A 54807-nucleotide genomic window follows, 5' to 3' on the forward strand; every position below is an offset into this window, starting at 1 on the left:
GTGGTAGCGAAGCGGAATCCCGCCAATACTCTTGAGGCAGCGGAAAACGCTGCCGGCGTAAAATAAACGAGAATTGCGAAGCAATTGTCGGCGGGTTCCGTTTTGCGGAACCAGCGCTTGCACTAGCGATGTGCAGGGCGCGCAGCGTGGGGCTGTCTTAAAAATAAAAGACTGTCTTAAAACCGTTCTTGGTTTTTGAGGAGTTTTTTACAGCCCCATGGAGCGGAAGTGGAACCCGGAACGTAGCGACCGGCTCTGCCGGTAGTGCCCGAATAAAAAATTATGGTAAAAAAAATGATTGATGTTCAAAACTCGCCTGACACCAGGGAAGTGCCGTTACAGAAAGTTGGTGTAAAAAATGTAAAATATCCTGTCCAGGTGTTGGATAAAAACAACAAAGTGCAGAATACAACTGCCTGTGTGAATCTTTTTGTTAATTTGCCGCACGATTTTAAGGGCACTCACATGAGCCGGTTCATAGAAGTTTTCCATAAATATCATTCTGATATTTCGATGAAGAGTTTTTTGGAAATGCTCGAAGAAATTCGTGAAAAACTTGATGCACAGAGGGCTTTTGGAAGGATAAGTTTTCCGTACTTTATTGAAAAAAAAGCTCCTGTAAGTGGTGCAAGCGGTTTTATCCAGTACAATTGCACTTACGAAGGCGAAAGCGAGATGCTGGAAAAAGAAGTGGATTCTAAATTTTTTGTTGGAATTGAAGTTCCTGTGGCAACTTTGTGTCCTTGTAGCAAGGCGATAAGCGAATTTGGTGCTCATAACCAGCGCGGTTGCGTAAAAGTAAAAGTTTTGTATTCGGATTTTTTTTGGATTGAAGACATTATCGAAATGATTGAAAATTGCGCTTCGACACCGCTTTATTCTGTTTTGAAACGTCAGGATGAAAAATTTGTGACCGAACATGCTTACGAAAATCCGCGTTTTGTAGAAGATATGGTTCGGGAAGTTTATCTTGGACTTAAAAAAATGGGATTTGCATGGTTTAAGGTGGAATGCACGAATTACGAAAGTATTCATTTTCATGACGCTTATGCTTGTGCAGAATTTGGAAACTGCTGATTAAAAATAAAAATTACTTTTTGGAAGAAAATACGTGGTTTTGAGTGTTTTTTATGCGCCCTGCCACGTTTTTTTTTAGTATTCTCAAGTTGATGAAAATTTACTAAAATAATTAAGATTATGACTTATTTTTTTGAAACTTATGGATGTGAAATGAATATTGCGGAATCTGCCGCGATTGAACAACTTTTTATTAGCCGAGGCTGGTCGAAGGCGGAGGAGCCGGAACTTGCGGACATGGTTGTTATAAATACTTGTTCTGTGCGTGGTTCTGCCGAAAATCGTATTTTTGGCCGGCTCGGCTATTATTCTGGCGTAAAAAAAATTCGTCACAAAGAGCCTGGCGCTAAAACCCGCCTTGAAGAAATGCAGAAAGCCGTTGATTTTGTTGAAAAAAATGGTGTTGTCCCGTTTTATGTTGTCTTGATGGGGTGTATGGCCGAGCGTCTTTTGGACAGCGTTAAAAAAGATTTTCCTGTTATTGATTTTGTTGTAGGAACTTTTGGAAAAAGCAAATTTGGCGACATAATTTCTGCTGCGGAAGAACATAAAAAAGGTTTTAAAATTGAAGAAGATTCTGAATATACTTTCCCAAAAATCAGTTATGAAGAACAGGCGTTTAGCACCTTTGTTCCTATTATGCACGGATGCAACAATTTTTGTACTTACTGCATTGTTCCGTATGTGCGCGGACGTGAAGTGAGCCGACCGGTTGAACAGATTCTTTCGGAAATTGATTTTCTTTCCAAACGCAACGTAAAAGAGATTACGCTTTTGGGACAGAATGTAAACGCTTATCGTTGCAAAGACGAGTCCGTAGAAGGCGGAGAGTTGAATTTTCCTAAATTGCTCAAAAAAATCAGCACTCATCTTGACGAAACATCTTCTTCTATTCGATGGATTCGCTTTGAATCTTCAAATCCGAACGATTTTAGCAATGAATTGATTGAGATGATTGCGAACGACAGACATGTCTGCCATGGTTTTCATATTGCCGCCCAGCACGGAAACAACGAAATTTTGCGGAGAATGAACCGAAAAAACACCCGCGAAGAATTCTTAGCTCTTGTAAAAAAACTGCGCAGTGCCATGCCGGACGTTGAACTTATTACGGACTTAATGGTTGGATTCCCAGGCGAAACGGAAGAGCAGTTTGAAGACATTCTTTCATTTATGAACGAAATAAAATTTGAAAGCGCGTTTATGTACTATTATAATCCAAGAGAAGGAACTCCAGCTGCAAGTTTTGAAAATCAGATTGATGTTGCCGTAAAAAAAGAACGCTTAAAAAAAGTGATTGACCTTCAGTTAAAGCATACGACGGAAGTTATGAGTGGCCGCGTTGGAAAGACCGTAACTGTTCTTGCTGATATTGTGAGTCGCGACGACGAAAATGAACTTTTGGGCAAAACAGAGCAAAATGAGAGAGTCGCCTTCAAAGCCGATAAAAAACTGATAGGCTCATTTGTAACGGTAAAATTGACAGCTTTGAACGGGAATACGTTTAAGGGAATTATGATAAATTAGGGAATTAAAAGTTTGCGTTGCAAACTTTTTTACATGGAGGAAAAATATGCCTTTAAAATTGATTGGAACGATAATTCTTCTTGTAATCGTAACGATTTTTTGCGGTTTTAATCTTGAAGATGCGAATAAATGCGACGTAAACCTTATTTTTTATAATTTTCATAACGTGCCTGTTTTTTTGACGGTACTTGCATCATTTTTGGCAGGAATTGTCGTAATGTTGCCTTTTGCCCTGTTCAAAAAGAAAATGTCAAAAACAGAAATTTCGCAGGCGGCGCAAAAAATAAACGAAAAGGAAACAAAAAAAGCTGAAAAACAAAAATCGCTTGCCGAAAAAGCTGAAAAAAAAGCGCAACACGAAGAAGAAAAGACTATTTTTGATTTTAAAATCCGTCGTCCAATCGAAAAAAAATCTGCAAAACCAAAAGAAGTTGCAAAAGACGACAGTAGCGTGAATTCTGTTCCAAAACCTGCTGGAGAAACCGATAACGGCAAGACAGAAAAATAATTTTCCAGTGACCTGAAAAACTGTTTGTGAGGAAAGTTATGAAGCGTTTTTTTACAGTATTTTTTATTTTTAACCTCGTTTTTTTTGTTTTTGCCCAGAATTCAAATACTGCAAGAAAAATTGCTGAAGAGGCGGCTCGCAAAGAAACTCTCGAGCAGTCTGTCATCTATCTTAAAAAAAATGTTCCGGAATTGCACAATCTTGCAGAAAAACGTTCGGGCTATGCTTTTTTGGCCGGCGTTTTGGAGCAGAGCGGAAATTTTCAAGAAGCGATGAATTTTTATGTTCAAGCGGCGGCAATTGCTGCAGGCGATGCCGAAGGAATGCAGAAAAAATCGAGCGAACAGCTGGTTCTTGACGCGGTGCGTTGTGCCTTGAGCGCAGGAGATTGGGCGACTGCTCAAAATTATCTTAATTCTGCTGTCCGGAATTCTTCTGATTCTGAAATCATCGCTTTTATAAAACTTTATGAACAGTGGAGCATTTTATGCCAGGCAAAAACTTCTTTTGAGCTTACTGAACCTGTTGCAATTCTAAAAACTTATTCGACCCTACCTTCGATGAAATTCGTTCAGCCTCAGGTTTTGCTTACTTTATGGCACATAACTGGGGAAGAAACTTATTCTGCTCAATTAAAAAAATCTTTTCCTAGAAGTCTTGAATCGGCAATTGTAAAAGGTGAAATTCAGACTTTGCCGGCTCCGTTTTGGTATTTTGTTCCGAGAAAAACAGATTCTGTTCCAGAAATTGCAAGTGTTCAGAGTTCTGAAACGGAAATTCAGTCAAAAAATGAGAATTCAGAAAAAAACGAAGACGATTCAAAAAATGAAAAAATTCTTCGTCAGCAACTTGGACTTTTTAAGGACAAGGCGAATGCAGAAGGTTTGGTTTTAAAATTGAAAGAAAAAGGTTTTTCTTCTCATATTACCGAAGAAATACGTCCGAGCGGAACAAAATATTATCTTGTTGTGGTTGATGAAAATAAGTCAGGCTCAATTGGAAACGAATTGCGCAATGCTGGTTTTGAATGTTATCCGATTTTTGAATAAAGTTTCGGCGAAAGATGAATAGTTTGAAAAAAAATATTTTAAAAAAAAGTCGCTGCGTGATTTTCGGGGCTGCAAAAATTCAAGATTATGAGCAGATAAAAAAAAATTTGCTTCCTGATGATTTTTTTGTTTTTTGTGACGGTGGTCTTGTTCATTCAAAAGAACTGAAAATTGAGCCTGATTTAATTGTCGGAGATTTTGATTCTTTTGAAAAACCTGATACAAGTTCTGAAACAATTGTCCTTCCGTGTGAAAAAGATGATACGGATTCTTTTTTTGCCGTAAAAGAAGCGTTTGGACGAGGTTTTAGAAATTTTATGCTCGTTGGGATGATCGGTGGACGGTTTGATCATTCTATGGTCAACGTTTCTGCGCTTATCTGGCTTTTTGAGCGGAAGTGTAGTGCTTTTGTCCTCGATGATTTTTCAAAAATGCAGATTGTTGGAAAAAATCCCGTTTTTGTAAATAAAAAGTGCAGTTATTTTTCGATTATTCCTGTTTGCGGAAAAGTAAAAGGGGTGAATATTTTTGGCGCAAAATATCCGTTAAAAAATGGAAAAGTAAGTCCAAAATACATTTACACGACGAGCAATGAAGCTTTGCCAAAGCAAACCGCACAGGTAAGTGTAAAAAAAGGAATTGTCCTGCTCGTTGAAGTATTTTCAGAATAATTTATTGAGTATATTTTATAATTTTTGAATTATTTTTTATACCTTTTTTATTGAGTTTGAATCATTCTCTGAAAAGTGATATACTGAATAGAATTATAAATCATATTTTTACATGGAGACATTAGGATAGAAAAATGGAAAAAAAAGTAAATTTTAGAAAATTTTTGCCAAACTATTTTTCGTTTTTTGTAAATGGTTCAGTCGTTTTGATTGTCGGCGCAATCTTGCCCTATGTAATTGATGAAGCAAAAATCAATTTTGCGCTTGCAGGTTCTTTGCTTTCGTTTTTTGCAATCGGAAATTTTCTTGCAAGTTTTCTAAATCCTTTTTTGACTAAACTTGTGGGAAGAAAAATTTCGATATTCATAACTTCGCTTTTTATGCCGTTGTCGCTTTTGGGACTTTCTTTTTTGCCACATGTTTCTGTAATGCTTTTGCTTTTTATTCTTCTTGGAATAAGTCGTGGCTGTTACAGCGTTATAAACAATGCTTACATCAATGAAAATTCCGACGGGACTCCAGTTGCGCTTAATATTTTGCATATGGTTTTTGCAATCGGTGCATTTTTGGCTCCAATGGTAATGTCTTTGTTCTTTAAGTTTGATTTTACTTGGCGCGCAATTGTTTACACCCTTGCCATTGCTTCGTTCTGTTCTGCGCTTTATATGCTGACCTTGGATTTGTCTCCAAAAACTGTTGCTACTGAAAAAACAGAAAGAGAAAGCCTTGCAAAAAAATCTCCGTTCTGGAAGCAACCTCTTTTTTATCTTTCGGGGTTTTTGCTATTTTTCTATCTGGGACTTGAAAACTGCGTAAACGGTTGGTTTGTAACATATTTTAAAAATACAGGAATTATGTCGCCGGCATTTGCAAATTCTTTGGTTTCTTTTACCTGGCTTGCAGTTTTGTTTGGACGGCTTTTGACGGCCTATGTTTCGAGAAAAGTAAAAAAACAGAATATAATTCTATTTGACTGCATTATAACTGCCATTTTCTTTATTCTTTTGATTTCGACAAAGAATTTGGGAATTATTACTTTTGCGATTATCGGACTTGGTCTGTTCTTTGCAGGAATTTATCCGACCACAGTTTCCAATGCTTCTGATGCAATTGTAGGTTCTGACCTTGGAACTTCTATGCTTTTGGCAATCGCTGCTCTTGGAGGAATTATAACTCCTCAGATTGTTGGAATCGTAGCCGATAAAATCGGACTTGTAGGAGCAATTTGCATTCTTTTGGTAAATGCTTCGGTAATGATTGTTATTTCTGTCATAAACTTTTTGTTAAAAAGAAAGTCTGAACGGCTTGAAAAATAATTTTGTAAGTTGAACTGAAAAAGCGGTTTATTGTATAAACCGCTTTTTTTATGTAAAATTAAGGTGAATTTTGGTAAATTCCTGCTTTTGTGGCAGGGGCTGTAAGGGACGCAAAGCGTGTGTTTTTGCGCAGCAAAAATACTGGAGGCGCCGAGACGCCGTAACCCTGAAAGACCCGGTTTTTGCAAAGCAAAAAGCCACCCGAATAAACGGTGGAAGATATATATATTTTTTTCTAGGAACGAAAAATGTCAGAAAGAAACATTTCAGAACTCTGCCATTGGGCTGACCAGCAGGCAGAAAGAATTATCAAGCAGAAAGGCGAACTTGACCTTTATACCTGCGCTTCGGGAATTACTCCGTCGGGAACTGTTCATATTGGAAACTTCCGCGAAATTATTACTGTTGATTTGATTGTCCGCGCTCTCCGCGACCGTGGCAAGAATGTGCGTTTTATCTATTCTTGGGACGACTACGATGTGTTTAGAAAAGTTCCAGGAAATATGCCTAAACCAGAAGTTCTGGAAAAATATTTGCGCTATCCAATTACTATGGTTCCTGATACTTTTGAACGTGACGAAAATTATGCGCGCCATCACGAAAAGGACATTGAAACCCAGCTTCCTCGCGTTGGAATTCATCCTGAATTTTTGTATCAGGCGAGCCGTTATCGTGCAAACCGCTACGCTGAAGGCATGAAAACTGCAATGCAGCATCGCGATGTAATTAAAGACTGTCTTAACACTTACCGTGATGACGAACACAAAATGAAACCAGAAGATGTTTACTGGCCTGTTGCTGCTTTCTGCTGTAACTGTAACAAAGACACGACCGAAATTCTGGATTATGACGGTGAATACGGAATTACTTACAAATGTACAAGTTGCGGTCATGTAGAAAAAGGCGACCTGCGCACTTCAAAAGAGTTTAAGCTCGGCTGGCGCGTTGATTGGCCGATGAGATGGAATGAAGAAAAAGTTGTGTTTGAACCGGGCGGAAAAGACCACATTTCTCCAGGCGGTTCTTATGATACTGCAAAACTTGTTTCTAAGCGCCTTTACAACTGGGATGCTCCTGTTACAATGAAATACGACTTTGTAAAGCTTAAGGGCGTTCCTGGAAAAATGTCTTCTTCAAAAGGAAAGGTAATTTCTTTGGTTGACGCTCTCGAAGTTTACCAACCAGAAGTTTTGCGCTACATTTTTGCTCAGAACAAGGTTGACCACGAATTTTCTATCAGTTTTGATCTTGACGTTGTTACTGTTTACGAGGCGTACGACCGTACAGAACGCATTGCCTGGGGAAAAGAGCTTCCTAAGGAAAAAGATGAGAAAAAGCGCGAATCAATAATAAATCACGAAAAGCGCATTTATGAACTGAGTCAGGTTGAACCAGGATTCCCGAAAGTTGAGCCTTATCAGATTGGTTTCCGCCTTTTGACGACCCTTTTGCAGACTTATTCGGGCGATATCGATGCTGTAATCAAGAGCCTTGGAGATGTAAAACCAGAACAGGAAGAAGTTTTACGCCGTCGCTGTGTTTGTGCCTGGTACTGGATTAACGAAAGTGCACCTGATTGTGCGCCAGACTTCTGCTTTAAAATCCGCGATGACGGAACGACAGCAAAACTTCCGCATGTATTGGCAGATGCTGTTAAAAAAGTTCACGATGAAGTTCTTCCGAAAATTTCTTCGTTCCAGACAGACAGAGATTGTCAGGAAGCAATTTACGCAGTTGCAACTTCTCTTGGTATTGACGCAAAACAGCTTTTTACCGCTCTTTACGAAGTTATTATTGGAAAAGACCAGGGACCTCGCCTTGGAAGTTTTATGCGCATAATCGAAGCTGGCAAACTCGAGCGTCTTTTAGCAAGCATTGAAGGTGTTGACGAATCAAAATTGCAGAAAAAGACAACCGAAAAAAAACTTACTCCAGAGCAGATTGATAAACTTCCTCCTGCAGAAAGATTCAGCAGACGTGTAATTTTAAAGGTAAGTAAGATTGAAAAAGTTGAGCAGCATCCTGGTGGCGCTTTCCTCTATATTTTAACTCTTAACACAGGCGATCCAGAGCCACGGCAGATTGTAAGCTCGATTGTTCCGTTCTATAAGGCAGAAGAGCTTTTGGGAAAGAACATCGTTTTGGTTTACAACTTAAAGCCTGCAAATTTCCGCGGAGTTCGCAGTAATGGAATGCTTCTCGCCGCTTCTGACCCAGCTGTTACTGACAAAGAGACTTGCGAAGTTATTTTTGCACCGCAGTTTGAAGTTGGAACAATTCTTGAACCAGAAGGATTTAGCGCGCCGGAAGAAGAGCTTTGCTTTGTAAAAGCCGACAAGTTTGCAGAAATGGGGTTGCACACAAACTCTGGTTTTGTAGAAATCGACGGAAAGAAAATCGGAGCAAACGGAAAATTCCTGACCGTAGAAGTATACAAAGACGGAAAGGTGAAGTAAGTTTTTTAGACAACCAAAACACGGCGGTTAAACTTGTTGTCATAGGCGCAAGATAATTAACCGCCGTTTTTTTTTGAGCGCTGAATTTTTTATATATTATTATTTTTCCAGATTTGCTGACAATTTGTTTAAGAGAGAAACCAGCTGTGTTTTTTCTTGGTCGGAAAAATTTTTCCAGCAGTTTTGTATAAGTTCATTTGATAAATCGTTTGTTTTTTTGTTATATTGGCTTCCTTTTGAAGTCAGCTGGATCTGCTTTTTGCGGCTGTCGTCCAGGTCTTTTTTTTGTTCAACTAAGCCAGCTTGTTCGAGTTTTTTTACGAGTGCTGTTGTTGTGGATTTGTCGCGGTTTATTTTTTGAGAAAGTTCGCTGAGCGAAAGGCTTTTTGTGCGGCTAAGGCAAAAAAGAATGTTTCCGTGGCTAGTTGCGAGTTTTGTAAGGCCAAGAGCTGAAAGTTTTTTTTGCAGAAAATTTTGGCTTTGAGAGTGAACGTGCGAAATCAGGCTTAAAATTGAATTTTGATCGTAAATCATTGAATGAATTATAACCTTTTACGGAAAAAACAAGTAGTAAATTTGAAAAACAACAGATTGTTATTGTTTTTTTTGTTTGTTGTAAATACGGTTGAATTTTATTAAAATGTGAGAATATTATTTTGCGAGGTTTTGAAATGTTTTCAGATATTGAAATTGCTCAGAAAAATGAAATGGCTCCGATTGCAGATGTTGCAAAAAAAATTGGGATTGAAGAAGATTGTCTTGATTTTTACGGAAAATACAAAGCAAAAATTACTATGCCTGAACTTCGCAAATTTCAGAAAAAAGTTCTTGATCCTAAAAATCGCGGAAAGTTGATTTTGACTACGGCCGTAACGCCGACTCCTGCTGGCGAAGGAAAATCTACTGTTTCGATTGGTTTGGGCGACGGTTTGAATAAAATTGGCAAAAAAGCTGTCATTGCTTTGCGCGAGCCTTCTTTGGGACCGTGTTTTGGCATAAAAGGCGGTGCGTGCGGTGGCGGTTATGCACAGATTGTTCCAATGGAAGAAATTAATCTGCATTTTACAGGCGACATTCATGCGATTTCGATTGCGAACAACCTGATTTCGGCTTTAATCGACAATCATATTCAGCAGGGAAATGCTCTCCGTCTTGATCCGCGCACAATTACCTGGAAGCGCTGTGTTGACCTTAATGACCGGGCGTTGCGGAATATTACAATTGGTTTTGGCGGAAGAACAGACGGTGTTCCGAGAGAAGATCATTTTGTAATTTCGGTTGCATCGGAACTTATGGCGATTGTTTGTCTTTCGGTTTCGATTTCTGACTTAAAAAAGAGAATTGACAATATTACAATCTGTCAGACTTACGATAAAAGGGCAGTAAGATTTGGTGAATTAAAGTGTACTGGAGCGATTGCCGCTCTCTTAAAAGATGCTATTCGTCCTAATCTTGTGCAGACCTTGGAAAAAAATCCTGTATTTGTTCATGGAGGCCCGTTTGCAAATATTGCGCAGGGAACAAATTCTATCAATGCAACATACAGTGCCCTTGCTTGTGGTGAATATGTTGTTACAGAAGCTGGTTTTGCCGCTGACCTTGGTGCAGAAAAATTTATGGACATTAAGTGTCGCACTGCTGGCTTAAGCCCCGACGTAGTTGTAATTGTTGCTACTGTCCGCGCCCTTAAGATGCATGGCGGAGTTGCAAAAGCCGATCTTTCTGCGCCAGATACCGACTCTTTAAGAAAGGGATTTGAAAATCTTGCCGTTCACATTGAAAATATTTCTAAATTTGGAGTTCCTTCCGTTGTTGCAATAAATAAATTTGTTACGGACACTGAAGAAGAAATTGAGCTTTTGAAAAAACTTTGCGTGGAAAAAGGCTCAAAGGCTGTCTTGTGCGAAGGCTGGGGCAAAGGTGGAGAAGGCATGACCGAGCTTGCCCATACAGTTGTCGAAATTGCCGAAGCTGGAGAGTCTAAGTTTCATTATCTTTACGAATCTCATCTTTCGCTTGCAGACAAGGTTCGCGTTATTGCTACAGAAATTTACCGTGCAAAGTCTGTTGAATTTCCTCCTAGCGTTCTTAAAAAATTTCGTGAATACGAAGAGCGTGGTTTTAAGGAATTGCCTGTTTGTATTGCAAAAACTCAAAATTCTATCAGTCATGATCCAAAATTGATTGGCGCTCCAAAAGATTATGTTTTTCCTGTGCGCGATTGCCAGCTTTACAGCGGTGCAGGCTTTGTCGTTGTGCTCGCCGGAGATATTATGACAATGCCTGGTCTTCCAAAGTTGCCCGCTGCCTTGAATATCGATGTAGACGATGACGGAAAAATCTCTGGATTATTCTAGAATAAAAACTATACTGATTAAAAATAAAATCTGCTGGAGAAAAAATGTTCGGATTTTTTTTGAAAAAAAATTTTTGTGATGTTTGGGATAATCTTTTTTATCTTATTTTGACAAATGTTTTGCCTGTTGCAATTGGAATTGGCTCTTATTTTGCCATTTCTGCTTCTGCTGCAATAAATCCTTATCTTCCCAACGTAGTTTTTGTTCTGTGTGCTGGAGTTTTGATGAGCGTTGTGTTTTCATGGGGAGTAAATGCGCGTAAAATTGCCGATTTTAATTCGCCAAAATGGAGCTTGTTTCTTGCTTCCATAAAAAAATGCTTTTTAACTGGCTTTATTTTTGGTGTATTGCTTGCGGTTTTGATTTTGGTTGTAAGAATTGCCTTTAGTTTTTATCTTGGAATGTATCTTAAAAACGGAAGTTTGATGAGCATTTTGCTTGCTGCGGTTCTTGCCTGGTTCTTTTTTATTGTTGTTATGGCTTTGCAGTGGTTTGTTCCGTTGTATTTTTTGCAGGAAGACAATACTTTTGGAAAAAACTTGAAAAAATCGTTTATTGTATATTTTGACAATGCGGGGTTTTCGTTTTTAATGCTTTTGCATAATCTTGTACTTTGTATTCTGACGATCCTTACATTTGGTCTTATTCCTGGATTGAATGGAATTACGCTCAGTTGTACGAATGCATGTCGTCTGCGCCTTTACAAATACGATTGGTTTGAAGAACACCCGGATTATCTGGAAGATAAAGAAAAGCGGACTTCTGTTCCGTGGGATGAATTGATCGCGGATGATAAAGAATCGCTCGGTCAAAGAAAATTGAGTTCGTTTTTGTGTCCGTGGAAATAAGATTTTACTGGTTCGCGAGCCGTAAATACAATAAAAAAACCGTGGCGGATGCCACGGGCTTTTTGTTGATTCAAAAAAATTATGTTTATTTAGAAATAAGCAATGTTTTTGAATCAAGCTTAAGACCAGATTCTACGTCTTTTTTGTCGTCGAGTTTAAGAACGTCTACAGCAACGTTTGAACCTGTCTGAGCGAGGTTTACAACAACATCGAAGTATTTTTCCAAATTTGCAGGAACTACGTCTGCAAGTTTAGCGCCTTCTGATGTTGCAGATGTCCATACAGTTACTTTTTCTGACTGTGCATAGTCTGCAACTGCCTTAACATCGTCTTCTGAAACTTTTGTAAAGTCGATTCCGTCCATTACAACGCCTTTTACAGCAATTCCTGCTGAAGAAAGGGCTTTGAGTGTGTTTACAACTTTTGTAACAGAGAAATTATCGAGAGAGAAGTTGAGGATTGTGCGTTTAGAAACTACATCTGTTTTGAGTTCTGCACTGTTTCCTGCTGATTTTTTTGCAATTTCTGCAAAGATTCCATCGTACCATGAAATTACGTTTGAAGAATGAAGGTCAAAAGTTACGTGAACAAGCTGTTCGTCTTTTAACAAAGTGTCCATTCCAAACTGAACAAGCACTGATGTTTTTCCCAAACCTTTTTTAGAAGTAACGAGACCGAGGCCACCTTCTTTTAGACCACCTTCTGTTGCAGCATCAAAAAGGCGAACTGGGCTTTTATTGTAAAGATCCTGTTTTACCATGTGTTTCTCCTATAGGAAATGTAAGTCCGGTAAAATACCGGACTTTTTTGAGTTACTTAAATCGAATTAAGCGTTCTTTTTTGCTTCCTGATGCTTTTTGATAAGTTCATCAGCTACAGCGTTTGGAACTTTTCCATATTTAAGGAATTCCATTGTAAATTCAGCTTTTCCCTGTGTAGAAGAACGAAGGATTGTTGAGAATCCGAACATTTCTGAAAGTGGAACTTCTGCGTTTACAGTTGAGGTATTGTTTTCATCTGTTGATTCGAGAATTACACCACGGCGCTGGTTGATAAGACCGAACATATTTCCCTGGAATTCAGTAGGTCCTTCGATAGAAACCTTCATGATTGGTTCAAGAATAACTGGTTTTGCCTTTTCATAAGCTTCGCGGAATGCACCGATAGCAGCTGTCTGGAATGCAATATCGGAAGAGTCAACCGGGTGATACTGACCGTCGTTGATTGTCATTTTTACGCCAACAACTGGAGCTCCGATAAGAGAGCCTTTTTCCATTGCACGGCGGAAACCTTTATCACAAGAAGGAATGTATTCGTTAGGAATTGCGCCACCCTTGATTGCGTCTACAAATTCGTAGTCTTTGTCAGCGAGAGGTTCCATGAATCCTGCAACGCGTCCGTACTGACCTGAACCACCAGTCTGCTTTTTGTGTGTGTAGTTGAAGTCTGCACGAGCCTGGATTGATTCGCGGTAAGCAACCTTTGGAGGAGTTACTTCTACTTCGCATTTGTATTCACGCTTCATGCGTTCAACGTATACTGCAAGGTGAAGTTCACCCATACCTTTGATGATTGTTTCGTTACTTTCAGGATCAAGTTCTGTCTGGAAAGTAGGGTCTTCTTTTGTAAAGCGGTTGAGAGCTTTAGCAAAGTTTGCTGCCATTGACTTGTCTTTTGGACGAACAGCCTGAGAAATTACAGGAGTTGGAACGAACATAGAAGTCATTGCAACGTTGATTCCTTCTGCACAGAAAGTATCGCCTGAAGCACAGTCAACACCGAACAATGCACAGATATCGCCTGGTTCACCTACAGAAATATCTTCCATTGCTGCCGAGTTCATACGAACAAGACGACCAACCTTAAATCTTTTACCTGTACGAGTATTTGTGAGTTCGCATCCTTTTGGAACACGTCCCTGGTAAATACGGATGTATGTGAGCTGACCAAACTGACCGTCGTCGAGTTTGAATGCGAGTGCAACAGCTGGCTTGTCTGGAACGTTGAAAAGTTCAACCTGTTCTTCGTTTTTGTCGAGGTCGAGAGCGTAGTTGTGAACTTCTGTTGGATCAGGAAGGTAGCGGAGAACACCGTCGAGAAGTGGCTGGATACCTTTGTTTACGTGAGCTGAACCGCAGAATACACCAACGAACTGCTCTGCAAGAGTTCCTTTGCGGATTGCAGCGATGAGTTCTTCTTCTGTTGGTTCTTCACCTTCGAGAACTTTTTCCATAAGAGCGTCATCGAAGTTTGCTGCTTCTTCAACCAATTCCTGATGGTAGCGTGCAGCATCGTCTTTCATGTGAGCTGGAATATCTGCATAGCGGAGGTTTTCTCCGTTTTCGCCGTCGAAGTAAATTGCTTTCATTCCAACTAGGTCTACAACACCTTCAAGTTTGTCTTCAAGACCGATTGGAAGTTCAACCATGTGTGCGTTGAGAGCGAGCTTGTCGCGGAGCTGACCGCATACACGAATAGGATTTGCACCCTGGCGGTCACATTTGTTTACGAATGCAATACGAGGTACATGATAGCGTTTGAGCTGGCGATCTACTGTAATAGACTGTGACTGAACACCTGCTACAGCACAGAGAATCATGATTGCACCGTCAAGAACGCGAAGAGAGCGTTCTACTTCTACTGTAAAGTCAACGTGTCCCGGTGTGTCGATCAAGTTGATTGTTGTGTCTTTCCACTGAACCTGTGTTGCAGCTGACTGGATTGTAATACCGCGTTCGCGTTCCAGTTCCATGTTATCCATCACAGCACCAACACCGTCTTTACCACGAACTTCGTGAATAGCGTGAATTTTGTTACAATAGAACAAAATACGTTCAGAAGTTGTTGTTTTGCCTGAGTCAATGTGGGCACTGATACCGATATTACGTACTTTAGTAATATCAAAAGCCATATTGTTACCTCTCAAAAAAAAGTTTACAATTTTAAAACCGTTTAAAAATTCATCATATATAATGATTTCAAGATAACGGTAGATTAAAACAATATAACTGAAATTTGTACGTTATTCAATTGGTAAAAGTAAAAATTACTTTAATTCCTTAAAAATAAAAGCCTGCCATTGAAAATAATCAATTTTTGTTAGTTTTTTTGTTTGAATGTGATTTTAATTGATGATGAAAAGTGTTTTTTTTTGATTTTCCAGACAGCGGACAGAGAATATGTGCTGCTGTCTTTTATTCCGTTGGATAAAACTGAAGTATGCGAACCTGAAAGTTTTATGTTGCGCTTTTTTCCGACAGATATTGAAGAATCCAGAGAAATTTCCTGTTTTACGCTGTCATTTTCGTTTTGAGGCGGATATTGTCTTCCTTTTATAATAAAATTTTCTGAAAAAGCTGGAGAAGTTTTTGATATGCCGAACAGAATTTCGTAAAACTTGTTTGGAATTGAACTTTTTGAAGGCGGATTTCCAGAAATAAGGAGGTTTCCGCCAGTAAAATTTGATTTGAACGAGAAATTTGGTTTTTCAAAGGTAAAACCTGCCACAATTTTTGCAGTATTTATCGAAGAAACTTCGCTTGTTCCGGCAATTTTCCAGGTTTCTGTGGCAGTTACGCCGAACCTGAGCAAATTTCCGCTGTTCGTAAGAAAAACAAGCTGCGGATTTAAGGAAGCCTGCTCAACTGTTTTGATAATTGAAGAATCTGAGGAAATGAGTGGAACTGCTTTTGGAGAAATTTTTGTCGTAGGAATTGCAAAAAACGAAGCCTCCAGAATAAAATTTTGCGCAGAAAGCCTTATTTTTGAATTAAAATAAAAAACGGTGATTCCGTAAGGATTTTGCTGAAAGCATGAATAAAAATTGAATTTAAAAAAGGGCGAAATAAAAAAGTTTTCCCAGAAAAATGAATTGCATCTTTGGCTTGTAAAATCACAGTTGTTTTTTTTTAGATACGAAGAATTTTTTTCCAGAATTGTTGAAGAAAAAGTTATGTGGCTTTGAAAAAATACTTTTTTTGAAAAATGAATTTTTGTTTTTGAGCTAAAAAAAGCCGCCCGGTCTTCGTTTCGGAATGCCGCCTGGGCTAAAAACGGAATGTTTTTCTTAAAAAAATCCAGACTGCAAAAAAAGGCGGGCGGCTTTTCGGTAGAAGAAATTGTCGGAAGTGAAAAACCGATTCCTGCCGAAACCGGAAAACTTTTTTGAACAGGATTTGACGAAATTGCGGGCACAGGATTTTTTAATCGTCCAATCGATTTTGAAAAACCGATTGAACCTGCGGCAAGCGTTAAAGGAATTGTGTTTTTAAAAAGAGTTGAATTTGCGCTCCAGCGTCTGTCTGAAAAAATTGAATTAAAATTTTTCGATTTAAAGGCAGAAGAAATTTCTGAAAATTCGCTTTTTGGAACAGAAACAAAACCTCTCAAAAAAAGTGAGCCGAAGTTTATCAAAATTCCGCCTGATCCTAAAAAAGAAGTTTGTTCGTTTGCAGAAAAATAAAAATTTCCGCTGGATTTTAATTCAAAGTTGAATTGCGGCGCTTTTCCGAAAACTGGAAAAAATATTTGCAGAATAAAAGCTAATAGAAATAATTTTTTCATCACAATATAAATTGAGATGAATGTTGATTTTTGACAATTTTTGGAAATATTTTTGAATAAAAGCGGGATTTTTAATCTGCGGCAATGATTGGAGGGGTGCCGGAGGCAAACAAACGCCTGCGTTTGGTCGTAGCCCCGGAAAGCATGGTGGGGCAAGAATTGCCCCAGCCGCCCTTAATTTTGAACTATATAACTTTTTACTTTTGCAAATTCGTTTGTTGAAGCAATGCGTTTTTGCCAATATTCGGCTTCGCTCTTTGTTGTGTAAGGACCAACGCGTACCCGGTAAAATAATTTTCCTTTTGCGTCGTTGTAAGTGAACACTTCGTTCGGAATTTTGTTGTTTTCGAGACTTGTGCGTGCTTCGTCTGCGGATTTTTTTGCTTCGTATGAGCCAACCTGAATCCAGTAAGAAACAGGTTTTTGAGCCGTAGTTTTTGCTGATTTTGCTGATTTTGCGGTTTTTGAAGATGTTTTTGCAGTTGCTGTAACTGTTTTTGCTGGAATTTCTTTTTTTGGAAGTGTTTTTGAAACGGCGGTTGTTTTTGCAACTGTTTTTGGCTTTGATTCTGTTTGAGCTTGCGGAACAGATGGCTTTTCTGATTTTTCGCTTCTGTTATTTTCGTTTATCTGGTCTGCCGTGTAAGTGTTTTGAGGGGTAACTTGCGAAACGGCATTTGGATTTGTTTTGAGCGCATTTAAGTCGATTGTTGTGGTTGTTCCTGTTCCGTAAACGAGGGCACTGTCTGTAATTACGGTTACATTTTTTGCATTGATTGGATTTTCGTTTGGAGAAGCGCTTTCGTTCTGTTGATTTGTGTTTTGAGCAAACTGGTTCTGAGGTTCAAATCCAGTCTGTGCAATTGTATTTGCGTCTGACTGTGGCAAAGGTTGAACGGCATTCTGCTCTGCGGTCTGCGTGTTGCTGTTTAATGCCTGATTGTTTTCTGCAAAAATTGATGAATCCGAAACTTTTGCAGAAGAAACCCAGCCGTCAGCAGGATTTGAATAAATTTGAGATGTGCCTGTTTTTTGAAAGGAAAGCAAAAGTGCGGCGCCTGCGACTACCAATAAAAATACACCTGATGCAGCGACAATCCATAAAGTTTTTTTCTGTTCCATAATATTTTAGCTCCCGATACAGTGCAATTTTTTCACTATAGTTTTTATCGGAATTTCAAAAAAAAATGTTTAGTTTTTTATGAAGATGACAGGAAGTTTTGTTTTTTTATATTCGGAAAGAAGCTTATTCTGGGTTTTAAAACGTTTTATTATCTGTCTGAGGGGCATTTTGTCGCGGCGTTTTGCGCGTACAAGGCGTTTTATGAATGGTGAAGTGACAAAATAGATTTTTGAGCAAAGCTTCAAAAGTTGCGGAGTCTTGTAAAGAACTGTCGCATTTAGAAAAACGGTTTTGCCTTTATTTTGATCGATAAATTCTTTTACAAGGCGGACAGTCTCCGGATAAACGAGATCTTCTTGTTTTTTTAGCAAGTCGGGGCGAGCAAAAATCAGGGCGCCGAGTGCACGCCTGTTGAGGCTGCCGTCTTTGTTTTGCAGTTCGATTTTTGCTTTTTTTGCGTCTTTCTCAAAGGTTTGGAGAATTTTAGGCGTGAGTTTTTCGATTGCAAGATGCACTGTCTTGTCGAGGTCGAGGGAAACGCATTTTTTGTCCGAAGTTTGCGAGCAGAGTTTTTGAGCGACATAGTTTTTTCCTGCCGCCATCTGTCCGCAAAGGCAGATTATTTCCGGCGTGTCAGGAATCAATTTTGAAAAAAAATTTTTGTCAGAAAGTTTTACAATTTTTTTCATAAATTTCATAAATTAGTGGAATTCGCCCCAGGTTTTTCCGCTTTCTACGCTCACTCTCAAAGGAACGTTCAGCTGAACTGCGTGTTCCATTTTTTCGGTTATAAGGGCGATTGTGTCGCTTACCGGCTTTTGACCTTCTGGACATTCAAAAATCAATTCGTCGTGAACCTGAAGCAAAAGTCTTGCGCCTGTCGGATTTTCTTCGAGCGCCTTAGAAACGTCAATCATCGCTTTTTTTACAATATCAGCCGCACTTCCTTGAATTGGACTGTTTTTTGCAATGCGGATTGCGCCTTCTTTTTCCATTTTGTTGGCGGAATTTATTCCGCGGATCCACCGTCTGCGTCCCATAATCGTTTCGATAAAACCGTTTTTTTCTGCCTGTTCAACGTTTTTGTCAAAGAAATTCCGCACGCCCGAATAGACCATAAAATAGTTTGCAATAAATTCTGCGGCCTGGGTTCTTGAAATTTTCAAGTCCTTTGCCAGCGAAAAAGCGCCCATTCCGTACATTAAACCGAAGTTGAGGGTTTTTGCATTTCGACGCATTTCTGCCGTCACGCTTTCCATCGGAAGTCCGTAAATCAGAGCGGCTGTCGACTTGTGCACATCGGTTCCTTCGTTGAACGCCTTGCACAAGTTTTCATCTCCGCTTAAATGGGCGAGAATTACAAGTTCAATCTGAGCATAATCTGCCGAAATCAAGACTTTTCCCTGAGGCGCTGTAAAAGCCGAACGAATTTTTCGCCCTTCTTCCGAGCGGACCGGAATATTCTGCAAATTCGGGTCTTTTGAAGAAAGTCTTCCTGTTGCAGTTCCAGTCTGCATAAAATTTGTGTGAACTCTTCCAGACGAATCTGCCATTTGCGGCAAAGTTTCAACATAGGTTGAAAGAAGTTTTGCCTTTGCCCGATAATCCAAAATCATTCCCGGAACGCAGTCAAATTCGCGCAAAGATTCCAAGACATCCGTGTCCGTCGAGTATCCGGTCTTTGTTTTTTTGCCCGGTTTGAGTTTTCTTTCGTCAAAAAGAACCGCGCTCAACTGTTTTGGCGAAGCAATATTGAATTCGTGTCCGACCTGAGCGTAAATTTCTTTTTCTGCCTTTAAAATCTGGGTTTTTAGTTCAGTTGCGTAGTTTGCAAGACACTCAGAATCCAAATGAATTCCGTCGATTTCCATTTTTGCAAGAACCGGAAGAACCTGCATTTCCATTTTTTCAAAAAGTTCCCAGAGGTTTGAGATTTTTAACTCATTTTCAAAAAGTTGCCAAAGCTGTAGCGTAAAATCAGAATCTTCCGCGCCGTATTTTGCCGCAACGTCGATTTTAACATCTGCAAAAGTCTGGTCTTTGCCGACAATTTCTTCAAACTCCGTGCCCTTAAGTCCTAGTTTTTGTTCCGCCAAAGTTTCCAGCGCAAAAGGAGATTTTCCAGTCCTGTCAGGTTCCAAAAGCCAGGCGGCAACCATAGTGTCGCAAAGTTTAAAATTTGGGCGTTCCCCGGCGCTTTGCGCCGGGTCGGGCTCTTGCTCGACGGGGGCGCTCGCGACGATCCCTAACGCATTTTTTCCCAAAAGATTAAGTCCGTTACAAAAAAGCACTTCAATGTCAAACTTTGCATTGTGCATAACGACGGTCGTTTCCGAAAAAAATACTCGTTTTAACTGTTCAAATGCGTCTTTTTTTGAGATTATTGGCGGAGCAAAGAGAGGATCTTCGTTCAAAATCAAAGGAACGTAAATTCCGCTTCCTTTTTTGTACGCAAGAGAAAATCCCACCAAATTTGCTTCGCGTGTGTTGAGGCTGTCGGTTTCTGTGTCAAAAGCGACTGTTCCTGTTTTAATCGCTTCGTCCACAAAATTTTTTAATGTCTGCAAATCTGTACAGGCGGAATAATCGCCCTCATTTTTTTTGATTTCCGTTGCAACCTGCGAAAATTGCTCTTTTGGTTCGGAAACTTTTTCGCTTTTTTGAGAAGTTTTCTCGGTTTTTGTTGTTTTTCCGCTGAGTTCAGAATAAGTTTTTGCCAGAGCCGGAAGTTCGCGTTTTATCATTTCGCTGCAAAACTCTTCCAAATTAAGTTTTTCTATGTTGAACCTTTCAAGGCAGTCTTCGCATTCTGGCTTTAGTTCTTCAATCGGAACATTTTCTTCAAGAGTAATCAGTTTTTTTGAAAGAAAGGCGTTTTCTTTGTCTGAACGGATTTTTTCGCCAATGCTTCCTTTTATCGAGTCAGCGTTTTCGTAAATTTTTTCGAGGCTTCCGTATTCGTTTAAAAGTTTTACCGCAGTTTTTGGACCGACTCCTTTTACTCCAGGAACATTGTCCGCGCTGTCGCCGGTAAGGCTTAAAAGATCAAGTATTTTTTCTGGTTTTAAGCCCCATTCGTTTTCGACATCCTGAGCATCTGCTTCTACCCAGGTTTTTACCTTGTCCGGCTTCAGCATGTGGATATTTTGGTTTGTGAGTTGCTGCAAATCTTTGTCCGCACTCAAAATTAGACAATGCTGTCCTTTTTTGTCGCACTGTCTTGCAATTGTTGCAACTACATCGTCTGCTTCGTAACCATCGACTCTCAAAACTGGAATTCCAAGCGCTTTTAAGCATTCTTCAATCATTGGAAACTGCGCTTTTAAATCTTCTGGAGTTTTTTGTCTTGTTGCCTTGTAATCTTTGTAGGCAAGATGTCTAAAAGTCGGCGTCCGGCTGTCCATTGCCGCAATAAAATACTTTGGTTTAAAATTCTTTATTAAAATGCTTAAATTTCTAAAAAAACCAAAAACGGCGCTTATGTTCTGTCCTTTTGAATCCGTTAGCGGACGGCTAAAAAAAGCATAATATTCTCTAAAAATTAAACCGTAACTGTCCAAAATAAAAACTGTGTTTTCGTCAATAAAATTTGTCATTCGTTTTTTACCTTAAAATTAAATTTTCCCGTTAGAGTATAAATGTTATTAAGAAAAACTTGAACTGATTTTTAAAGGTTCGCCTTCCATTTCGATTGTTATGTCTGCAATTTCCTTTGCTTCGGATTTTTCGTGCGTTACAAAAATTACGGTTTTTGGACTTTCGCTCAAGAGTTTTTTTAGGGTTTGTTCGAGGTTTTTTTTGATTTTTTCGTCCAGCGACTGAAAAGCTTCGTCCAAAAGTAAAATTTTTGACGGAAAAGCGAACGCGCGAGCCATTGCAATTCTCTGTTTTTCGCCGCCACTCAAATTCTGAGTTTTTTCGTCCCTGCGCTCAAATAATTCTGTGGCTTTTAAATATTTTTCTGCAATTTCTTCTGCTTTTTTTGCTTTGTAAATATTAAAAAGTGACAGAAAAACGTTTTGAAAAACTGTGAGAGAAGGCAAAAGCCGCGGTTCCTGGAACAAAAAAGAAACTTCTGGATTTGTAAGCGCAATTTGCGTTAAAAGCGTTGTTTTTCCGCTTCCGCTTGGTGCGAGAATTGCCGTAATTTTATTTTTTTTGAATTCATAATTGAAATTTTCAAATAAAAGTTTATTGCCTTTTTTTATCGTAAGGTTTTTGATTTTGACAGAATCTGAATTCTGTTCGGATTTAAGTTTTTCGCAAGATTTTTTTTGAAAATATTCTGTTTTTTTGTTTTTTGATATTTTTTTTGAAAAATCTGGAGAAGTCAGGGTTAAAAAAAGTCTGCGAAACGCTTTATGCAAAATTTTTTCAAATGCGAACGAAAGAAAAACGAGCATAATTGTCGTTGCAAGAAGAGTTGAGCTTTCGAGTTGAATCTGCGCATTTTGCAAAACTGCTCCGAGTGCTTTTTTGGGAATACTCAAAACTTCTGCGGCGACGACAACTTTCCAGCTCATTCCAAAAGTTGAAAAGATTCCGCTTTCGATAAAATTCTGGAGTTTTGGAAGGACGATAAAACGGATTTTTTGAGACTTTTTGAGTTTAAAGACTTTTGCCATAAAAAAAAGTTTTTTGTCATCTTCGTTAAAATCAAGTCCTGAACTTACAGCAGCGGTCATAACCGGAAAAGCCATTAAAACTGCGCTAAAAACTGGTACAAAGTCCGAATTAAATACAAAAACTGCGAGTAAAATAAACGAAACTGCCGGAACTGAACGAATCACGGAAAGTGGAAAAGCTATAAATGTTTTAAAAAGCGGAAAAATTCCAGAAAGAACTCCGGCAATAATTCCCAAAAAAACAGAGATAAAAAATCCTGCAAAGACGCGGAGCGAAGAAAAAAGCGTGCTCTGCCAAAACTCTTGTGTTGCGCACAGTTCAAAAAGTTTAAAAACTGTTGCCGTAAATGTCGGAAAAACGAGAGGGGTTTTTGCAAGAACGGCAAAAATTTGCCACAAAAATGCGAAGGTCAGGATCGAAATTAAATTTAAAGTTTTTTTGTTCATTTTAGAGAAAAATAAAAATCGTCGTCAGGAAGTTTTCCCCCGATTGACTGCGGAGATTCCTGCAAAAAAACAGAAAGAATTGATTCAATTTGCTTTTTTGCTGTCAGCGAATCCTGCCAGATAAAATTTGCGTTCGGAATTGACTTTTCTGCAACAGCCGCTTTTAAACCCAAATTTGCTTTTTCTGCAAGAATTCCAGCTTCTTTTGGATTTTTTACAGTCCATTCGTTTGATTTTGCGTAGAGAGCGGCAATTTTTTTTATGAGTTTTTTGTTGTTTTTTGCAAAATCTGCATTTGCAACTAAAAGCGTCATTGGAAAAGTTTTTTCTGTAAGTTTTTCGTATTCTGCTTGAATATTTAAAATGCGTTTAACCTGCGGAGATTTTTCTTGAGCAACGGTTGCAAAAGGTTCTGGAACGAGAGCAAATTCGATTTTGTCTGAGATTAAGGCTGCGGCGATGTTTGCGTTGGGAATTGAAAAATCCAGATTTACCTGATTTTGCAGTCCGTTTTTTGAAAGCAGATATTTAAAAATGAATTCGGGAGTCGCGCCTTGTCCTGCGCATTGAACTGTTTTTCCTTTGAGCGATTCCAGAGAAAAATTTTGCGGAAAACTTGTTTTTGAGAGAAGATAAAGGTTTCCGTTTCCTGTAACTCCAAGGCAGACAATTTTTTTATTTGAAGAATTAAACACTTTTGCTGCAATGTTTGGCGGAAGAAAACCTATGTCGAGTTCTCCTTTTAAGAGTTTTGGAAGTTCGGTTTGAACAGAAGCGCAGTTTTCAAAGGCGAGGTTTTTGACTTCGGAACTGCTTTTGTTTTCTATTAAATAAGCGCAGGGAATTGCAGAAGGTCCGTTTAGAATTCCTATGCGCACTTGTTTTTGTTTTGCAAATGTTGAAAAAACTGATATTAAAATAACTGAAACTGTCAGAATTTTTTTTATTTTTTGAGAATTTAGAATTTTGAATATTTTCATAAAAAACTCCGTAAATGTACGCCGGATTGTAGCGGCGCAAGGCGTTTTAAGGCGGCGGTTGCGCTTTTGCGAAAACGACGCCTTAAAATGCAGCGGAAGCGGAACCGCGAAAAGCCGGTTTTTGACTGGGCTAGAACTTCGGAGCAAAAAATGTGCATATTTTAGGAAGTCTTCGTCCAGATTTTAAATTTGCTCTTTTGCGATTTTTTCTATGTCGGCCTTTTTCGGAATTCCGTCTGCATCTGGTTTTGAGCCGGAATTTGCATAAAGCGTTAAAAGTCCGTTGCCTAGATTTGGGTTTGTAATTACTCCTGGTCCTGCAATGCAGCCTCCTTCGCAGGCCATAACTTCGATTAAATTAGGGCAGTTTTCTGGCTGAGGAAGCTCTCCTGCGCTGATTTTGCCGTAATTTGAAAGAATTTTTATTTGGTCTTTTGTTAGTCCGTTGATTACGAGAGGGTGGAGAATTGACTGGTCTTTGAGGCGAATTTTTACGCTCTGTGCAACGCCACCGGTTTTTGCAAAATTTCTGCCGGAAACTGTAGGAACGTATTTTCCTGGTTTTTCTGGGGCTTTTGAAGGTTCAATTTGCTTTGCTGCAAAGAGAGCATTTATTTCGTCAACTGTAAGAACGTAATCCACCGAGTCCGAATCCATGCCTTCGCGTTTTTTTGCAAGACAAGGACCGACAAAAACTGTAACGCAGTCTGGATCGGCTTTTTTAGCAAGCAGGGCTGTGTAAATCATTGGAGATTTTGTTTCGGAAACACATTTTGCCAACTGAGGAATATGGATTTGAACGGCGCGCACATAGGCCGGGCAGCAGCTTGTTGTCATGATTTTGTTTCCGTTTTCCATTCTTTCTGAAAACTCTTCGGCTTCGTTGTCGGCTGTCATGTCTGCTCCAGCGGCAACTTCCCAGACTTTGCTAAATCCTGCTTCTAAAAGAGCGCCGTCGAGTTGTCCAGATTTTAGGCCCTTAAACTGTGCTCCGATTGCAGGCGCGTACATGGCGACTACTTTTTTGCCTTCCATTATGTTTTTTATAACGTCAAAAAGCTGGGATTTTGCCATCATTGCTCCGAACGGACAGTTTGCCATGCATTTTCCGCAGAAAATACATTTTTCGTAGTCGATTTGTTCTCTTCCTTCCGAATCTTTTGTAATTGCTCCGACCGGGCAGGCTTCTTCACAGGGAAGGACTGTTTTTATAATTGCGTGGTATGGACAATTTTTTAGGCAGAGACCGCAGTTTATACATTTTGAAGTGTCGATTTTTGCCCTGCTGGTAACTTCAATAGCCTGACGCGGGCAGTTCATTTTGCATGGACGGGCAAGACAGGCCTGGCAGGCGTCTGTCACAAAGTGATGAGGTTTTGCACAAGCATTGCAGGCGTTTTTGTACATTGTTAAAACCGGCCAGGTTGGTTTTTGGCGACCGAATGCCTGATTTACGTAATCTGCGAGCGGTTTTTGAGGGGTGTAGTCTTCGAGTGAAAATCCGAGGTCTGCAACGATGCGGGCGCGGACAATGCTCCTGTCGTTTTCGAGCGAGCCTGTAACAGGAATTGTTCCGTCTGGAACAACTTTTTCTGGAATAAGTTCAATCTGGCTGACTGTTTTTGAATCTGAAAGCTTTCCTTCTAACTGCAATTTTACAATTTCGGCAAGTATATTTTTTTTAAGAATTGCCATGTTGTTGGTGGTGTTAAGCATAAAAGTTACCTCATTATTTTATAGTGTATCACTTTTTTGAAGACTTTGAAGTTTTTATAAAAAGTTATTTGAAAAAACTGCTAAAAAAATGTTTTGATTTTATTTAAACCGAATGTTTTTTACCTGTTCTGTGATGCGGAAGAAATTCGTTCTTGATATAATACATCTTATGATTAGAGAAGAAATAAAAGATGAAGAATTGTTAAAACATTTGCAGTCTATTCACAAAGACGAAATGACTATTTTTGTTATGGCTGACGGCCGAGTGCGTGGCGCTTTTTTGAATGGAACCCAACTCGTAAACCAAATGCGCGCCAACCAGCACCTGGGAATCCTTGAAACTCTCGTGCTTGGTCAGGCTGAACTTTGTGCAGCGCTTATGATTCCTACGATGAAAGGCAGGGAACACGTTTCTCTTCACTACGAGTCTAACGGTCCTGCTGTTGGTTTTGGTGTTGAAGCGGATTCTTCTGGATATGTGCGTGGACATTTGCTTCAAAATCCAATTCCTGTCGAAAAACCTCTTGAAAACTGGGATCTTGCTCCATTTTTTGGAGAAGGAACTTTGACTGTCCGAAGAATGGGAGAGGGAATGAAGACTCCGCAGGTTGGAATGACAGAAATTCTCTACAAAAATATTGCAAAGGATTTGACTCATTATTTTGCTCAGAGTGAGCAGATTCACACCGCTTTTAACACTAGCATTCAGTTTGACAGACAGGGACGCGTAATTGGAGCAGGAGGAATGTTTCTTCAGGCTCTTCCAAAGGCAGGCGGAAAATCTTCTATAAAAACTGAGCAGGTTGAAAACGATATTGATTCAAAAGATGATGAAGATGAAAAACTTCTTATGAGGGTTGAAAATGCCTTTAGCGCAATGCCGTCAATTGGAAAATGGTTTAGCGACGGCGGCGACATGGAAGACGTGATTTACGGACTTTTCAGAGAATTTAAGCCGACTGCAGTTTTAAGTCGCGAAATTATTTTTGACTGTCCTTGTAGCGCAGAGTATTATGCACGGCAGATAAAGGCTCTTCCAAAAAACGAACTTGCCGATATTCTTGCAAACGATCCTGATCCATTGGAAATTGTCTGTCATAACTGCGGTTCAGTTTATAAAATTCCAAAATCGATGCTTGTGTAAGTTATGATTCTGTAAGAATCTGCCGATACTGACGATAGAAAGCCTCTAAAAATTTACATTTTGAGGTTGCTCTGTAATTAAATAGAAACTCTGGGCTTTTTGTCTGGTCGAAAAGAGGGTTGTATGTTTAAAGCTCGTAGACGAATTGGTCTTACTCTGGTTTATATTCTTCTTTCGTTGATATTTCTTTCTCTGGCTGTTTTTCTTGTGCCACAGACTAAAATTAACGACTTTGTTGATTATTCAAATACTTTTCCTACGACCGTAACTGCGGTTTTGTTCTGTGTTTTAATCATGATTGCAAGTACGCTTTATTCGATGGTTCGTCTGCATCTTGAAAAAAGCACGATGAGAAGCGGGGAAACTGCTTTTTTGACGGAATTTACCGATAAGCTGCGTCTGTGTTATTCAATGGAAGATTTTTATAACTTGATTGCAGATGTTTTGGAAGTAAAGGCCGACTGTTCTGTTTTGTACATTAACCGTATGACAAATTACGTTCTTTATAATTCTCCAAACCGGCTTAGTTCAGATCCTGCGAGAATGGATTTGCTCGAAAGAAATTATTCAATTGACTGGGAAGAAGGGACTTTCTTTTTGGGCGACAATTTTGGTATTGTTTCTAAAAGCCGTAAGTCGCGTGGTTTTTTTATTTCGTCTAAAGGATTTCATTTTTTTGTTTTTTGTCGTTACACAAAATATTTTGATATGGAAGTTTTTCCAAGGCTTTACGAAGAATTGGGACGTTTTCAGTTGCGTGCAGAAACTATTTCCAGCCTTTCTGAAATTTCTGAACTTTCAAAAGAATGGGAACAGCTTGCAGAAACTCAGCGCGCCTTTTTGCCGCAGAGAATGCCGGAAGTTGAGAGGGTTAAACTTGCCGCATATTTCCGTCCGCTGATAAACGTTTCGGGAGACTATTATACGGTTCTTCCGATTGATGAGCACAAAACTCTTGTAATGCTTGGCGACGTTTCTGGAAAAGGTCTTGCCGCAGCCCTTGTCATGGGACTTGTAATGAATACCGTAAAAATCAAGGAAAACAAGGAAGATTTGCCGGGCATGATTATGGCAATCGACAAATCCATTAAGGATATGCACCTTCAGGATAAATATACTGTTTTGTTCATTGGAATTATCGACACTCAAAAAATGACAATTCGCTATGTGAACGCTTCTATGTCCGATCCGATTATTGTAACCCGTTCTCCGGACGGTTATAGAATTAAATCTCTTTCTTCAAACTGTCCGATTGTAGGAATTATTCCTATTGACGAAGTTGAAGTAAGCGAACAGCGTCTTTTTTCTGGCGATCTTATCATGATGGCAAGTGACGGAGTTTCGGAAGTTATGAATGCGGACAAGGTTGAATTGGGCGATACCCAGTTATTTACCGATACGATTAAAAAAAGTGCTTCTAAAGAGCCACGCGATTTCATAAAAGATATTACGGATCTTGTTTTTAGTTATAACGCAGATACTCGCCTTCACGATGACCTTACAATGCTTGTTGCAAAACTTCAGGGCTAGGGTTAAGGAGGTAAGATAAAAACAGACGAAAATGGCGTCTGTTTTTATCTTAAAAAGTTTGCGTTGCAAACTTTTTTATCATCGGTTGTTTCTCAGTTCGTTGCGAAACAACTTAAAAAGTTAAAATTAAAACTGAAGTTTTAATTTTGACTTTTTATGGGAGAAATTGTTATGATTTATGTTGTTCTAAACCTTGTAATGGCCGCTTTTGCCGTTGGTCTTGCATTTTATATCGATCATCGTTCTGCAGAAAACGTAAATAATCCTCTTACGACAATGTGCGTTTACCTTGCAGTTTCTTGTGTTGCAATAGCTCTTATGCTCTGGTCTACTTTTTACGCATCTGATCGGATGCCTCTAATGTTTTTCCGTCTTGGGCTTATTGCGGCAACTGTTTATTCACTTGATTTTTGCATTTATTGTATTTTGTTTCCTTCTTATAACCGCCCGACTGTTTTAAAGACGGTGAAATGGGGTTTGGTTCTTGTTTCTGTATGGTTTGTCTTTACTCAGGTTACCGGAATTACCGTTACAGAATTTCTTGGTTTGAGTGTTGACTCTAAACCGCTTTTTAAAGGCCAGCTTACAAACTATTTTCCTATAACATGGTTTGAAGTTTTTAGGGTAATTCTTTTGATTGGATTTCCTGCGCTTTCCGTTTTAATTATGATTTTGCGTGCAGAAAATCGCGATGACCGTCTTAACATGCAAAAATCTCTTTTGAACGTGCTTGCACTTGTTGCCGGCTGGATTTCTTTTTGGGTAATCAAACAGGCTTGCGGACGCGTTCCAATGTTTTCTTCTCTTGTTTTTGTTGCAGTTGCAGTTATTCAGGTACTTCTTTCTTATAATTCGCACCAGAACTTTCTTTATGATTTTAAATATGTAGTCGGTGTCTTTGTTACTTTTATTTCCTGCTATCTTATTCCTGCCACTGTCGTTGGAATTTTCTTTCCGCGTTTGTGGCCAGAATTTGCCCTGTCGCATTTTATCTTCTTTTTAGAAATTGGCGTTGTAATCGTAGTCTGTATTACAATTTCTTATCAAATTTCAAAATTCCTTGCGCGAAAACAGTATTTCCGCTCTTTCCAGTATGCCGAAGTTTTTGAAGAACAGCTTTCTAAACTCGATTATGCTGAAGATCCGGAAAAGATCGTTCACGATATGCAGAATATTTTTATTCATAACCTCGGCCTTTCTCAGATGCACGTTTTTGTAGAAAGCGAAAATATTCTCAAAACGATTTATGAGCAAAATGGAAGTCCAGAACTCACTCTCGACATAAAAAATGCTGTTTTTGACGCAATGCTCAACCAAAACCGCATGGTTGTTTTAAAAAGTCAGGTTGATAACGGACATCTTTTTGAACGCAACAAACATGAACTGTTAAAACTTTTTTCTGACACTTCTTCAGAAGCCATAATTCTTCTTGCAGAAGGTCGTCGCATTGTCGGTCTTATTACTCTTGGCCAAAAAGCTGGTGGAAACATCTACGCTGACTACGACTTTAACACGTTTACAAAATTCTATTCTTACTTTTTTGTATTCGGTTATTACATGCGCAATATTTCAAATCAGGCAATTGTCGGAACTGTAAACCGCGAAATCCGTATGTCGAGCCAGATTATTACTTCCATTCAGGAAAATATGGATCCGATAAAAAATCCAAAATACGATACTGGCTACATTATGGAACATGCGCACAATATTGGAGGTGAATTTGTCGATTTAATCCGCCTTTCTGATTCGCGTCATATTTTTGTTTTGGGCGACTTGAGCGGAAAAGGAATTTCTGCTTCTATGAGCATGGTAATTATTAAGTCGATTATCCGCACGTACTTGCAGGAAACACGTGATTTTAAACTTCTTGTTGAAAAAGTAAACAGTTTTATTCGGTACAATTTGCCAAAAGGAACGTTCTTTGAAGGTGTCTTTGCGTTGCTTGATTTTAATGATGACACAATGTATTACATCAACTGCGGAGTTCCAGCTCTGTTTTTATATACAAAATCTTATAACAACGTAATTGAAATTCAAGGTGAAGGTCGTGTTCTTGGTTTTGCAAAGGATATTGGAAAACTCATAAAAGTAAAAAAAGTAAAGTTGAGTCCAGGCGATGTTATCGTTACCTGTACCGACGGTCTTATCGATTCAAAATCTCTCCGTGGCGAAACTTACGGAAAAGAGCGAATCCAGCGTTCGATTACAGAAAATACTTCCTACATGGCAAATGTAATGGCACGCACAATATACAATTCTGCGGCTGATTTTCTTGCAAAAGAACTTGATGACGATGTTTCGATTCTTGTAATCAAGCGTCTTGCAAATAAAAATTAACGGAGGAAGAATCTAAATGGATGCCTTAAAAGTTGTTGAAAAATTCGGTGCAAATTATGTTCTTTATGAACTTGTCGGTGTCGTAAATTCTTATACTCTTGATGAATTAAAAGGCAAGGTTTATACAATTGTTGTCGATTCTAACCTTGTGCTTGATCTTTCTTCTGTTGAAGCGATTGATTCTGCAGGAGTCGGTCTTATAATGGGTGGATTTAACGAAGCTGAAGAATTTGACCACCGTCTTTACATCATGAATCCTTCGCCAGTTGTGCGCCAGGCTCTAGATGACACAGGTTTTAGCGATACTTTCTATTTTATACATTCAGTAACAGAGGTTATTTAGCTCTTATGAAAAAATCAATTTTCTCTTCTTTGTGCGCAATTTTGGTGTTTCTTTGTGGAGTTTTTGTTTCTTGCGGACAAAAAAAAAGCAAACCTACAGAAACCGAAAATTTGCAGGTTCAGAATTCAGAACTTGCAAAATTGAACAGGGTTCTTTCTTCGATGAGCGAACGTGCAAAAAATGTAATTCCAAATGGAAATCCTGAAGAATTTCTAGCAGATTTGCATCGCGTTCTCGAAAGCAGAAAAAATTTTTCTTCGGAAGATTTAAGTCCTTTTTATTTAATCGACAAGCAGCATACGGTCGGTGCTGATTATGAACCGAAGAATTTAGTTCACCTTGAAAAAAACGATTTATTTGCAATCAATAAAAACAATTTGAGTCTTCGTCCAGAAAGTTTTGAAGCTTTAAAAGTTCTTGCTCAGGCTGCAAAAAATGATGGAATTACGCTGACTGTAAGTTCAACTTACCGTTCCTACGAATATCAGAAAAATCTTTTTGCATATTGGGTAAAAGTTGACGGACTTGAAGAAGCAGAACGCGAAAGTGCACGCGAAGGAACAAGCCAGCATCAGCTTGGAATGGCCTTGGATTTTGCTCCAGTCGATGACGCTTTTGCAGATACAGTTCCGGGGCAGTGGGTTTACAAAAATGCCGCAAAATACGGCTGGAGTTTGAGTTTTCCGCACGGATATGAAGATATAACAGGTTATCGCTGGGAAAGTTGGCATTTTCGCTACATAGGAGTTGAAGCCTGCGAATTTCAAAAAAAATGGTTTGGCGACGTTCAACAGTTTATGATGGAATTCCTGGATGCTTGGGAAGATAAGCTTTGATAGGTTCGTCTAAAATCTGTTTGCGTTAAGGCAAACAGATTTTTTTTTGTGCAAGAAGCTGTACGAAGACGACTTTTTATTTTACAACGATGTTTACGAGTTTTCCTGGAACTACAATGATTTTTGCTACTGTTTTTCCGTCGGTAAACTTTTTAAAGCCGTCTGTTTCTTTTGCAAGGGCTTCGAGTGTTGCATTGTCTGAGTCGGCTGCGGCTTCAAACTTGGCACGGAGTTTTCCGTTTATCATAACCGGGAACTCTTTTGTGTCGTCCTTGCAGTAGTCTTCGCTAAATTCAGGCCATTTTTCGTAGGCGTTTGAATCTTTGTGTCCGAGTTTCTGCCAGAGTTCTTCGCCAAGGTGAGGAGCGTAAGGCGAGAGCATGAGGACAAATCCTTCCCACATTGCTTTTGGCAGGCTGTCGAATTTTGCAGCTTCGTTTACAAAAATCATCATCTGGCTGATTGCAACGTTGAAGTCGAGATTGCCTGTGTCCTGAGTTACTTTTTTTACGGTTTTTGCGTAAGTTTTGCGCAGGGCAGCAAGGTCTTTATCGAGTTTTCCTGTAATATCAATGTCGTTCATCGGTTTTTCTGACAAATTCCAGATTTTGTCGAGGAAGCGGTTGATTCCAACTAAGCCCTGAGTATTCCACGGTTTAGAAACTGTGAGCGGTCCCATAAACATTTCGTACATGCGCACGCTGTCGGCCCCGTAAGTTTTTATCATTTCGTCAGGATTTACGACGTTTTTGAGCGATTTTGACATTTTTGCAACAACGCGCTCAAGTTCTTCTCCATCGTCTTTTGCGTAATATTTTCCGTCTTTTTCTTCTACAGCATCAACGGCAACGAGAGATTTTGATTTTCTCTGGAAGGCAAAAGAAGTAATCATTCCTTGGTTTATAAGGCGATGAAACGGCTCTTTTGTCGAGACAACTCCGCAGTCGTAAAGAACTTTGTGCCAGAATCTTGCATATAAAAGGTGAAGAACTGCGTGTTCTGCTCCGCCAACATAAAGGTCTACAGGCATCCAGTATTTTTCTTTATCCGAAGTACAGAAACTTGAACTGTCTTTCGGGTCGAGATAGCGCAGGTAGTACCAGCAGCTTCCTGCCCACTGAGGCATTGTGTTTGTCTCACGTTTTGAATCTGCTCCGCAATTTGGACATTTGCAGTTAACCCAAGATTCAATTCCTGCAAGAGGACTTTCGCCAGTTCCTGTAGGCTGATAAGTTTTTACGTTTGGAAGCTCAAGAGGAAGTTCTGTTTCTGGAACTGGAACAGTTCCGCATTTTGGACAGTGAACAAGAGGAATTGGCTCTCCCCAGTAACGTTGGCGACTAAAAACCCAGTCGCGGAGCTTGTAATTTACCGCTTTGTGACCGATTTTCTTTTCTTCGAGGAAATCAAGCATTTTTGCAATCGCATCTTTTTTGTTAAGACCGTCTAAAAATTCAGAATTAACGTGAATCCCGTCCTGCGTCCAGGCTTCTTTCTGAACGTCAACTTCGGATTTTAAAACTTCAATGATTGGGAGTCCGAATTTTTTTGCAAAATCCCAGTCGCGTGTGTCGTGTGCTGGAACTGCCATGATTGCGCCTGTTCCGTAAGAAATCAAAACGTAGTCAGCAACCCAGATTGGAATAAGTTTTCCGTTTACAGGATTTATCGCGTAGCTTCCTGAAAAAACACCAGTTTTTGTTTTTGCAAGGTCAGTGCGTTCAAGGTCAGATTTTTTTGCAGCGTCATCGCAGTATTTTTCAACAGCGGCTTTTTGTTCTGCTGTCGTAAGTTTTTCGATTAAAGGATGTTCAGGAGAAACTACCATGTAAGTTGCGCCAAAAAGAGTGTCGCATCTTGTCGTGTAAACTGTGAGTTTTTGGTCAGTAGCTTTTCCGTCTTTGTCAGCAACGGAAAAGTCAACTTCAGCACCGACAGAACGTCCAATCCAGTTGCGTTGCATTGCTTTTACACTTTCTGGCCAGTCGAGTTCATCCAAATCCTGCAAAAGACGGTCTGCATAAGCTGTAATTTTAAGAATCCACTGACGGATAACCTTGTGCGTAACCTGGGCGCCACAACGGTCGCAGTGACCTTCTTTTACTTCTTCATTTGCAAGACCAGTCATGCACGAAGGACACCAGTTGATTGGAGTTTGAGCTTCGTAAGCCAGACCTTTTTTGTAGAGCTGGAGGAAAATCCATTGAGTCCATTTGTAATAGTCAGGAGTACAGGTTTTGATTTCGCGATCCCAGTCGTAACTAAAACCGAGAGCTTTAATCTGTTCTGTAAAGTGCGCAATGTTTTTAAAAGTTGTTTCTGCAGGATGAGTTCCTGTTTTGATTGCATAATTTTCAGCAGGCAAGCCGAACGCGTCGTAACCCATCGGATGAAGCACATTAAAGCCGTTCATTCGCAAAAATCTTGAATAAATGTCAGTTGCTGTATAGCCTTCAGGATGGCCTACGTGAAGTCCCGCACCACTTGGGTAAGGGAACATATCAAGAATATAGCGGCGTTTTTCTTTAGGAAAAGATTCGTCTTCGACAGCCTTAAAAGTTTTGTGTTCGTCCCAAAATTTTTGCCATTTTGGTTCAATGTTCTGAAATGGGTACATAATTTAGACCTCGTTTTTTATCCGCGGATTTGAATGCGGATTTATATTTGGAAGAAAAAAAGTTTGAAAGAAAAAAAGAAACCTTTTTAAGGTTGCGTTTTGTCTTTCTAAAACATTTCGAGTCTATCACTTTTTTAAAGTGTTGAAAATATGGAAAAGATTTTGAAAATAAACTATAGTTTGACCCTTTTATAAAAAGGGGCTTCCGGCGCAAAAGCGCCGTCGGGCTTTCCATGGCTACGGCATACGCCTCCGACCAAACGCAAGCGTTTGTTTTCGCCCATTTTTTCAAAACGGGCTCACCATTCCAATCCCTAAGCCATAAATTGCCTGTTTATATAAAAATATTCGTTTTTTTTTCTATTTGACCACAATCGAAGATACTGTTTTTCCGTCGGTGGTGTAGGCTTTTGAGGGATTTGTTGTGTCGATAAACTGTTTTAGGCCGGTAAAATAGGCGTAATAGTAGGTTCCTGGCGGTAGTGGCAGGTAAATTTCGTATTTTCCTGGGGTTGTTTCGATCATTTCGTAAATCCAACTGTCCCAATTTGTAAATGTGCCTGCCAGCCTGATTTTTTTGCCTGGTTCAAAACTACAGGTAAATTTTGTAAATCCGTCGGGCGTTTTTTCAGTTATATTCTTTTTTATCTGCGGAATTTCTATGCACGAAAATTCTATTCCGTTTTCTGAGTCGTATTGAGTGTTTGGGTTCGTCGGATCAATTGTCCAAAGTCCGTCGATTACAAGTTTATAGAAAATTTTTTGTGTTTTTGGAGGAATTTTCAAGACATAAAAATACCAGGAATTTGTCTGTTCTCCTTCGTAGTCGAAAAGTTTGCGCAACGAAAATGCGTGAATTTTGCTAAAATTTTCAAAATCGAAGGCAATTCCTACGTTACGGGCGTTTTTTTCTGCTGTAAAGAGAATGTATTCGTCGCTTATCAAAGGTGAACGCACTTCTCTTACAGAAGTTACAAGATTGTCGTAATCGTAAGTGTCTTTTTTGGGGTCATCTTTTTTTGCAGAAGCGCTAATTAAAACAAAAAATGCAAAAAATGTAAAAACAGCAAACTTTTTCATACTGGAATTTTCGGTATTTTTTGAACGGAGTTTAGATTTTTAAAACTAACTTGCGGAGCAAAAAAGCCACCCAAATTATTAAAGCAAGGGTTCTGATTTTCCGAAAATGAGTGTAGAATAGAATCTTGAATTGTAATTAGGACTCTAGGATTTTTAGAGAAAACTTCCAATTTTTGTCTGGAGTAAAAAAACGAAATGCCGGGATTAAATCAACTAAAGAAATTTGCCAGTGATATGCAGAATGTTGGTGACGAAGTTAAAATTCGTGCCCAGCGCGGTGAAAAACCTGCCGTTGTTTCTCTCCCAGAAGGAATTTCTGAAGCAGACGATTCTGAAGATTTTGTTCTCGGACTTCCTGAAAAAATGGATGCTGCTCCTGAAGAGTCTGAATCTGCCGTTGACTCTGGTGAAGAAAACAATGAGCAGAGTTTAAGTTCTCCGACACAAGAAAACGAGGCTGCTCTAGATTTAGACTCGCTTTTAAATGCCAATGCTTCGCAGTCGGACGATGAGCCAGATTTGAGCGAATTTCTTGATGAACCTGAAAAAAAAGAGCCAGAAGAAATTCCTTTGGAAGATCTTGATTTGGAGGCGCTTTTAAAATCCGCTCCTGAAGAAAGCGTGCAAAGCGAAGCTGAACAGGAAAATGTGCCGTTTGACGAGCCTGCTAGCGAAAATCTTTCTGAGCCAGACAAAAATTCTGACAATTTTGACAGTTTTGAAGACAGGCAAATGCTGAACTTGCCGGACGATATGGATTTTGGAACTGACCCGGATTCTTCAAAAAACGATGACGATTTTGCTTTTAATGGCGAAGCTATCGACTTAAATGCCGACCTTCCGGAAGATATTGTCGAAAAAGACGGTTTTTCTCCTTTGCCAGCCGGAGATTCCGCACAAAAAGAACAAAATGGGCTTGAAAACGCTGAAAATCTTGAAAATACGCCAGATTCTTCGGATTTTGAGCTTGATGATAAAATTAAGGATATTGAAACCCCTCTTGACCTTTCTGAATCTCAAAAAACGGACAAAAATTTTGATGAAAATTTAAACGGCGGGTTAAATGCCAGTCCTGACGACTTTAGCCTGCCAGATTTTGATTCATTTTCTATGGAAAGTCCAGAAAACTCTGATTTTTCGGAAAACTCTGCAAGTTTGGAAAGTTCCAGCACTCAGACGACGGAAGAGGAAAACGATACCGCGGCTGCCGAAATTTTAAAAGGGCTGTCCGGTTCTGTTGATGCTTCGGCCGATGTTCCTGCAGAAGATTTTTCGAGCTCAATCGAAGAACTTGGGAGCGACGGAAATATTGATTTTGGAGCAGGAAGCGTTTCTTTTTCTGGTGGAGATGAATTTCCAGAAACTGCATTGCCTGGAATCGGTAAAAATTTGCCAGACGATGACTTTCTTCTTGACGATGATTTTAAAATTCCTGGATTTTCGGACACTCAGACTGCCGCCTTTGACAAGAGTGGACGCCCAAAGGTTGATGTTGTCGATTTTTCTCAGGCAAAGAACGGAAGACCAAAAAACACTCTCACTGAAGAAGAATATGAGGTTTTTAGAAAAAATCTTTCCGACTATCCGCTCAACCTCAGGCTTGCGATTGAAGATTTAGTCGTAAAAAACGAATTTACAGACGACGCTGTTTTTGAAATCATTCAAAAAATTCTCAACAAGGCGCCTGCAAGACAGATTGCTTCTCAATTGGAAAAAATGCTCGACATTTCGATTGATGTTCCGAGGGATTACGAGAGGCGTTCTTTTTCTCAGTATGAAGCATACAAGCAGTCTTTTCAATATCAGTTAAAAAACAGAATTATTCCAGGCACGATTGCAGGAATTGTGATTGCTTTTGTGGTTTCTCTGCTTTTTCAGGCGGGTGTTTTGTTCGTTTACAAGCCGATAATGGCAAATATTATTTATAAACAGGGATACGCCCTTCTTCAAAACAACGAATATCCTCAGTCAGAATCAAAATTTATTGATGCGGTTCAATACAAACCTGTAAAAAAATGGTTTTTTAAATATGCCGAAGGTTATCGCGAACACAAGCAGTTTGAACGTGCGGCTCAAATGTACAAAAATATTCTTGGGGTTTTTAAGCACGATAAAAATGCAGGACTCGATTGGGCGGAAATGGAACTTTATGACCGTGCAAACTATGAGCGTTCTGAAGAAATTGTACGACGCGAAATTTTAGACTGGCACATAAACGATTCAGATGGAATTTTGCTTTTAGGCGATGTTTTTCTTGAGTGGGGCGAAACAGATTTTGCAAAATATGAGCAGGCAAGACAGACTTATTCAGATTTGATCCAGCTTTATGGAGCTACAGACCTCTATATGTCGAGAATGCTCCGTTATTTTATTCGCACTGACAAATTAAAAAATGTCATAGAACTAAAAAGCCGTTTTTATCCGCGCGAAAAATCTTTGGAAGCAAGAGACTGGACAGAGCTTTCAGGCTATCTTTTGGACAAGCTTTACGGAAATTTGAGCCGTTCCGATGAATATTTACGTGCAAAAATTGAAGATGTAAAGGCAATGCTTGATATTGCAGAAAAAAAAGATTCAAAAAATCCTCTTGCCCATTACAATCTTGCGCGTTATTTTATCCGCAATTCAAATTTTGAATCTGCAAGAAGAAAACTTCTGGCTTCCCTTGATTGTTTTGACAAACTCAGTATCCGCACAAAAAAAAGCGTTTACAGCGAAATCGACGCCTGCCGTCTTTTGGGCGAACTTTACACGGGTTTAAGCCAGTACATAAAAGCCCAGGAATCCTACACACGCGGAATTGACCTTTTCCAAAACGAAAACGAAAAAAATGGACTTGAAGGCGATTTAAATACAGGAATTTTGTATGCGGATATGGGAGATATTGAATACTTTATTTCTGGTGACATGGATGCTGCCTTAAAAAATTATGAGCATTCAGTTTTAAATAAAAATTCAACTCCGACTGTAAATTACAGAATCGGTGTTATAAATTATAACAAGCAGAATTACGAAAATGCACTCACATTTTTTATAAAGGCTTTAGAAAAAAAAGATGCAGATCAAAATCTTCTGCTCGCAGCCGGAAACACTCTGGCTCTCCGCGGAGACAATTTTGCGGCTCAAGGTTATTACAACCGTCTTTTAAGCCTTTTAAACGAAGAAAAAGCACATCACGCGCTTCTTTTTCCTCAGGCTAAGGAAGAAGATGCTCAGCTTGTAGAAATGATTTTAAAAACAAACAACAACCTTGGGGTTGTCTTGAATAAAATTGCTCGTCAGACCGGCAATAGCCAGATGAACGGAAAAAGTTTTGAATGTTTTGTCGAATCAATTCGTGCCTGGGATGCTCTTACAAGAAATCAGGAAACGATGGTTCGGCTTGGCGGAAGTAACCTTGCCCTGCAAAATTCAAAATATATTTCGGCTTCGATGGCGGAATTTGAACCTGCAATTTATACAGACATTCCCCGCACTCTGGTCGGAGAAAAAGTGTTAAAATAGAACAAAGCCATTAAAACTAAAGAGTTGAAAACCCAGGATTTTGAAAATGTTTTGCACTAAAATTGGAATTGACATAAAAAAGCACTTTATTTCGCTCAAAAAAGAACTTTTTCGAAAAACAATTCATATTTGTACGGCATTTGTGCCAGTTTTTATTCATTTTTACAAAATTTCAGCGATAATTTGTCTTGTTTGTGCAGCCGTTTTGTATTCAATTTCTGAAATTTTAAGGCTAAAAGGTGTCTGTGTGCCGCTCATAAGTTCAATAACTGTCGCTGCTGCCCGAAAACGTGACGACAATAAATTTGTTCTTGGTCCAGTAACCTTGGTTTTGGGAATTGTTTTGAGTTCACTTTTTTGGAAAGAACCCTTTTCTACAGTCGGAATATTTTCTCTTGCCTTTGGCGATGGACTTGCAAGCCTTGCAGGAAAATCATTTGGCAAGGTCGAAGTTCCTTTGACTGGAGGAAAGACCGTGGCTGGAAGCCTTACCTGTTTTGCCGCAGTTTTTATTTCGAGTTTTTTTGTCTTGAACAATTCAATTTTGTGCTTTTTTCTTGCCCTTGTTGCAACTTTGATTGAAGGATTGCCGCTAAAAGATTATGACAACGTTCTGATTCCTGTTGCAATCGGCGGACTTTCTCAACTTTTTTATCTCCACATGTAAAGTGAATGCAAAGCTCTCAGATATCCGTACGTTCCCAAAAGAAGAAGCGGAAGTCCCATAATCATAAAGACGAAGTTGTCCGAAATTACCAGAAATCCATAACCCGAAAGAATAAACAGCATTGAAAAGGCAATTTTTTTATATTCATCAGTATTTTGCTCGATTGCCATAATCCAAAACGAAATAAAACTCAAAGCTATAAATGCAAGCCGTGAACAAAAAAACAGTCTTGGAAATCCCCAGGTGACAGTTCCCGCAGAACTAATTCTAGCCGTGTTGATAGGCGCAATAATCGCAAAAACGACAGTTATTGCAAAAAGAATCGTAATATTGCGTTCAATATCCTGACGTTGCTCTGCAGAACTTGCAAGGGCCGCAAAAAGAAAACTCAGCGGACACAAAAGCCGTCCGATAAAAATAATTCTTCCGCAAAAAAACAGAAGGTCGGAAAAAGTTGACCACAAACCAAAAATCGGAGTTAAAAAGCGCACTCCTTCGCAAAGACAGCCAGTCAAAAAAGCAAGAAAAAAAATAATTTCGTTTGACTGAGTGTTTTCAAAAAGTTTAAGCGCATAAAAAACAGTAACCGGCGCAAAAAAAACAACCAGCGAAATGGAAATCATCGTTGCAATAAAACTGTATTTTAAAAATCCGATTTTTTCCATAAAGGCTGGAATCCGCAGGTTAGGAGGCGGAGTAATAGCTTTATTTACAAGTGCTATAATAAAAAAAACTAGGGCGCTTGCAATGCAGACAAGCGAAAAATAAAAGAAAATCTGCATCATGCGGTTGCGAGTCTTTAAAGTCATAAAAAAATATTAAAAGCAAACAAAAATTAAGTAAAGAGAGGGCATTAAAAATCCGAAAATAAATATAGAACATAACAGGCGCTTAAAAAAACAGGCACGGACAGCATACAAAAATCAGCCTTTTTATGCGCAATGAATGGGAGAAAAAAATGAAAAAGCATCTTTTGATTTTATTCACAATTTTTGCAACGGTTTCACTTTCTTTTGCTGGAGATGCTGCAGCTTTTGTTGATCTCGGACTTTCCGAAGACGGCAAAACTTACGTTTTTGCAGAATACGGAAAAACAGATAAAACTTTTCAGGGCTACGCAGAAATCTATTGCGTTGATATTGAAAAAAATGACTGGATTGATGGCGAAGTTTTCCGCACAAATCCATCGGAAGCAACTGCAAAAAAAACAGGCCGCGAAGTTTACGAAGAACTCCTCAAAAAAGCAAACTGGGTTCTCAAAAAATACAATTTAAAAAAATCAGAAGCCGACAATCTCCTTTTTACACGCGAAATTCCGTCTTCAACTGGCGAAATCGTTTTTAAGGATTTTGAAGGTTCGAGCACAGAACGCAGCATTTTTTACCATATTAAACTGATAAAAAATGTCGAAGGCACAGGAGAAAACTGCAAGTCTTCGTTTTTTATCGCAGTGGAAAAACAGGACGAAAACGGCAACGTGATCAGCCACAACATCGTCGGAAATCCTGACATAAAGCGCAAAGGTGTAACAGGTTATACAATCAACCGAATTTTCAGCGACAAAAGTGGCCGCAATTTTGTGTTCGTAGTCGAAAAGCAGGTCGAAAACAAGACAGGCACGTGTATTCGCTACATGGTCGAAACAATCCGTCTGTAAAAAAATAAAAACTTACAAAAAATCCTGGCCGTTAAAAAAAAGTGCCGGGATTTTTTTATTTACGGAGCATATTTTTTTGTCAAACCGGCCAACCGCCACTTGCTCACGCGCGGTGCTTCGCACAGCCTTCGGCTTGGCTAATGTCCGGGCTGCAAATTGCCTTTTTAACGGTAAATGCGCTACAACTTTACAAATTCCTTTTTTCTATTTTCAAAATCCTTAAAGTTCTGTATACTTGCTCAAAATTTGGAAAGGTGGAAAAAATGCGCAAAACAAAAATTATTTGTACGATTGGACCTGCGAGCGAAACTAAAAAAGTTCTTATTGAAATGTGCAAGGCTGGAATGAATGTTGCCCGGCTTAATTTTTCGCACGGAACACACGAAGAGCATTTAAAGAAAATCAATCTTATTAAAGAAGTTCGCAACGAATTAAAAATTCCTCTGGCGATTATGCTTGATACAAAAGGCCCGGAATACAGAATCGGAACTTTTAAAGAACATAAAATTGTCGTAAACGAAGGCCAGACTTTTACTTTTACAACTGACGAAATCGAAGGCGACGAAAACAAGGTTTCTGTAAATTACAAGGGATTTGCCGATGATTTAAAACCAGGCGACAAAATTCTTGTGAATAACGGACTTGTAATCTGCGAAGTTACCGATGTAAAAGGCCACGATGTTATTACAGAAGTTAAGGTTGGTGGCGCACTTTCTGACAAAAAAAGCATGAATTTTCCTGGGAAGCTTTTAAACAGCGCTTTTTTGAGCGAACAGGACAAGAGCGATCTTTTGTTTGGAATTGAGCAGGACGTTGATTTTGTAGCTGCATCGTTTGTTTCTACAAAAAAAGATGCCCAGGATATCCGTGAATTTTTAAACGCTAACGGCGGAAAAGAAATTGATATTATTGCAAAAATCGAAAATCGTGCTGGTGTTGAAAATATCGAAGAAATTTGTTCTGTTGTTGACGGAATTATGGTTGCTCGCGGAGATTTGGGCGTCGAAATTCCATTTATGGAAGTGCCTGTCGTTCAGAAAGAAATCGAACAAAAATGCCGTCTTCTCGGTAAACGTGTTATTATTGCAACGGAAATGCTTGAATCTATGATTAGCAATATTCGTCCGACCCGTGCCGAAATTTCTGACGTTGCAAATGCGGTTTACGACGGAACATCTGCAATCATGCTTTCTGGAGAATCTGCTGCTGGAAAGTATCCTGTCGAAGCAGTTAAGACAATGTCTAGCGTTGCAGAATATACTGAGCAGCACATAAATTACAAAAAACGCTTCAATTATACGGAATTTGTAAATCGCAATATTCTTGACGCAATTTCTCATTCAACCTGTCAGATGGCAATTGACGTTGGCGCAAAGTGTATTGTTGTAAATTCTGTGAGCGGTTTGACAGTAAGAATGGTAAGCCGTTTTCGCGCGCCTGTTCAGATTATCGGTTCAACGACATCAGAAAAGGTTTACCGCAAATTGGCTCTTTCTTGGGGCGTAATTCCGCTTTTGTGCGAGGAATATGATTCTCTCGATGTTCTTTTATTTCATGCAATTCAGCGTGCCGTAAAAATACTCAACCTTAAAATCGGTGATACAGTAGTTTTGACCGGCGGACAGGTTGGAGTCAACAGCGGCCATACAAACATGATAAAAGTAGAAACTGTCCGCAAAGTTTATAGATAAAAAAATCAAAAATTTTTGAATTTATACCGCCGTTCTGTGAATGTATTTTCCAGATTTAAATCTGAAGAAGAAAATTACGGAACGGATAACCCAGTCGCTGCTCATGCCGATCCAAACTCCAAGCGGACCTGTTTTTAGTACGCGGATAAGGAAAATCGTGAGCGCGACACGGCAAGTCCACATTGTGACTGTCGAAACCAGCATTGGAAAACGCACATCTCCAGTTGCACGCATTCCGTACGGAGGAATAAAAGAAAAACTCCAGGCAAAAGGCTTTATTGCGTGCACAAAAACAGAAAGTTGTATTGTCAAAAGCGCAACTTCTGCATCCATTCCGGAAAGAACTGTGAGCGGTTTTACAACTCCGATTACAATAAGCGAAGAAATTGCCACTGCAATAAAACTGAAAAAAGTGAGTTTTTTAATGTATTTTTCTGCAAGTTTATAATTTCCTGCACCGTAAGCCTGGCCTGCAAGCGTCATAAGTGCAATTCCTATTCCGATTGGAGCCTGGCTTGAAAAACTTTCAAGAACCGAAGTGAGCGCATTTGCGGCAATTGCGGCTGTTCCGAGAGTTGAAACCGAAGATTGAATAGCAAGTTTTCCAAATTGAAACATTCCATTTTCAATCCCTGAAGGAATTCCGATTCTCAAAATATGAGAAATCTCGCGGAAATCAGGTTTTGCAAGATAAGAATCGATCGCAACCTGTTGCTTTGTCTTGTTTAACAGAATCAAAATTACAACTGCACAGAAAATTCTCGAAATCAAAGTGCTTAAGGCTGCTCCTGCAACGCTCATGTTAAATCCAAAAATAAAAATAGCGTTTCCAACGATATTCAGAATATTTGAAATTGTAGAAACAACCATCGGAAGTTTTGAATTACCATCTGCCCTAAAAATTGCTGCTCCCGAATTATAAATTGCAATAAAAGGGTAGGAAAGCGCTGTTATAAAAAAATAAATTTCAGATTTTGCCATGACTTCCGCTTCTACAGAACCAAAAATAAGCGAAAGAATTGATTTTCTAAAGAGAATTAGGATTGCAGTTCCAACGATAGAAACAAAGGTTACAGAAAGAATTAACTGTTTGCCAGCGTGACAGGCCTGTTTTATGTCTTTTCTGCCGAGATATTGGCTGCAAAGAATTGCTCCGCCAGTAGCCATTGCTGAAAAAATCAAAACAATCATTACATTTATCGAATCGACAAGAGAAACTGCCGAAATTGCAGCCGAACCGCATTTTGTAATCATTACAGTGTCGGCTGTTCCCATAAATGAGTTTAAAAGCTGTTCAACCATAAGGGGAACGAGCAGTTGAAAAAGTTGTCTGCCTTTTACTTCCATAAGCCGTAATTTTAATGAGAGGGGGGTTGATTTACAATTGGTTTTTAATTTTCAGACTGATAAAAATTTGTTCATAAAATATTAGTTGTCTAAAAATTGAACCTGCTCCCGGAAAAACACTCCAATTCGCCGTTAGTCGCATTCGCTCAAGACGGCTCATTGTCGCTGGTTTTTCCTACGCAGGTTCAATTGATTAACGGTTAAGTTTCATTAACGTTTTTTTTGTCTAAAAATTGAACCTTTTTTCCAAAAACACTCCAATTCGCCGTTAGTCGCATTCGCTCAAGACGGCTCATTGTCGCTGGTCTATTCCATCATATTTTCGTTAAAGTCTTTGGAATCTCCCTGCCAGATTATGCGACCTTTTTTCATTAAAATAATTTTGTCGCTTACGGCTTTTGCTTCGGCCAGGTCGTGCGTAACCATTATTCCTGTAAAGCCTATTTCTTTTTGCAGTCTTCGGATTTCTGCGGCGAGTTTTTTTCTTAAAGGCGCATCCAGTGCCGAAAGCGGTTCGTCAAAAAGTACAAGCTGCGGTTTTACAATCAAGGTTCTTGCAAGGCTCACTCTCTGCGCTTCTCCGCCACTCAGAGTTTCTGGAGAGCGTTTTCCAAAATTTTCAAGGTTGAATTTTTTTAAGAAGTCGCAAGCCATTTTTCTGGCTTCCTTTTTTTTAGTTCCGTGGCAGACAAGTCCGTACGAAACGTTGTCTTCTACGCTCAAATGTCCAAAAAGGTTCGCGCTCTGAAAAACCATGCCGATTCCTCGGTTTTGTACAGCGGTCTTTGTTATGTCTTTTCCGTCAAGGCTTATTTCTGCCGTTTCCGACTTTTCAAGACCGCAAATCAGGCGCAAAACGGAAGATTTTCCTGAGCCAGAAGGTCCCAAAATCGTCGTCATTGTGGATTTTTCACATTCAAAAGAAACATCTAGGGAAAAATTCTCCCATTCTTTTTTTAAATTTTTTGCACTAAAAAATGCCATTTTCTGAGCCTTCCTGTTTTTTCAATTTTTTGCCAGAGGCTAGTTTGCCGAGCGAAAAAATCACCGCGCATAAAATTCCAAGTATTACTCCAGAAGCGCAGGCTTCGTTAAATTTATACCTTCCTGCTAGACGATAAGTGTAGAGCGCAAGCGTATTGAACCGGGGAATTGCAAGCACGAGCGGAAGTGTTGCATCACCGGCACTCAGGGCAAAACAAAAAGCTGTTGCCTTAAAAAAAGAACGTCTTGAAACCGGAATAAAAATTCTAAAAAACGTGTCGAACGGCGAGCGGCTTAAAATCGAAGCAGCTTCAACTGTTGTCTGAGGAAGTTTTTCAAGTTCTGCATAAATCTGCCTGAACGCAACTGGCCAGTTTAAAAGTGATTGAGCCAAAACAAGAATCAAAAAATTTCCTTTTCGGACAAGAATCGTAATCAAAACTCCGACTACAACGCTCGAAATTGCCATTGGCGCAATCGGAATTATCCTGAAAATAAAAAAACGGCCTGTCGGATCAAGAATCTTTAGAACGGCTGCGTAAAAAAATGCAATTGCAGCGCACAAAAATCCGGAGAGCAGGGCTGTTATAAACGTCCATAAAAAAGCATTCCAAAAACTTTGCGAGCTAAAAAGATGAATAAAATTATAAAAAGTAAAATTTGAATCAAGCCGTTTTGAGCTCAATCCGTTGTAAAGAATTGAAAAAAGAGGGCAGATAAAAAACAAAAAAATCAGGAAAAAAAGAATGAATGCAAAAATTTTTTCAAATCCGCAGATTTTCGTTTTTTCGAGGGATTCGCCATTAAAAAAAATGCCTTTTAGGCCTTTCGATTTTTGTTCAATAAACGTGTAAATCGTGACCAAAAAAATGGCAATCATCGTTTCCAAAAAGCCGAGCTTTAATGCCGCTTCAAAATTCAGATTGACCTTTGCCTGCTGATAAATTTCAACTTCAAGGGTTGTCGTTCCGACAGAGCCAAAGAGAAGCACAATCATAAAGCTAAAAAAACAGTACAAAAAAACTGGAATACAGGCTGATATAATTGAAGGCAAAAGCTGAAAAATCGTAATCGACCGGAAAATCTTAAACTTCCCGGCTCCTAAAAGCATTGCCACGTCCGATTCTGCTCTCGGAAGCCGTTCCCAGGCAGAACTTACAGTGCTCATTACGAGCGGAAAATTATAAAAACCGTGGCAGATTATGATTCCCAAAAAACTGTACAAAAAAGTGACAGGCGGTTTATCCTTGCCAAAAATGAACATCAAAAAACTGTTCAAAGTTCCGTTCATTCCAAAAAAACTAACATAGCCCAAAGCGACCAAAAGCGAAGGAATACAGAACGGAACAGAAGAAAGTGAAAGCAAAAAGTTTTTTAAAAAGAATTTTCTCCGGCCGCAAAAAAAAGCAGCCGGAAGTCCGATTAAAAGGGCCGTAAAAGTCGATAGCAGTGCCTGAAAGACCGAAAAACCGGCAATGCGAAAAAAAACATTTGCAGACAGGACTGCGTTCATCTTTTCTAAAACCTTCTGAAATTTTATTCGCCCAAAACAGCCATAATCTGTTCGATAGTGGCATTAACTTTTTCTGTATCGTAAGACAAGAGTTTTTTAGGAGAAGGAGTTCCGTCAATGTAAGACTGCGGAAGTTTTACATTTTTGTTTGCAGGAAGCATCCACTGTGTAAGCGGCAGTTCGTTCTGTGCGTCCTCGCTGATTAAAAAGTCCAGAAAACTCTGGGCGCCTTTTTTGTTCGGAGCATTTTTTGCAAGACCGGCGCCTTCAACCTGAAGAATATGACCGTCATCAAAAATCAAAGCCTGGTATCTGTCGGTTTTGTCGTATTCGTAGTGATAAGCCGCGCTTGTCGTGTAACTGCAAACGAGGGGAGCTTCTCCATTTGTAAAAAGTCCGTAACCTGCGCTCCAGCCAGGAGCCATTGTAAGAATATTTGGCTTTAAGGCCTTCCAGTAGTCAAGAACTTTTTCGCCTTTTACAGCGCAAGTCCAGGCTGCAAAACCAAGTCCAGGGGTAGACGTCCTCGGATTCATCAAAATGATCTTTTTTGCGTAGACAGGTTTTGTAAGATCGTCGAGCGATTTTGGAGCAGGAACATTCGCCTTTGTATCGAACACGATTGCAAAAGGAGCGTAGTCAAAAGGAGTCAAAAGATTTTTTGAGCCCAGGGCTTTTTTCAACTCCTCAGAAACCGCTTCAGAACCGGCCGGTTTGTATGCTTCGAGAATATCCTGTTCCGCCGCTTTTTTTGCAAGGTTGTTGTCCAGTCCTAAAATTACGTCTGCCTGGACATTGTTTTTTTCGAGGGTTGCGCGCGAAAGAACTTCAACTCCGTCGCCGCAATCAACATAAGTAACTTTTAATCCGGTTTTTTCTGTAAATTTTTTAGCAATTGCCGCTCCAGGCCCCCATTCACCGCAAAAACTGTCATAAGTGTAAACAACAACTTCATTTTGACGTGCAGAATTCCCTGCTTTTTTAGAGCAGCCCGAAAAACAAATAGAAACTAGAATAGAAAAAAGAAAAATTTTAAAGATGTGTCTAAGCATATCTTCCTCCGCCGGCATTATCCGGATCAGGTTGGAACCTCATACGAAGTTCTGCGGGTGTAATCTCAGGGAAAATTCTTCCCACCCCGGTACAAAGCACATTGTAAAAATATACAGAAATTGTGTAAAGTGAGTTTTAACTTTTTTATTTTGGAGCGCAACTAACCGTCAATCCGTCCACTGCGCAATTCCGCTTTCGCTCCATCTTTTTGCCTTGCAAAAAGACGCCTTCGGCGTTGCTCCGGCACGGGCTAGGATTTTCTTGAAAACTAAAAAATTGACCTTTTACGTCTTTTTTCCGATAATATCTTTATGAAAAAATATTTTTTTCTTTTTGCATGTTTTTTTTCAGTATTTGCAGTTTTTGCCGAGCCGCAGTTTGAATTTGGTGTCGGTTCTGGCTATGTTTTTTACGGTGACAAAGATTTAAAAAATTTGCTTTCTGATTTTGACCAGAAAAGCCAGGTCATTTTGTGCGGAGATTTTTCCGTTGATTTTCCAGTTGCCGAACCTGTAAAACTTGTTTTTGGAATGGATTCTATAATGGACGCACGCTGGAAAGGCAGCGAGCACTTTATTCTTTGGGATTACTGCGGTTTTGCAGGTTTTAAAATCTATCCTGGACTTGCAGGTCTTTGCACAACTATTCAGTATTGTCTTGGCAGACGCACAGATTTTGTTAGTTTGCAGGACATTGAAGATTATATCGAAAGCACAAATTTTGGAAATGGATTTGCCTTTGGTATTTCCTACGATTTTGGTTATGGTAAAAAAAGCTACGCACCGGAAGTCTGCGCAAACTGGCGGCACATGCCGAGAGGCGGTTCGAGCGACAATATTTTGGAAGTAAAGTTCCGCCTTTCAAAAAATTAGGATTCAAAACTAAGAAAAAAATTGCATTTAAGAGATTTTTGGTTTATCCTGTAAAATACAGATTTTATTATTTATGGGACAGATCGATGCAGATTGAAACACAGGGGTTTTTACCGCAAATTCCAGAAGAACAGCCGGAACAGGTTAATATCACAGATGTTGGAATTGCAGTAGATGTCGGAACGACAACTGTTGCTGTAAAAATCTGGTCGCTTTCCTCAAAAAACTGTCTTTCTGTCATTGCAGAAAAAAATCTTCAGGCTCGCTATGGCTGTGATATTATCCGCCGGATTTCTTTTGCAACGCGTCCTCCTCTTACAGGTTCTTCTGTTGTCGTAGAAACTGGAGAATCAGCCCTTCATTATGCAATTATCTCGCAGTTAGAAAGAATGTTTGCCCACGCGTTGGCGCTTGCTGCTCAAAAAACAATGCGCGGAATTCAGTTAAATGTTTCCAAAATCGTAATTACTGGAAACACTACAATGCTCAGTTTTGTATGCGCGTTTCCAGTCGAAGGTCTTGCTGCCGCTCCTTTTACTCCAGCGTCTCATTTTGGCTTTACGGCAAGCTGGGACAAGGTTCGAAGTGGAAAAATCAACGAAAAATGTTCAAGCCTGGATCTCCCGACTCCAGAAATTTTACAACTTTTTGCCGCAAGTTCCGTTGATTCCGATACTCCAGTTTATTTTCCTCCTTGTGTCGGGGCTTTTATTGGCGCGGACACTGTCTGTGCAATGCTTTCTGCAGGTTTTCCTTCTCCTCAGAGCGACGAAAATTCATGCTGGGACGTTCCTGTTCTAACTCCTCTCTTGCTTGCAGATATTGGCACAAATACAGAAATTGCGCTTTTTATTCCAGCGACTGAAGAACAGCCTGCAAAAATTCTGTGCACTTCGGCTGCTGCAGGTCCTTCTTTTGAGGCGGCGAATATAAGTTGCGGAATGAGTTCAGTTGACGGTGCAATTGAAAAAATTGAATATAAAAACGGAAAACTCTGCTGCTCTGTAATCGGCGGTGGCAATGCAAAGGGAATTTGCGGTTCTGGGCTTGTAAGTGCCGGAAGCACGTTCTTAAAAAATAATTTTATCGATAAATCTGGCGTAATACGGAAAAACGTTTCTAAACTTGGTGACGGTTCTTTTTGTGTTCAATTGACACCTGCCGTTTATCTTTCCCAGCAGGATATTAGAAACCTTCAGCTTGCAAAATCTGCGGTTTATACAGGCTTGCGCTATATGCTTGAGCGTTCTCCTTCAGTTCCTCTTTTTTGTATTGCAGGCGGTTTTGGTTCGCATCTTGATATAGAAGATTCCTGTGCAATAGGTCTTATTCCCGACGAACTTAAAAATTGCTGTGTTCCGCTCGGAAATGCGGCTCTTGCAGGAGCGTCCGCAATGCTTTTTTCTAAAGCTTTGAGAAAAAAGGCAATGGAAATTAAAAAACATTCGATTCAGATAAACCTTGCCGCAGTTCCTGAATTTCAGGAAAGATACATGAATTCAATTGATTTTAATTAACTTTTTCCCAGATTTTTGCACACTCTGATTTATTTGTTTGACATATAAATATTCTTAGATTAAAATGTAAAGGATATTTTGGGGACGGCTTTTTTGTGGAATTTTGAACGATGATGACGTTTATCCGCAGTAAAAATCCAACTCCTTAATAGAAGCATAGGAGAATTTTATGAATGTTGTATTATTCGTAATTCTTCCTGTTGCTGGTATAGTTCTTGGATGGATTATTCGTTGGTTATATGCCAAATTTCAATTATCTTCGGCAGAGCAGAAAGCTGAACGTGTAAAACAGGACGCATTAAAAGAAGCAGAAGCCCAGAAAAAAGAATATTTGCTAGAAACAAAAGATCAACTCCTTCGGGAACGGCAGCAGCAGGAACGGGAAAATCGTGAACGCCGGAAGGAAATTCAAGTTTACGAAACAAGAGTTGCTAAAAAAGAAGAACTCGTTGACAAACGCAATAGCGAAATGGACAAAAAAGAGCAGGAATTTGCTGAACGCGAAAACTCTATGGTAAAACGTGAGCAGCAGATTGCAACTCAGGAAGAAACTTATCGCCGTGAGCTGGAACGAATTTCTGGTTTGTCTGCGCAAGAAGCAAAAGATTTAATCATCAAAAATCTTGAGAATGACGCGCGCCATGACGCTCAGGCTCTTTTGAACAAAATTGAGCAGGAAGCTCAGTTGACGGCAGATAAAAAAGCCCAGAAAATTCTTGTAGAAACAATTCAGCGGCTTGCAACCGAGGTTACGAGCGATATTACTGTTGCGACAGTTTCTCTTCCAAGTGATGAGATGAAAGGTCGTATTATCGGTCGGGAAGGACGCAATATTCGCGCATTGGAAACTTTGACGGGTGTAGATATTATTATTGACGATACTCCAGAAGCTGTTGTAATCAGTTGTTTTGATCCTGTCCGCAAGGAAATTGCAAAGCAGGCTCTCGAAAGACTTGTGACAGACGGTCGTATTCATCCTGCAAGAATCGAAGAAATTGTACAGAAAGTAACAAGAGAAGTTCAGCAGAAAATTTACGAAGAAGGCGAAAAGGCGCTCTTTGATCTTGGAATTCACAATATGAACCAGGATGGAGTCCGTGCTTTGGGGCGTTTGTATTTCCGCACAAGCTACGGTCAAAACGTTCTTACCCACTCAAAAGAAGTTGCAGAAATCGCAACCCTTATTGCAGGTGAAGTCGGAGCGAACCGCGAGCTTGCAAAACGTGCGGCTCTTTTGCACGATATTGGCAAAGGCGCGGAAAATGACAGCGACAAAAACCATGCAGAAGTCGGCGCAGAAATGGCAAGAAAATTTGGCGAAGACCAGAAAGTTATCAATGCTATTGCCGCCCACCATCAGGATTGTGAGCCTGCGACACTCGAAGCGGTTATTGTTCAGATTGCAGATGCAATTTCTGCGGCTCGTCCAGGCGCAAGAAAAGAAACTGCGGACAATTATGTAAAACGTCTTGAAAACCTTGAAGAAATTGCAGAAAAATTCCAGGGTGTCGAAAAAGCTTATGCAATTCAGGCTGGACGTGAGCTTCGTATTCTTGTAAATAACGAGAAAATTCCTGATGGCGAAGTTAAAGAGCTTGCGCAGAAGATTGCAAAGCAGATTGAAACAGATTTGCGTTATCCTGGACGCATAAAGTTGACAATGATTCGCGAAACACGAATTGTTGAATACGCAAGATAAAAATAAATCCTGCACCGAAGATTGAGAATGTCTTACGGGGCAGGATTTTTTTTGCTTTTTTGAAAAAACAAAGACAAGTTAGGATAAAAACACGGTTTTGTGTTTTTTAGAAAAAAAAACTTAGCCCGTGCCGGAACAACGCGAAGGCGTCTTTTTGCAAGGCAAAAAGATGGAGCGAAAGCGGAATTGTGCAGGGACGGTTAGAGAGAAAGTTGCGCTCCAGAATTTTATTCTACATATGGAAATTTTCACCGAGATATATTTCTCTGGCAACTGGGCTGTCGATAATGTCCTGCTGGCTTCCTTGAATTAGAATTTGACCTGTCGAAATGATTATTGCGCGGTCTGTAATTTCGAGAGTGTCGCGGACGTTGTGGTCGGTTATGAGTATTCCGATTCCTCTTTTTGCAAGAAGTTTAATCATGGCTTTGATGTCAGCAACTGCAATCGGGTCGATTCCGGCAAAAGGTTCGTCCAAAAGGAGAAATTTTGGTTCAATTGCGAGGGAACGGGCAATTTCTGTTCGGCGACGTTCTCCTCCGGAAAGCGTAAATGCCGGCTGTTTCCGGATTCTTCCGATTGAAAATTCTTCGATTAGTTCCTCGAGGCGCTGTCTTTTTTCGGCTCTTGTTAAATCCTGGCGGGTTTCGAGAATTGACCAGATATTTTCTTCGACCGTGAGTTTTCTAAAAACGGAAGGTTCCTGCGGAAGGTAAGAAATTCCGAGTCTGGCGCGTTTGTACATTGGAAGGTCGGTGATGCGCTCATCGTCCAGAAAAATTTCTCCGCTTGTCGGCTGATAAAAACCTACAATCATATAGAAAGATGTTGTTTTTCCGGCTCCGTTTGGTCCTAAAAGTCCTAAAACCTCTCCCGTGTGCATCTGAAAATCGACACCTTGAACAACTTTTTTTCTGCCAAATGATTTGTAAAGTGAATTGACTTTGAGCGTGTGGAGCGTTTGCGATGGAATTGCGCTGTCTGAGGGCGGATTTTCGGTTTGAGGAGGAATTGCGTTTTCTTCGATGTTGTTTTCGCTGTTGTTTTCTGACATTAGTTTTTTATTTTCCTTATTTTAGTTTTTTGCGGAAGAGGCGTTTTCCGAAGTTGATTTTGCGGTTTTTTCAGAATTTTTCTGGTTGTATTCCTGAATATTTTCGGTTTGAGGAGGAGCTGCACTGTCTGACGGAGTGTTTTCGGTTTGAGGAGGAACTGCACTGTCTGACGGAGTGTTTTCGGTTTGAGAGTCGGTTTCTGCTCCTGTTGATTCTGTGACAGTTTCTGTTTTTGCCGGTTTACTGTCCGAAACTGTTCCTTTTACGCGTCCGTCGAGTGTTATTTCCTGGGTTTCGAGGTTTAAGGTGATTTCCTGCGCCCTGAAAGAATCTGTTCCCTGCTGAATTTTTGGATTTCCGCTCATTTCGAGTTTTTGTTCGTTTTTTTTATAAATCGCAAATGCCGAGGTGCAGACGTTATCTTTTTGCGTCAAGGTTATTTCAATTTGCATGACGGCTGTTTCGCTGTTTTGGTTGTATTCGATGATTTGAGCATCCGCAGTCACTTCATTTGCAACGTCCACAAGATGAACCGCATCTTCGAGCTGAGCGACTTTTGTCTGCCTGTCGTATTTTAATTTTCCGCAGGTAAAATCCATCTGACTTTCTGTAATGCTTCCACTAACCGTTCCAGTTGCCGTAATGAACCTGAAATCTTCGCCCGAAAGTTCGATCGCGTCGGCACTTATGTTCATGCTGGAAGTTTGAACTGTTGCGTTTCCTTCAAGTATTGTCGTGTCGGTTTTGCTGCCTGCCGTTCCTGACATAAAATCTGCCGTAAAAGTGATTTCTTCGCAAAAAATCAGTGCTGGAACCAAGGCAAAGATTATCGAAATGAGTTTTTTCATTCTTTGTCTCCGTCGTATTCTTTGTCAATTACAGAACCGGAAACCTGGTTTTCAAAACTGAATTTTCGGCTTATTCCACTTGCGGAAAAACCTGTTCCGCTTACAGTTGTGCCTTTTCTTGCAATCGTAACTTGTTCGTTTCTGCCGGAAGTGAGCTGTTCTGTTTTGCCGTTAAAATGCAGCGATTTTGCTGTGATTTTTAAATCCTGGCTATAAATATTTATCGAAATTCCGTCAAAAAGCGAATATTTTTCATCATTCGTGTTGGAAGCAAGCAGACTGCAATATCCGTCTGTATCAAGTGTTCCGTCGTCCTTGAAAGTCTTAAATTGTGCAGACTGAGCGTAAGAAGATCCGTCCGCCTTGTATTGTTCTAGTTTGTCTGCTTCAAGTTGAATTGAAATTTTGTTGTCTTTGTATCTGTTAAAAACCGCTCCTGTAAAAGAAAATTCTGGAACTGATTCTTCAGAATTTTTTTCAGTTTCATAGTTGAGCGAACATGAAAAAAAACATAATGTTACTGTAAGAAAAATAACAGATTTTTTAATTTTTTTATTATTAAATAACATCTTTTAATTTTCTATGCAAGGTTTCTTTTTGTCAAGCAGATGAAAAAATTCAGTCGTATTATTTCATCAGTTCTTGCTTTTTCTTGAACATCAGAACAATTATTAAGAATTTCTTGCCTCTTTTCGCCACTTATTATAAAAGCATCGTTAAATCCTGTTTTTATTCCATAATTAATTGAAATATCCCATTCTTTTAAAGGTGTTCCGACTTGTTCAATCTTGGATTTAATGCTTTGTTCAAGTGGACTAAGAATAACCCAACTATCAGAAGAATTAAATTTACAAATACTTGAATTTTGCTGAATAAAATAGAAAATATTGAACAGCAAAAATGATTTTCCGTTTCTGCGAATGCCAGTAACTATTTTTACAAGTCCGTTTCCATTGCCTTCAACAAGCATATCAAGATATTTTTTTCGTTGAATTACCATATTTACTCCGAAAAATTGTTATTTACCACATATTTTCGGAGTAAATATAGCATTTTCTTTATTTCTTACAAGTTTTCATTTGTATAAACCGATAGTGTAAAGTAGACTTTACAAAATTGTCATTCTATCGTATTTTATAAATATGATTTTACAAAATCAGATAACTAGACACGAATTCCTTGATATTTTAATAACTTTTAAAGACAAGCAGCTTATAAAAGTTGTTACAGGAATTCGCCGGTGCGGAAAA

At 39.5% G+C, this 54807-nt stretch carries 42 protein-coding genes and 1 pseudogene; 22 read left to right on the top strand and 21 right to left on the bottom strand.

All coding sequences use genetic code 11. The annotated features are described in order from the left end of the window. The first annotated feature begins 282 nt into the window (after window positions 1-282). The 8 genes and pseudogenes from folE2 to ACT6XC_RS06365 all read left to right on the top strand — a co-directional run bounded on the left by folE2 (window position 283) and on the right by ACT6XC_RS06365 (window position 8604). Window positions 283-1077 (top strand): GTP cyclohydrolase FolE2, encoded by a 795-nt coding sequence (gene folE2, locus ACT6XC_RS06330; protein ID WP_443738103.1) that lies wholly within the window; start codon window positions 283-285, stop codon window positions 1075-1077. 120 nt (window positions 1078-1197) lie between these two features. Next, a complete protein-coding gene (gene miaB, locus ACT6XC_RS06335; protein WP_443741206.1) occupies window positions 1198-2604 on the top strand; it encodes a tRNA (N6-isopentenyl adenosine(37)-C2)-methylthiotransferase MiaB in 1407 nt (468 codons plus the stop codon). Between the two features lie 46 nt (window positions 2605-2650). Then, window positions 2651-3112 (top strand): hypothetical protein, encoded by a 462-nt coding sequence (locus ACT6XC_RS06340; RefSeq protein WP_443738101.1) that lies wholly within the window; start codon window positions 2651-2653, stop codon window positions 3110-3112. Between the two features lie 38 nt (window positions 3113-3150). Beyond that, window positions 3151-4161 carry an SPOR domain-containing protein gene (locus ACT6XC_RS06345; RefSeq protein WP_443741207.1) on the top strand — a complete coding sequence of 337 codons (1011 nt, stop codon included), beginning with the start codon at window positions 3151-3153 and terminating at the stop codon, window positions 4159-4161. A gap of 14 nt (window positions 4162-4175) precedes the next feature. Then, on the top strand, window positions 4176-4832 hold the full coding sequence (locus tag ACT6XC_RS06350) for a thiamine diphosphokinase (RefSeq protein WP_443741208.1): 657 nt from the start codon (window positions 4176-4178) through the stop codon (window positions 4830-4832). Between the two features lie 134 nt (window positions 4833-4966). After that, complete coding sequence (locus ACT6XC_RS06355) at window positions 4967-6148, top strand: MFS transporter (protein ID WP_443741209.1); 1182 nt, start codon at window positions 4967-4969, stop codon at window positions 6146-6148. 248 nt (window positions 6149-6396) lie between these two features. Beyond that, window positions 6397-8013 (top strand): annotated as a pseudogene (lysS, locus tag ACT6XC_RS06360) (lysine--tRNA ligase); the annotation flags it as partial. A gap of 33 nt (window positions 8014-8046) precedes the next feature. Beyond that, entirely contained in the window at window positions 8047-8604 is a 558-nt protein-coding gene (locus ACT6XC_RS06365) for a hypothetical protein (RefSeq protein WP_443738118.1), read from the top strand. A gap of 99 nt (window positions 8605-8703) precedes the next feature. Here ACT6XC_RS06365 and ACT6XC_RS06370 read toward each other — a convergent pair whose 3' ends face one another. Next, window positions 8704-9138: a MarR family winged helix-turn-helix transcriptional regulator gene (locus ACT6XC_RS06370; protein ID WP_443741210.1), complete on the bottom strand. Its 435-nt coding sequence runs from the start codon at window positions 9136-9138 to the stop codon at window positions 8704-8706. A gap of 137 nt (window positions 9139-9275) precedes the next feature. On the opposite strand from ACT6XC_RS06370, the gene ACT6XC_RS06375 reads away from it, so the two are divergent. Next, window positions 9276-10961, top strand: a complete 1686-nt coding sequence (locus tag ACT6XC_RS06375; RefSeq protein WP_443741211.1) for a formate--tetrahydrofolate ligase — start codon at window positions 9276-9278, stop codon at window positions 10959-10961. Window positions 10962-11005: 44 nt separating this feature from the next. Next, window positions 11006-11809, top strand: a complete 804-nt coding sequence (locus ACT6XC_RS06380) for a hypothetical protein (RefSeq protein WP_443741212.1) — start codon at window positions 11006-11008, stop codon at window positions 11807-11809. 85 nt (window positions 11810-11894) lie between these two features. Here ACT6XC_RS06380 and ACT6XC_RS06385 read toward each other — a convergent pair whose 3' ends face one another. From ACT6XC_RS06385 to ACT6XC_RS06425, 9 genes are all read right to left on the bottom strand, one after another. After that, window positions 11895-12569: an ATPase domain-containing protein gene (locus ACT6XC_RS06385; RefSeq protein ID WP_443741214.1), complete on the bottom strand. Its 675-nt coding sequence runs from the start codon at window positions 12567-12569 to the stop codon at window positions 11895-11897. Window positions 12570-12635: 66 nt separating this feature from the next. Next, window positions 12636-14720 carry an elongation factor G gene (gene fusA, locus ACT6XC_RS06390; RefSeq protein WP_443741215.1) on the bottom strand — a complete coding sequence of 695 codons (2085 nt, stop codon included), beginning with the start codon at window positions 14718-14720 and terminating at the stop codon, window positions 12636-12638. Between the two features lie 188 nt (window positions 14721-14908). Further along, complete coding sequence (locus ACT6XC_RS06395) at window positions 14909-16222, bottom strand: hypothetical protein (protein WP_443741216.1); 1314 nt, start codon at window positions 16220-16222, stop codon at window positions 14909-14911. Between the two features lie 324 nt (window positions 16223-16546). Beyond that, window positions 16547-17494: an SPOR domain-containing protein gene (locus tag ACT6XC_RS06400; protein WP_443741217.1), complete on the bottom strand. Its 948-nt coding sequence runs from the start codon at window positions 17492-17494 to the stop codon at window positions 16547-16549. Between the two features lie 69 nt (window positions 17495-17563). Then, entirely contained in the window at window positions 17564-18193 is a 630-nt protein-coding gene (locus tag ACT6XC_RS06405; protein WP_443741218.1) for a dephospho-CoA kinase, read from the bottom strand. 3 nt (window positions 18194-18196) lie between these two features. Further along, a complete protein-coding gene (polA, locus tag ACT6XC_RS06410; RefSeq protein WP_443741219.1) occupies window positions 18197-21091 on the bottom strand; it encodes a DNA polymerase I in 2895 nt (964 codons plus the stop codon). Between the two features lie 48 nt (window positions 21092-21139). Continuing rightward, the gene (locus tag ACT6XC_RS06415; RefSeq protein WP_443741220.1) at window positions 21140-22567 is read right to left on the bottom strand and encodes an ATP-binding cassette domain-containing protein; all 1428 of its coding nucleotides are present in this window, start codon (window positions 22565-22567) and stop codon (window positions 21140-21142) included. Further along, entirely contained in the window at window positions 22564-23547 is a 984-nt protein-coding gene (locus ACT6XC_RS06420) for an ABC transporter substrate-binding protein (RefSeq protein WP_443741221.1), read from the bottom strand. The genes ACT6XC_RS06415 and ACT6XC_RS06420 overlap by 4 nt, the downstream gene beginning before the upstream one ends. 183 nt (window positions 23548-23730) lie before the next feature. Then, window positions 23731-25263: a monomeric [FeFe] hydrogenase gene (locus tag ACT6XC_RS06425; RefSeq protein WP_443741222.1), complete on the bottom strand. Its 1533-nt coding sequence runs from the start codon at window positions 25261-25263 to the stop codon at window positions 23731-23733. Window positions 25264-25432: 169 nt separating this feature from the next. On the opposite strand from ACT6XC_RS06425, the gene ACT6XC_RS06430 reads away from it, so the two are divergent. The 5 genes from ACT6XC_RS06430 (at window position 25433) to ACT6XC_RS06450 (ending at window position 31453) form a co-directional block, all read left to right on the top strand. Further along, complete coding sequence (locus tag ACT6XC_RS06430) at window positions 25433-26407, top strand: Hsp33 family molecular chaperone HslO (RefSeq protein WP_443738085.1); 975 nt, start codon at window positions 25433-25435, stop codon at window positions 26405-26407. Window positions 26408-26530: 123 nt separating this feature from the next. Next, complete coding sequence (locus ACT6XC_RS06435; RefSeq protein WP_443741223.1) at window positions 26531-27937, top strand: PP2C family protein-serine/threonine phosphatase; 1407 nt, start codon at window positions 26531-26533, stop codon at window positions 27935-27937. Window positions 27938-28108: 171 nt separating this feature from the next. Further along, window positions 28109-30274 (top strand): PP2C family protein-serine/threonine phosphatase, encoded by a 2166-nt coding sequence (locus tag ACT6XC_RS06440; protein ID WP_443741224.1) that lies wholly within the window; start codon window positions 28109-28111, stop codon window positions 30272-30274. 16 nt (window positions 30275-30290) lie between these two features. Then, window positions 30291-30617 (top strand): STAS domain-containing protein, encoded by a 327-nt coding sequence (locus ACT6XC_RS06445; protein ID WP_078931429.1) that lies wholly within the window; start codon window positions 30291-30293, stop codon window positions 30615-30617. A gap of 5 nt (window positions 30618-30622) precedes the next feature. Next, window positions 30623-31453, top strand: coding sequence for a M15 family metallopeptidase (locus tag ACT6XC_RS06450; protein ID WP_443741225.1), 831 nt, complete (start codon window positions 30623-30625; stop codon window positions 31451-31453). A gap of 76 nt (window positions 31454-31529) precedes the next feature. Here ACT6XC_RS06450 and leuS read toward each other — a convergent pair whose 3' ends face one another. Next, a complete protein-coding gene (gene leuS / locus ACT6XC_RS06455) occupies window positions 31530-34070 on the bottom strand; it encodes a leucine--tRNA ligase (protein WP_443741226.1) in 2541 nt (846 codons plus the stop codon). 360 nt (window positions 34071-34430) lie between these two features. After that, the gene (locus tag ACT6XC_RS06460) at window positions 34431-35150 is read right to left on the bottom strand and encodes an isoamylase (protein WP_443738687.1); all 720 of its coding nucleotides are present in this window, start codon (window positions 35148-35150) and stop codon (window positions 34431-34433) included. A gap of 195 nt (window positions 35151-35345) precedes the next feature. Between ACT6XC_RS06460 and flcA the strand changes: the two genes are divergently transcribed. After that, a complete protein-coding gene (gene flcA, locus ACT6XC_RS06465) occupies window positions 35346-38654 on the top strand; it encodes a periplasmic flagellar collar protein FlcA (protein ID WP_443741227.1) in 3309 nt (1102 codons plus the stop codon). Between the two features lie 46 nt (window positions 38655-38700). Beyond that, complete coding sequence (locus tag ACT6XC_RS06470) at window positions 38701-39321, top strand: diacylglycerol/polyprenol kinase family protein (protein ID WP_443741228.1); 621 nt, start codon at window positions 38701-38703, stop codon at window positions 39319-39321. On the opposite strand, the gene ACT6XC_RS06475 is transcribed toward ACT6XC_RS06470, so the two are convergent. Further along, complete coding sequence (locus tag ACT6XC_RS06475; RefSeq protein WP_443741229.1) at window positions 39306-40130, bottom strand: hypothetical protein; 825 nt, start codon at window positions 40128-40130, stop codon at window positions 39306-39308. The two genes, ACT6XC_RS06470 and ACT6XC_RS06475, sit on opposite strands and share 16 nt — an antisense overlap. A 149-nt stretch (window positions 40131-40279) precedes the next feature. Between ACT6XC_RS06475 and ACT6XC_RS06480 the strand changes: the two genes are divergently transcribed. Both ACT6XC_RS06480 and pyk read left to right on the top strand, forming a co-directional pair. Continuing rightward, a complete protein-coding gene (locus ACT6XC_RS06480; protein ID WP_443741230.1) occupies window positions 40280-40978 on the top strand; it encodes a DUF2259 domain-containing protein in 699 nt (232 codons plus the stop codon). Between the two features lie 263 nt (window positions 40979-41241). Further along, window positions 41242-42669 (top strand): pyruvate kinase, encoded by a 1428-nt coding sequence (gene pyk / locus ACT6XC_RS06485; RefSeq protein ID WP_443738682.1) that lies wholly within the window; start codon window positions 41242-41244, stop codon window positions 42667-42669. A 21-nt stretch (window positions 42670-42690) separates the two neighbouring features. Here the strand turns inward: pyk and ACT6XC_RS06490 are convergent, their stop codons facing one another. The 4 genes from ACT6XC_RS06490 to ACT6XC_RS06505 form a co-directional block, all read right to left on the bottom strand. Then, window positions 42691-44016, bottom strand: a complete 1326-nt coding sequence (locus ACT6XC_RS06490) for an MATE family efflux transporter (RefSeq protein ID WP_443738681.1) — start codon at window positions 44014-44016, stop codon at window positions 42691-42693. Window positions 44017-44322: 306 nt separating this feature from the next. Further along, window positions 44323-45000 carry an ABC transporter ATP-binding protein gene (locus ACT6XC_RS06495; RefSeq protein ID WP_443738680.1) on the bottom strand — a complete coding sequence of 226 codons (678 nt, stop codon included), beginning with the start codon at window positions 44998-45000 and terminating at the stop codon, window positions 44323-44325. Then, on the bottom strand, window positions 44987-46513 hold the full coding sequence (locus tag ACT6XC_RS06500; protein ID WP_443741231.1) for an ABC transporter permease: 1527 nt from the start codon (window positions 46511-46513) through the stop codon (window positions 44987-44989). The genes ACT6XC_RS06495 and ACT6XC_RS06500 overlap by 14 nt, the downstream gene beginning before the upstream one ends. A 23-nt stretch (window positions 46514-46536) precedes the next feature. Then, window positions 46537-47565, bottom strand: a complete 1029-nt coding sequence (locus ACT6XC_RS06505; RefSeq protein WP_443741232.1) for a thiamine ABC transporter substrate-binding protein — start codon at window positions 47563-47565, stop codon at window positions 46537-46539. A gap of 312 nt (window positions 47566-47877) precedes the next feature. On the opposite strand from ACT6XC_RS06505, the gene ACT6XC_RS06510 reads away from it, so the two are divergent. From ACT6XC_RS06510 to rny, 3 genes are all read left to right on the top strand, one after another. Next, window positions 47878-48438 carry a hypothetical protein gene (locus ACT6XC_RS06510; protein ID WP_443738677.1) on the top strand — a complete coding sequence of 187 codons (561 nt, stop codon included), beginning with the start codon at window positions 47878-47880 and terminating at the stop codon, window positions 48436-48438. 86 nt (window positions 48439-48524) lie between these two features. Further along, a complete protein-coding gene (locus ACT6XC_RS06515; protein WP_443738676.1) occupies window positions 48525-49955 on the top strand; it encodes an ASKHA domain-containing protein in 1431 nt (476 codons plus the stop codon). A gap of 169 nt (window positions 49956-50124) precedes the next feature. Further along, the gene (rny, locus tag ACT6XC_RS06520) at window positions 50125-51654 is read left to right on the top strand and encodes a ribonuclease Y (protein ID WP_443738675.1); all 1530 of its coding nucleotides are present in this window, start codon (window positions 50125-50127) and stop codon (window positions 51652-51654) included. Between the two features lie 232 nt (window positions 51655-51886). Here the strand turns inward: rny and lptB are convergent, their stop codons facing one another. The 4 genes from lptB to ACT6XC_RS06540 are packed head-to-tail and all read right to left on the bottom strand — an operon-like array spanning window position 51887 to window position 54557. Continuing rightward, window positions 51887-52708, bottom strand: coding sequence for an LPS export ABC transporter ATP-binding protein (gene lptB / locus ACT6XC_RS06525; RefSeq protein ID WP_443741233.1), 822 nt, complete (start codon window positions 52706-52708; stop codon window positions 51887-51889). 21 nt (window positions 52709-52729) lie between these two features. After that, entirely contained in the window at window positions 52730-53557 is an 828-nt protein-coding gene (locus tag ACT6XC_RS06530; RefSeq protein ID WP_443741234.1) for an LptA/OstA family protein, read from the bottom strand. Next, on the bottom strand, window positions 53554-54126 hold the full coding sequence (lptC, locus tag ACT6XC_RS06535) for an LPS export ABC transporter periplasmic protein LptC (RefSeq protein WP_443741235.1): 573 nt from the start codon (window positions 54124-54126) through the stop codon (window positions 53554-53556). Before lptC ends, ACT6XC_RS06530 begins: the two co-directional genes overlap by 4 nt. An 11-nt stretch (window positions 54127-54137) precedes the next feature. Then, entirely contained in the window at window positions 54138-54557 is a 420-nt protein-coding gene (locus tag ACT6XC_RS06540; RefSeq protein WP_443741236.1) for a hypothetical protein, read from the bottom strand. Between the last annotated feature and the right edge of the window lie 250 nt (window positions 54558-54807).

Source organism: Treponema berlinense (genome assembly GCF_052273165.1).
Taxonomy (GTDB): domain Bacteria; phylum Spirochaetota; class Spirochaetia; order Treponematales; family Treponemataceae; genus Treponema_D; species Treponema_D berlinense_A.

Coding starts and splice junctions, on each gene's coding strand:
- ACT6XC_RS06495 (WP_443738680.1), bottom strand. CDS start 45,000: ATGGCATTTTTTAGTGCAAAAAATTTAAAAAAAGAATGGGAGAATTTT.
- ACT6XC_RS06460 (WP_443738687.1), bottom strand. CDS start 35,150: ATGAAAAAGTTTGCTGTTTTTACATTTTTTGCATTTTTTGTTTTAATT.
- ACT6XC_RS06490 (WP_443738681.1), bottom strand. CDS start 44,016: ATGGAAGTAAAAGGCAGACAACTTTTTCAACTGCTCGTTCCCCTTATG.
- rny (WP_443738675.1), top strand. CDS start 50,125: ATGAATGTTGTATTATTCGTAATTCTTCCTGTTGCTGGTATAGTTCTT.
- ACT6XC_RS06505 (WP_443741232.1), bottom strand. CDS start 47,565: ATGCTTAGACACATCTTTAAAATTTTTCTTTTTTCTATTCTAGTTTCT.
- ACT6XC_RS06385 (WP_443741214.1), bottom strand. CDS start 12,569: ATGGTAAAACAGGATCTTTACAATAAAAGCCCAGTTCGCCTTTTTGAT.
- ACT6XC_RS06530 (WP_443741234.1), bottom strand. CDS start 53,557: ATGAAAAAACTCATTTCGATAATCTTTGCCTTGGTTCCAGCACTGATT.
- lptB (WP_443741233.1), bottom strand. CDS start 52,708: ATGTCAGAAAACAACAGCGAAAACAACATCGAAGAAAACGCAATTCCT.
- ACT6XC_RS06345 (WP_443741207.1), top strand. CDS start 3,151: ATGAAGCGTTTTTTTACAGTATTTTTTATTTTTAACCTCGTTTTTTTT.
- folE2 (WP_443738103.1), top strand. CDS start 283: ATGGTAAAAAAAATGATTGATGTTCAAAACTCGCCTGACACCAGGGAA.
- ACT6XC_RS06425 (WP_443741222.1), bottom strand. CDS start 25,263: ATGCTTAACACCACCAACAACATGGCAATTCTTAAAAAAAATATACTT.
- ACT6XC_RS06470 (WP_443741228.1), top strand. CDS start 38,701: ATGTTTTGCACTAAAATTGGAATTGACATAAAAAAGCACTTTATTTCG.
- ACT6XC_RS06380 (WP_443741212.1), top strand. CDS start 11,006: ATGTTCGGATTTTTTTTGAAAAAAAATTTTTGTGATGTTTGGGATAAT.
- flcA (WP_443741227.1), top strand. CDS start 35,346: ATGCCGGGATTAAATCAACTAAAGAAATTTGCCAGTGATATGCAGAAT.
- fusA (WP_443741215.1), bottom strand. CDS start 14,720: ATGGCTTTTGATATTACTAAAGTACGTAATATCGGTATCAGTGCCCAC.
- leuS (WP_443741226.1), bottom strand. CDS start 34,070: ATGTACCCATTTCAGAACATTGAACCAAAATGGCAAAAATTTTGGGAC.
- ACT6XC_RS06435 (WP_443741223.1), top strand. CDS start 26,531: ATGTTTAAAGCTCGTAGACGAATTGGTCTTACTCTGGTTTATATTCTT.
- lptC (WP_443741235.1), bottom strand. CDS start 54,126: ATGTTATTTAATAATAAAAAAATTAAAAAATCTGTTATTTTTCTTACA.
- miaB (WP_443741206.1), top strand. CDS start 1,198: ATGACTTATTTTTTTGAAACTTATGGATGTGAAATGAATATTGCGGAA.
- pyk (WP_443738682.1), top strand. CDS start 41,242: ATGCGCAAAACAAAAATTATTTGTACGATTGGACCTGCGAGCGAAACT.
- ACT6XC_RS06420 (WP_443741221.1), bottom strand. CDS start 23,547: ATGAAAATATTCAAAATTCTAAATTCTCAAAAAATAAAAAAAATTCTG.
- ACT6XC_RS06375 (WP_443741211.1), top strand. CDS start 9,276: ATGTTTTCAGATATTGAAATTGCTCAGAAAAATGAAATGGCTCCGATT.
- ACT6XC_RS06440 (WP_443741224.1), top strand. CDS start 28,109: ATGATTTATGTTGTTCTAAACCTTGTAATGGCCGCTTTTGCCGTTGGT.
- ACT6XC_RS06510 (WP_443738677.1), top strand. CDS start 47,878: ATGAAAAAATATTTTTTTCTTTTTGCATGTTTTTTTTCAGTATTTGCA.
- ACT6XC_RS06350 (WP_443741208.1), top strand. CDS start 4,176: ATGAATAGTTTGAAAAAAAATATTTTAAAAAAAAGTCGCTGCGTGATT.
- polA (WP_443741219.1), bottom strand. CDS start 21,091: ATGACAAATTTTATTGACGAAAACACAGTTTTTATTTTGGACAGTTAC.
- ACT6XC_RS06415 (WP_443741220.1), bottom strand. CDS start 22,567: ATGAACAAAAAAACTTTAAATTTAATTTCGATCCTGACCTTCGCATTT.
- ACT6XC_RS06370 (WP_443741210.1), bottom strand. CDS start 9,138: ATGATTTACGATCAAAATTCAATTTTAAGCCTGATTTCGCACGTTCAC.
- ACT6XC_RS06540 (WP_443741236.1), bottom strand. CDS start 54,557: ATGGTAATTCAACGAAAAAAATATCTTGATATGCTTGTTGAAGGCAAT.
- ACT6XC_RS06430 (WP_443738085.1), top strand. CDS start 25,433: ATGATTAGAGAAGAAATAAAAGATGAAGAATTGTTAAAACATTTGCAG.
- ACT6XC_RS06475 (WP_443741229.1), bottom strand. CDS start 40,130: ATGACTTTAAAGACTCGCAACCGCATGATGCAGATTTTCTTTTATTTT.
- ACT6XC_RS06500 (WP_443741231.1), bottom strand. CDS start 46,513: ATGAACGCAGTCCTGTCTGCAAATGTTTTTTTTCGCATTGCCGGTTTT.
- ACT6XC_RS06405 (WP_443741218.1), bottom strand. CDS start 18,193: ATGAAATTTATGAAAAAAATTGTAAAACTTTCTGACAAAAATTTTTTT.
- ACT6XC_RS06445 (WP_078931429.1), top strand. CDS start 30,291: ATGGATGCCTTAAAAGTTGTTGAAAAATTCGGTGCAAATTATGTTCTT.
- ACT6XC_RS06355 (WP_443741209.1), top strand. CDS start 4,967: ATGGAAAAAAAAGTAAATTTTAGAAAATTTTTGCCAAACTATTTTTCG.
- ACT6XC_RS06340 (WP_443738101.1), top strand. CDS start 2,651: ATGCCTTTAAAATTGATTGGAACGATAATTCTTCTTGTAATCGTAACG.
- ACT6XC_RS06480 (WP_443741230.1), top strand. CDS start 40,280: ATGAAAAAGCATCTTTTGATTTTATTCACAATTTTTGCAACGGTTTCA.
- ACT6XC_RS06515 (WP_443738676.1), top strand. CDS start 48,525: ATGCAGATTGAAACACAGGGGTTTTTACCGCAAATTCCAGAAGAACAG.
- ACT6XC_RS06450 (WP_443741225.1), top strand. CDS start 30,623: ATGAAAAAATCAATTTTCTCTTCTTTGTGCGCAATTTTGGTGTTTCTT.
- ACT6XC_RS06400 (WP_443741217.1), bottom strand. CDS start 17,494: ATGGAACAGAAAAAAACTTTATGGATTGTCGCTGCATCAGGTGTATTT.